At 69.4% G+C, this 42,698-nt stretch carries 69 protein-coding genes (1 of these 69 running past the window's edge); 55 read left to right on the top strand and 14 right to left on the bottom strand.

Translation table 11 applies throughout. The annotated features are described in order from the left end of the window. From QMK24_RS11990 to QMK24_RS12060, 15 genes are all read left to right on the top strand, one after another. Window positions 1–534: the 3' portion of a hypothetical protein gene (locus tag QMK24_RS11990; RefSeq protein ID WP_283465567.1), read on the top strand. The gene continues 102 nt to the left of window position 1, outside the view; 534 of the gene's 636 nt are visible here — the last part of the coding sequence; the start codon falls outside the window, past its left edge; its stop codon occupies window positions 532–534. 75 nt (window positions 535–609) lie between these two features. Next, window positions 610–927, top strand: a complete 318-nt coding sequence (locus QMK24_RS11995) for a WYL domain-containing protein (protein ID WP_283465569.1) — start codon at window positions 610–612, stop codon at window positions 925–927. A 48-nt stretch (window positions 928–975) separates the two neighbouring features. Further along, on the top strand, window positions 976–1,275 hold the full coding sequence (locus QMK24_RS12000) for a hypothetical protein (protein WP_283465570.1): 300 nt from the start codon (window positions 976–978) through the stop codon (window positions 1,273–1,275). 142 nt (window positions 1,276–1,417) lie between these two features. Further along, a complete protein-coding gene (locus QMK24_RS12005; RefSeq protein ID WP_283465572.1) occupies window positions 1,418–1,993 on the top strand; it encodes a DUF262 domain-containing protein in 576 nt (191 codons plus the stop codon). A gap of 59 nt (window positions 1,994–2,052) precedes the next feature. Further along, window positions 2,053–2,313 (top strand): hypothetical protein, encoded by a 261-nt coding sequence (locus QMK24_RS12010; protein ID WP_283465573.1) that lies wholly within the window; start codon window positions 2,053–2,055, stop codon window positions 2,311–2,313. Window positions 2,314–2,386: 73 nt separating this feature from the next. Then, window positions 2,387–2,791: a hypothetical protein gene (locus QMK24_RS12015; RefSeq protein WP_283465574.1), complete on the top strand. Its 405-nt coding sequence runs from the start codon at window positions 2,387–2,389 to the stop codon at window positions 2,789–2,791. A gap of 117 nt (window positions 2,792–2,908) precedes the next feature. Beyond that, entirely contained in the window at window positions 2,909–3,217 is a 309-nt protein-coding gene (locus QMK24_RS12020; protein ID WP_283465575.1) for a hypothetical protein, read from the top strand. 11 nt (window positions 3,218–3,228) lie between these two features. After that, window positions 3,229–3,663, top strand: coding sequence for a hypothetical protein (locus QMK24_RS12025; protein WP_283465576.1), 435 nt, complete (start codon window positions 3,229–3,231; stop codon window positions 3,661–3,663). Further along, window positions 3,660–3,896 (top strand): hypothetical protein, encoded by a 237-nt coding sequence (locus tag QMK24_RS12030; RefSeq protein ID WP_283465577.1) that lies wholly within the window; start codon window positions 3,660–3,662, stop codon window positions 3,894–3,896. The genes QMK24_RS12025 and QMK24_RS12030 overlap by 4 nt, the downstream gene beginning before the upstream one ends. 8 nt (window positions 3,897–3,904) lie before the next feature. Further along, window positions 3,905–4,147, top strand: coding sequence for a hypothetical protein (locus tag QMK24_RS12035; protein WP_283465579.1), 243 nt, complete (start codon window positions 3,905–3,907; stop codon window positions 4,145–4,147). Between the two features lie 172 nt (window positions 4,148–4,319). After that, window positions 4,320–4,703: a hypothetical protein gene (locus QMK24_RS12040; RefSeq protein WP_283465581.1), complete on the top strand. Its 384-nt coding sequence runs from the start codon at window positions 4,320–4,322 to the stop codon at window positions 4,701–4,703. A 68-nt stretch (window positions 4,704–4,771) separates the two neighbouring features. Beyond that, a complete protein-coding gene (locus QMK24_RS12045; RefSeq protein ID WP_283465582.1) occupies window positions 4,772–5,251 on the top strand; it encodes a hypothetical protein in 480 nt (159 codons plus the stop codon). Continuing rightward, window positions 5,244–5,675: a hypothetical protein gene (locus QMK24_RS12050; RefSeq protein ID WP_283465583.1), complete on the top strand. Its 432-nt coding sequence runs from the start codon at window positions 5,244–5,246 to the stop codon at window positions 5,673–5,675. Before QMK24_RS12045 ends, QMK24_RS12050 begins: the two co-directional genes overlap by 8 nt. Next, on the top strand, window positions 5,672–6,091 hold the full coding sequence (locus QMK24_RS12055) for a hypothetical protein (RefSeq protein ID WP_283465584.1): 420 nt from the start codon (window positions 5,672–5,674) through the stop codon (window positions 6,089–6,091). The genes QMK24_RS12050 and QMK24_RS12055 overlap by 4 nt, the downstream gene beginning before the upstream one ends. Beyond that, a complete protein-coding gene (locus tag QMK24_RS12060) occupies window positions 6,088–6,864 on the top strand; it encodes a tRNA(His) guanylyltransferase Thg1 family protein (protein WP_283465585.1) in 777 nt (258 codons plus the stop codon). The genes QMK24_RS12055 and QMK24_RS12060 overlap by 4 nt, the downstream gene beginning before the upstream one ends. Before the next feature lie 75 nt (window positions 6,865–6,939). On the opposite strand, the gene QMK24_RS12065 is transcribed toward QMK24_RS12060, so the two are convergent. The 11 genes from QMK24_RS12065 to QMK24_RS12115 form a co-directional block, all read right to left on the bottom strand. Then, window positions 6,940–7,296, bottom strand: a complete 357-nt coding sequence (locus QMK24_RS12065; RefSeq protein WP_283465586.1) for a hypothetical protein — start codon at window positions 7,294–7,296, stop codon at window positions 6,940–6,942. Window positions 7,297–7,549: 253 nt separating this feature from the next. Further along, on the bottom strand, window positions 7,550–8,323 hold the full coding sequence (locus QMK24_RS12070) for a phosphotransferase (protein ID WP_283465588.1): 774 nt from the start codon (window positions 8,321–8,323) through the stop codon (window positions 7,550–7,552). Window positions 8,324–8,384: 61 nt separating this feature from the next. Continuing rightward, the gene (locus tag QMK24_RS12075; protein ID WP_283465590.1) at window positions 8,385–8,525 is read right to left on the bottom strand and encodes a hypothetical protein; all 141 of its coding nucleotides are present in this window, start codon (window positions 8,523–8,525) and stop codon (window positions 8,385–8,387) included. A gap of 201 nt (window positions 8,526–8,726) precedes the next feature. Further along, window positions 8,727–9,140: a hypothetical protein gene (locus QMK24_RS12080; protein WP_283465592.1), complete on the bottom strand. Its 414-nt coding sequence runs from the start codon at window positions 9,138–9,140 to the stop codon at window positions 8,727–8,729. Then, on the bottom strand, window positions 9,137–9,547 hold the full coding sequence (locus QMK24_RS12085; protein ID WP_283465594.1) for a hypothetical protein: 411 nt from the start codon (window positions 9,545–9,547) through the stop codon (window positions 9,137–9,139). Before QMK24_RS12085 ends, QMK24_RS12080 begins: the two co-directional genes overlap by 4 nt. Next, window positions 9,544–9,843, bottom strand: coding sequence for a hypothetical protein (locus QMK24_RS12090; protein WP_283465595.1), 300 nt, complete (start codon window positions 9,841–9,843; stop codon window positions 9,544–9,546). Before QMK24_RS12090 ends, QMK24_RS12085 begins: the two co-directional genes overlap by 4 nt. Then, window positions 9,840–10,079: a hypothetical protein gene (locus tag QMK24_RS12095; RefSeq protein ID WP_283465596.1), complete on the bottom strand. Its 240-nt coding sequence runs from the start codon at window positions 10,077–10,079 to the stop codon at window positions 9,840–9,842. The genes QMK24_RS12090 and QMK24_RS12095 overlap by 4 nt, the downstream gene beginning before the upstream one ends. Before the next feature lie 178 nt (window positions 10,080–10,257). Further along, a complete protein-coding gene (locus QMK24_RS12100) occupies window positions 10,258–10,455 on the bottom strand; it encodes a hypothetical protein (protein WP_283465597.1) in 198 nt (65 codons plus the stop codon). Window positions 10,456–10,505: 50 nt separating this feature from the next. Beyond that, window positions 10,506–11,351: a hypothetical protein gene (locus QMK24_RS12105; protein WP_283465599.1), complete on the bottom strand. Its 846-nt coding sequence runs from the start codon at window positions 11,349–11,351 to the stop codon at window positions 10,506–10,508. Between the two features lie 169 nt (window positions 11,352–11,520). After that, complete coding sequence (locus tag QMK24_RS12110) at window positions 11,521–11,799, bottom strand: hypothetical protein (protein WP_283465600.1); 279 nt, start codon at window positions 11,797–11,799, stop codon at window positions 11,521–11,523. Next, entirely contained in the window at window positions 11,796–12,380 is a 585-nt protein-coding gene (locus QMK24_RS12115; RefSeq protein WP_283465601.1) for a helix-turn-helix transcriptional regulator, read from the bottom strand. Before QMK24_RS12115 ends, QMK24_RS12110 begins: the two co-directional genes overlap by 4 nt. A gap of 145 nt (window positions 12,381–12,525) precedes the next feature. On the opposite strand from QMK24_RS12115, the gene QMK24_RS12120 reads away from it, so the two are divergent. From QMK24_RS12120 to QMK24_RS12150, 7 genes are all read left to right on the top strand, one after another. Then, on the top strand, window positions 12,526–12,702 hold the full coding sequence (locus QMK24_RS12120) for a hypothetical protein (protein ID WP_283465603.1): 177 nt from the start codon (window positions 12,526–12,528) through the stop codon (window positions 12,700–12,702). Next, window positions 12,690–12,869 carry a hypothetical protein gene (locus QMK24_RS12125; protein WP_283465604.1) on the top strand — a complete coding sequence of 60 codons (180 nt, stop codon included), beginning with the start codon at window positions 12,690–12,692 and terminating at the stop codon, window positions 12,867–12,869. Before QMK24_RS12120 ends, QMK24_RS12125 begins: the two co-directional genes overlap by 13 nt. 216 nt (window positions 12,870–13,085) lie before the next feature. Next, window positions 13,086–13,307: a hypothetical protein gene (locus QMK24_RS12130; RefSeq protein WP_283465605.1), complete on the top strand. Its 222-nt coding sequence runs from the start codon at window positions 13,086–13,088 to the stop codon at window positions 13,305–13,307. Between the two features lie 29 nt (window positions 13,308–13,336). Continuing rightward, window positions 13,337–14,449, top strand: coding sequence for a DUF2637 domain-containing protein (locus QMK24_RS12135; protein WP_283465606.1), 1,113 nt, complete (start codon window positions 13,337–13,339; stop codon window positions 14,447–14,449). Window positions 14,450–15,142: 693 nt separating this feature from the next. Beyond that, window positions 15,143–16,069 carry a hypothetical protein gene (locus tag QMK24_RS12140; RefSeq protein WP_283465607.1) on the top strand — a complete coding sequence of 309 codons (927 nt, stop codon included), beginning with the start codon at window positions 15,143–15,145 and terminating at the stop codon, window positions 16,067–16,069. Window positions 16,070–16,095: 26 nt separating this feature from the next. Next, window positions 16,096–18,177 carry a hypothetical protein gene (locus QMK24_RS12145; protein ID WP_283465608.1) on the top strand — a complete coding sequence of 694 codons (2,082 nt, stop codon included), beginning with the start codon at window positions 16,096–16,098 and terminating at the stop codon, window positions 18,175–18,177. Between the two features lie 7 nt (window positions 18,178–18,184). Beyond that, the gene (locus QMK24_RS12150; RefSeq protein ID WP_283465610.1) at window positions 18,185–18,682 is read left to right on the top strand and encodes a hypothetical protein; all 498 of its coding nucleotides are present in this window, start codon (window positions 18,185–18,187) and stop codon (window positions 18,680–18,682) included. Between the two features lie 74 nt (window positions 18,683–18,756). On the opposite strand, the gene QMK24_RS12155 is transcribed toward QMK24_RS12150, so the two are convergent. Beyond that, window positions 18,757–19,413, bottom strand: a complete 657-nt coding sequence (locus QMK24_RS12155) for an RAD23 family protein (protein WP_283465611.1) — start codon at window positions 19,411–19,413, stop codon at window positions 18,757–18,759. 36 nt (window positions 19,414–19,449) lie between these two features. Beyond that, window positions 19,450–19,650: a hypothetical protein gene (locus tag QMK24_RS12160; protein ID WP_283465612.1), complete on the bottom strand. Its 201-nt coding sequence runs from the start codon at window positions 19,648–19,650 to the stop codon at window positions 19,450–19,452. 92 nt (window positions 19,651–19,742) lie between these two features. On the opposite strand from QMK24_RS12160, the gene QMK24_RS12165 reads away from it, so the two are divergent. The 33 genes from QMK24_RS12165 (at window position 19,743) to QMK24_RS12325 (ending at window position 41,934) form a co-directional block, all read left to right on the top strand. Continuing rightward, window positions 19,743–20,213: a hypothetical protein gene (locus QMK24_RS12165; protein ID WP_283465613.1), complete on the top strand. Its 471-nt coding sequence runs from the start codon at window positions 19,743–19,745 to the stop codon at window positions 20,211–20,213. Between the two features lie 109 nt (window positions 20,214–20,322). Next, the gene (locus QMK24_RS12170; protein ID WP_283465614.1) at window positions 20,323–20,718 is read left to right on the top strand and encodes a DUF6221 family protein; all 396 of its coding nucleotides are present in this window, start codon (window positions 20,323–20,325) and stop codon (window positions 20,716–20,718) included. Between the two features lie 157 nt (window positions 20,719–20,875). Beyond that, the gene (locus QMK24_RS12175; protein WP_283465615.1) at window positions 20,876–21,196 is read left to right on the top strand and encodes a hypothetical protein; all 321 of its coding nucleotides are present in this window, start codon (window positions 20,876–20,878) and stop codon (window positions 21,194–21,196) included. 92 nt (window positions 21,197–21,288) lie between these two features. Further along, on the top strand, window positions 21,289–21,978 hold the full coding sequence (locus tag QMK24_RS12180) for a hypothetical protein (RefSeq protein ID WP_283465617.1): 690 nt from the start codon (window positions 21,289–21,291) through the stop codon (window positions 21,976–21,978). 106 nt (window positions 21,979–22,084) lie between these two features. Next, window positions 22,085–22,315: a helix-turn-helix domain-containing protein gene (locus QMK24_RS12185; protein ID WP_502962446.1), complete on the top strand. Its 231-nt coding sequence runs from the start codon at window positions 22,085–22,087 to the stop codon at window positions 22,313–22,315. Between the two features lie 45 nt (window positions 22,316–22,360). Beyond that, complete coding sequence (locus QMK24_RS12190; RefSeq protein WP_283465619.1) at window positions 22,361–22,540, top strand: hypothetical protein; 180 nt, start codon at window positions 22,361–22,363, stop codon at window positions 22,538–22,540. 172 nt (window positions 22,541–22,712) lie between these two features. Beyond that, on the top strand, window positions 22,713–23,633 hold the full coding sequence (locus QMK24_RS12195) for a hypothetical protein (protein WP_283465620.1): 921 nt from the start codon (window positions 22,713–22,715) through the stop codon (window positions 23,631–23,633). Window positions 23,634–23,929: 296 nt separating this feature from the next. Continuing rightward, window positions 23,930–24,223, top strand: coding sequence for a hypothetical protein (locus QMK24_RS12200; RefSeq protein ID WP_283465621.1), 294 nt, complete (start codon window positions 23,930–23,932; stop codon window positions 24,221–24,223). After that, window positions 24,220–24,501, top strand: a complete 282-nt coding sequence (locus tag QMK24_RS12205; protein WP_283465622.1) for a hypothetical protein — start codon at window positions 24,220–24,222, stop codon at window positions 24,499–24,501. Before QMK24_RS12200 ends, QMK24_RS12205 begins: the two co-directional genes overlap by 4 nt. Further along, window positions 24,494–24,646, top strand: a complete 153-nt coding sequence (locus QMK24_RS12210) for a hypothetical protein (protein WP_283465623.1) — start codon at window positions 24,494–24,496, stop codon at window positions 24,644–24,646. The genes QMK24_RS12205 and QMK24_RS12210 overlap by 8 nt, the downstream gene beginning before the upstream one ends. A 20-nt stretch (window positions 24,647–24,666) precedes the next feature. Beyond that, complete coding sequence (locus tag QMK24_RS12215; protein WP_283465625.1) at window positions 24,667–24,975, top strand: hypothetical protein; 309 nt, start codon at window positions 24,667–24,669, stop codon at window positions 24,973–24,975. A 51-nt stretch (window positions 24,976–25,026) separates the two neighbouring features. Beyond that, a complete protein-coding gene (locus tag QMK24_RS12220) occupies window positions 25,027–26,751 on the top strand; it encodes a hypothetical protein (protein ID WP_283465626.1) in 1,725 nt (574 codons plus the stop codon). Continuing rightward, complete coding sequence (locus tag QMK24_RS12225) at window positions 26,741–27,148, top strand: hypothetical protein (protein ID WP_283465627.1); 408 nt, start codon at window positions 26,741–26,743, stop codon at window positions 27,146–27,148. Before QMK24_RS12220 ends, QMK24_RS12225 begins: the two co-directional genes overlap by 11 nt. Beyond that, window positions 27,148–27,597 (top strand): hypothetical protein, encoded by a 450-nt coding sequence (locus QMK24_RS12230; protein ID WP_283465628.1) that lies wholly within the window; start codon window positions 27,148–27,150, stop codon window positions 27,595–27,597. Before QMK24_RS12225 ends, QMK24_RS12230 begins: the two co-directional genes overlap by 1 nt. Beyond that, entirely contained in the window at window positions 27,536–29,095 is a 1,560-nt protein-coding gene (locus QMK24_RS12235) for a phage terminase large subunit (RefSeq protein WP_283465629.1), read from the top strand. The genes QMK24_RS12230 and QMK24_RS12235 overlap by 62 nt, the downstream gene beginning before the upstream one ends. Further along, on the top strand, window positions 29,086–30,633 hold the full coding sequence (locus tag QMK24_RS12240) for a phage portal protein (protein ID WP_283465630.1): 1,548 nt from the start codon (window positions 29,086–29,088) through the stop codon (window positions 30,631–30,633). The genes QMK24_RS12235 and QMK24_RS12240 overlap by 10 nt, the downstream gene beginning before the upstream one ends. Window positions 30,634–30,717: 84 nt before the next feature. Beyond that, window positions 30,718–30,903, top strand: a complete 186-nt coding sequence (locus QMK24_RS12245) for a hypothetical protein (RefSeq protein ID WP_283465631.1) — start codon at window positions 30,718–30,720, stop codon at window positions 30,901–30,903. A 107-nt stretch (window positions 30,904–31,010) separates the two neighbouring features. Then, on the top strand, window positions 31,011–32,156 hold the full coding sequence (locus QMK24_RS12250; RefSeq protein WP_283465632.1) for a 2'-5' RNA ligase family protein: 1,146 nt from the start codon (window positions 31,011–31,013) through the stop codon (window positions 32,154–32,156). A gap of 153 nt (window positions 32,157–32,309) precedes the next feature. Continuing rightward, the gene (locus tag QMK24_RS12255) at window positions 32,310–32,771 is read left to right on the top strand and encodes a protein kinase family protein (protein WP_283465633.1); all 462 of its coding nucleotides are present in this window, start codon (window positions 32,310–32,312) and stop codon (window positions 32,769–32,771) included. A 5-nt stretch (window positions 32,772–32,776) separates the two neighbouring features. After that, on the top strand, window positions 32,777–32,980 hold the full coding sequence (locus tag QMK24_RS12260) for a hypothetical protein (RefSeq protein WP_283465634.1): 204 nt from the start codon (window positions 32,777–32,779) through the stop codon (window positions 32,978–32,980). Continuing rightward, window positions 32,980–34,602 carry a hypothetical protein gene (locus tag QMK24_RS12265; RefSeq protein WP_283465635.1) on the top strand — a complete coding sequence of 541 codons (1,623 nt, stop codon included), beginning with the start codon at window positions 32,980–32,982 and terminating at the stop codon, window positions 34,600–34,602. The genes QMK24_RS12260 and QMK24_RS12265 overlap by 1 nt, the downstream gene beginning before the upstream one ends. Before the next feature lie 113 nt (window positions 34,603–34,715). Beyond that, window positions 34,716–36,077, top strand: coding sequence for an SU10 major capsid protein (locus QMK24_RS12270; RefSeq protein WP_283465636.1), 1,362 nt, complete (start codon window positions 34,716–34,718; stop codon window positions 36,075–36,077). 136 nt (window positions 36,078–36,213) lie between these two features. Then, the gene (locus tag QMK24_RS12275) at window positions 36,214–36,855 is read left to right on the top strand and encodes an HNH endonuclease (RefSeq protein ID WP_283465638.1); all 642 of its coding nucleotides are present in this window, start codon (window positions 36,214–36,216) and stop codon (window positions 36,853–36,855) included. Window positions 36,856–36,940: 85 nt separating this feature from the next. Beyond that, window positions 36,941–37,114, top strand: coding sequence for a hypothetical protein (locus QMK24_RS12280; protein ID WP_283465639.1), 174 nt, complete (start codon window positions 36,941–36,943; stop codon window positions 37,112–37,114). Between the two features lie 6 nt (window positions 37,115–37,120). Further along, window positions 37,121–37,408 carry a hypothetical protein gene (locus QMK24_RS12285; protein WP_283465640.1) on the top strand — a complete coding sequence of 96 codons (288 nt, stop codon included), beginning with the start codon at window positions 37,121–37,123 and terminating at the stop codon, window positions 37,406–37,408. Between the two features lie 147 nt (window positions 37,409–37,555). Beyond that, window positions 37,556–38,113: a hypothetical protein gene (locus QMK24_RS12290; protein ID WP_283465641.1), complete on the top strand. Its 558-nt coding sequence runs from the start codon at window positions 37,556–37,558 to the stop codon at window positions 38,111–38,113. A gap of 66 nt (window positions 38,114–38,179) precedes the next feature. Then, the gene (locus QMK24_RS12295) at window positions 38,180–38,740 is read left to right on the top strand and encodes a hypothetical protein (RefSeq protein WP_283465643.1); all 561 of its coding nucleotides are present in this window, start codon (window positions 38,180–38,182) and stop codon (window positions 38,738–38,740) included. 2 nt (window positions 38,741–38,742) lie between these two features. Further along, window positions 38,743–39,228, top strand: a complete 486-nt coding sequence (locus QMK24_RS12300) for a hypothetical protein (RefSeq protein ID WP_283465645.1) — start codon at window positions 38,743–38,745, stop codon at window positions 39,226–39,228. Between the two features lie 65 nt (window positions 39,229–39,293). Then, window positions 39,294–39,500, top strand: a complete 207-nt coding sequence (locus tag QMK24_RS12305) for a hypothetical protein (RefSeq protein ID WP_283465646.1) — start codon at window positions 39,294–39,296, stop codon at window positions 39,498–39,500. Further along, window positions 39,497–40,666 carry a phage tail tube protein gene (locus QMK24_RS12310; protein ID WP_283465647.1) on the top strand — a complete coding sequence of 390 codons (1,170 nt, stop codon included), beginning with the start codon at window positions 39,497–39,499 and terminating at the stop codon, window positions 40,664–40,666. Before QMK24_RS12305 ends, QMK24_RS12310 begins: the two co-directional genes overlap by 4 nt. An 87-nt stretch (window positions 40,667–40,753) precedes the next feature. Further along, entirely contained in the window at window positions 40,754–41,221 is a 468-nt protein-coding gene (locus QMK24_RS12315) for a hypothetical protein (RefSeq protein ID WP_283465648.1), read from the top strand. Window positions 41,222–41,247: 26 nt separating this feature from the next. Then, complete coding sequence (locus QMK24_RS12320; protein WP_283465649.1) at window positions 41,248–41,469, top strand: hypothetical protein; 222 nt, start codon at window positions 41,248–41,250, stop codon at window positions 41,467–41,469. 21 nt (window positions 41,470–41,490) lie between these two features. Then, window positions 41,491–41,934, top strand: coding sequence for a hypothetical protein (locus QMK24_RS12325; protein WP_283465650.1), 444 nt, complete (start codon window positions 41,491–41,493; stop codon window positions 41,932–41,934). 1 nt (window position 41,935) lies between these two features. Here QMK24_RS12325 and QMK24_RS12330 read toward each other — a convergent pair whose 3' ends face one another. Beyond that, the gene (locus QMK24_RS12330) at window positions 41,936–42,433 is read right to left on the bottom strand and encodes a hypothetical protein (protein WP_283465651.1); all 498 of its coding nucleotides are present in this window, start codon (window positions 42,431–42,433) and stop codon (window positions 41,936–41,938) included. Window positions 42,434–42,698: the final 265 nt, after the last annotated feature.

Below are 42,698 nucleotides of genomic sequence, written 5' to 3' on the forward strand. Positions count from 1 at the left end.
GAGACCCTGGCCGCCCTCCACCCCGCCTCCCGCGTCCAGTTCATGCGGTTCGACCACTACGCATCGGACTTCGCCACCACCGGCAAGAACTGGACCAGCGTTCCCACTGTCGTGGCAGACACCCACCCGGAACCCGCGCCGGAGCCGCAGAAGGAGAGCACGGCAATCGAGCTGCTCGACCCGAAGCGCCCCTGCCGCCGCTGCAAGGCAACCGGTACCTTCCACCTCCCGAACGGTCCCGTCCAGTGCCGCAACTGCACCGGCACGGGCAAGGTCCCCTCGGCTCGCGACCGGCGCCGTATCAAGGCCGCTGACCGCAACTACTACCGACTCATCAAGGTCATGTACGCGCGAGCCGAAGAGCGCGACGGCCGCCGTTGCGGCGACATCGACTTCACGGCCCACCAGGGCTTCAGCCTGCTGGAGCAAAACGAGCGGCACCGCCTTCCGGCCCTGTTCCGGTCGCTCGAAGCCGGACGCGTCGATGACGTGATCGACATGCTCATCGCCTACCGCAACGCGCACACCGCCTGACCCACCCCCGCCCGCCCCTCACCCGGGGCGGGCCCCGCACCCACCACCCGCACACCGCACCGCAGGGGGAACCAGATGCGCGCCTCGATCCGCTTCATCCGCCGCACAATCACCGCCGCCCGCCACATCACCCAGGCCCTGGTCTCCGCGATCCGTGGCCACCAGTTCCGGCTGATCGCCGACCTGTACCGGGCCATCGACAACGGTGCAGCGGTCGCCATCAGCTACACCCGGTCGGACGGCGAACAGTCCACCCGGACCATCGAGCCCCGCGCACTGACCCTCTCCGCCGCCGGACACGTCCTGCTCCGCGCCTACGACCGGCGTGACGCCGAGGACACCACGTTCCGGGTTGACCGGATCACTGGTGCCGACTTCGCGAGGTGCGCGTAGACCAACTCCACCGCCGCCCAACTCGCACTCGTCCAGCAAGGAGACGTCATGGACCGCATCGTCATCGACCAGGCGAGGATCCGCATCGACCCGTCGATCAAGGTCAAGCCGGGGTGGGAGTTTCCTCGCCCGTTGACGTGGTGGCAGCACATGATCCCGTGCTGGCTGGACGCTGCAGAAGACGCTACGGGGCACATCGTGCTCAGTGCGAGTGGGCGCAGCGCAGACGGGCGCGTGGAGGAGCTGTCGCTCGCGATGATCCGGCGCGACATGAGGCAGGCGCAGGTGTTCCTGGACAGTCGACGGTTCCTCGATTTCTCCGACGCCATCGTCGCGGAGGCCGCGTAGCCCAACTTCACCGCCGAGCGCACCACCACCGCACCCCCGCCGCTCCCGCCCTGGGAGGAGACGGCCGCAGAGGTCGCCGCCTGGGACCGGCAGTGGGGCGACCGCGACGACGACACCGACGACGAAGGCTGAGGAGCCGACCATGACCCGCCAGACGACCGAACCCCTGGACGTCCTCAGCCTTTCGACGGGCGACCGCCAGATTCACGAGCTGGCCCGGTCCTTCCGGGAGTCGTTCGGGATCGAGATGAACCCGCCCTACCAGCGCGGCCGGGTCTGGACGCTGGACCAGAGGATCGCCCTGGTCCGCTCGTGGCTCACCGGGACCCCGACGGGCGTGGTCATCCTCAACGACCGCAGCGCGAACCTGATGGCCAAGCGGGACGACAACGCCCCGATCTATGCGTGCATCGACGGGCAGCAGCGCCTGACCACCGCCTACGACTGGTTCGACGACCTGTTCGCCGTGCCCGCCTCCTGGTTCCCGGCGGAGGACGTGACCGCCACCGAGGCGACCGACGACGGAGCCTACGTCCGCTGGTCGGGCCTGAGCCTGGTCCGGCAGCGGCACTTCAAGAACCGGTCGCACCTCACGGTCGCCGTGGCCCACGTCGCCACCGTCCAGGAGGAAGCGGCCGTGTACCTCCTCGTCAACGGCGGCGGCACCCCGCAGACCGACGCGGACATGAGCAACGCCGCACGCATCGCCGACCGCTGAGCCCGGCCTCTACGACCGCGACGACGAACCCGCAGACGACGAGAACTGAGGAACCCACCGTGCAGGACTTGACCCCGGCCCCGGCACCCGCCGCCGAACTGACCGCAACGCTCCTCGTGGGCTCGTTGGCCTCCCGGTGCAGCAACTGCCGGATGGGCACCCTCATCAGCGGCGTCACCCACCACCGCGACGTGTCGGGATACAGCCCGCAGCCCGGAGCAGGCTGCGGGGCCCGGTTCACCGCCATCGCTGCTGAGGGGTGGGCCGCCACCGACGCCGAACTGCGGGCCCTGCGCCCCGACCTGCCCGTCCGCGCCTAACCCCCACCCCGCCTCCCTGCTGCCGGATGCCACCGGCCGGCAGCAGGGCACCCAACCCGAGGAGCCCCGCCCCGTGATCCGCGAGACCCGCTTCCTGATCTCCCACAAGTCCTTCGCCGTCGACCTGTCCACCTTGACCGGCGAGCAGCACGAGCGCGGCGACCGCATCGCCTACAGCGGCCACGTCAGCGCCGTCTGGTTCCGCCGGAAGGACGGCACCACCCGGGCGTGCCTCGGAACGCTGAAGCTGTGGAGCCACTACCTGCCGGCTCCCCTGGATCTCACCGATCCCCGCGCGGTGCTCGCCGCTGACATGGACGGCCGGTACGGCGGCGACTGCCACGGCCGCTGGGACGGTGAGCGGTACTGGGGTGCGCAGGAGCCGTTCACCATGGCGCTCCACCTGACCTTGCTTGAGCCGATGCTCGACAACTACCCGGCGATACCCGAGGACCACGACGGCTGGTGGCGGTTCTGACCATCCCCCCGTACCCCGCGCCGAGGTCCCCCCGCTGGCGCGGTGGCGTCCCCGATGGGCGCCAACCCCCGGCCGTCAACACGGCGGCCGGGGGACCCGAGACGAAGGAGCAGCACCATGCAGACCACCGCAGCAGCCGACGAAATCCGCGCCAAGATCCGGAAGTTGGTCCACCTCGCCCGAGGCGGCTGGACGTCGCCCGCAATGAAGGACGAGGAGGCGCAGCAGGTGTACGACGCCGTCCGAGCCGCCGCCCTGAACGAGGCCATCGAGGCGGCCCGCACCGAGTACCTGCACGACGACACCCGCACGTCGGAGGACCGCGCCTACAACCAGGGCGTGTCCGACGCCGTCGCCGCCATCGGGGCACTGCTGGAGACGGCGGCAGCCACCTCGGCCGATGCCAACCCGATCACCGAAAGCTGAGGAGCAGCACCGTGAGACTCCGCCAAGCCCAGGCGATGCTCGACATCGCCACCCACCTCGAAGCAGCCAGGCTGGGTTTCATGACCTGGCCGTTCGAGCCCGACGACCCGGACACTGCCGACCCGACCGGCGACGACTACCTGACCGGGTACGTAGAGATCAACGACCCCGACCTTCGGAACAGCGCCACCCGGACGTACAACCTCGACATCAAGGTCGGCCCGGGCCCGTTCCAGATCACCACGCGCCTCGTCTACGGATACCTGGGCGACCCGGACGCCGTGGTGCTCGTGCAGCGCACCGACTCTGTTCGCTCGGGCGACGACCACTTCAAGCCGGGCATCGGACAGGAGATCGCCGCACTGATGATCGCCAAGATCCGACAGAACGAGGCGCCCTACGGGGCCGCGTACCGAGCCCGCGCAGGCAAGGCGGCCACCTCATGAGCGGCATCGGCCAGGACCCGGAGGAGACCGCGGCGGAGCTCGACGAGCACGGCGAGCACGCTGGCGCCGACCTCATGCGGGAGATGGCGGCGGAGATCGAGCGGCTGGAAGCCCAGCGGTCAGCGCTGCTTCGGGAGGCCGCAAAGCCGCCGGAAGTCCTGCCCTGCGCCTGCTACCCGAACCCCGCCGCCCACGAGACCGCGTGCCCGCAGAGCACGCCGACCGAGGGCTGAGGACGACCATGCCCCGCTGTGACGTCACCGACCTCGACACCAGCATGTGCGCCCACTGTCTCGGCCACGCCGACCCCGAACAGCAGGCCAAACGCGTCCGTGCGCGCCTGCTGGCCTCCGGCCGCTGGTTCCCAGCCCTGTACCCCGGCACCTGCGAGCACTGCGGTGAGCGCTTCGAGCCTGGCGCCGCGATCCGCCTGGAGATCCCGCAGGGCTGGTGCGCCGAGTGCTGCGCCGAGTCCACCCCGTGACCTCCGCCCCCTACGGCACCGCCCCCTGCCCGGCCTGCGACCTCCCGCACCCGCTCACCAAGCGCCGCCGGATCAGCCGGCACCCGTGCGGGCTGCCCGTGACCGTGCAGGGGTGGGGGCAAAGGTGCAGGGGCGCGGGACGGGTGCCGATTACGAACGAAGGAGCAGCAGCATGAACCGTCAGATCTGGTTCAACAAGGCCGGCGAGCCCATCGACGCCGGAACCGCCAACGACCTGCTCGGTGACCGCGACTACGCCCGCGTCGCCCTCGCCCGCGTCACCAGCAGCAGCGACCCGGGCATCGACTACCGGATCTCCACCGTGTGGCTCGGCCTGAATCACAGCTTCCTCGGCGACGGGCCGCCCATCCTCTTCGAGACGATGGTGTTCGGCGGCGGCGAGGACCAGGACCAAACGTGCTGGCGCTGGACCACCGAAGCAGCAGCCGTGGCCGGGCACGCGGAAGTCGTGGCCACCATCGCCGCGACCGTGCCCGACGACCAGGTCCGCGCGCTGGACGGCTGGCCCGTCAACCTGACCAAGGAGCAGCAGTGACTGCCCTCCCTTGTGCCGACCACGAGACCGCGTGCCCGCAGAGGACGCCGGACGAGAGCTGAGGAACCATGAGCGACACCGATCTGGACATTGACCACCTGCTGCCCGGCCCCTGGCACGAGCTGACCGTCACGGCCGAGCAGGTCGATCTGGCGCACCCCGACGACTGCCCGCACCCCCGCTGCCAGATCGGCCGCAACCCGGACTTCTTCGCCGTCGGCCTGCCCGTGGGCGTGTACCGGGCCCGGGTGTCCGGCTTGGGCGCCGAGTATCAGCACGCTGACGGCAGCCCCGTGGACGGTCGCCCCGCCCGCCTCGACCCGATCCCGATGACCAAAGCCGCCGCCGAGCGGTATGCGGACCTCGCCGACGAGGCCCTCAACGCCTACTGGCACCAGGACCAGTGCAACTGCGACACCTGGCCGACGTCCTGCCACAGCGGCTACACGCCCGGCCAGTGGGACACCAGCGCCTGGTACGCCGCGCTGCCCGTGCTGATCGCAGCAGTGCGCGCCGACCTTCGAGCCGAGAGCAGGGACCATGCCTGACACCACCGATCCCGAGTTCGGCAGCCCCGACTGGGAACTGGCCACCTCCCTCCAGACGATCCGCGACACCAAAGATAGGACCCTCGGCTTCGAGGTGCGCGACGCCGTCGCCCGACGCTACGAGCGCCTTCACCGCCAGGCGTTCCACGGCTCCCGCTTCACCGCCACCCCCGCCGAGGTCGACGCGCACCTGCGCACGGTCCTCGCCGAGGACACGTACCTGCGCTACCAGCAGGCCATCGGGAACGCCGCGGTGACGGAAGCAGTCGCTGAGATCCGGGAGGAGACCGAGCGGCTCAAGGCGCACCAGGTGCTGGAGCCGGACAAGTTCCGGCCCTGCCGTGACGCGGCCGACCAGATCGACCCCGCCCAGGGCGGCGGCCCGTGGCCCGGGAAGATCGTGCAGATCGGGGAGCAGCGGTGAGCCCGGCGCCGTGCATCCACGAGCAGCCTGACGGCGGCCACCGGTTCGAGATCCAGCCGCAGCCGCAGACCTGGCTGCCCGGGAACCCCGTCATCCCCGGCGCGATCTGGTGCTGGAGTCACCGAGACTGGGAGACCGTCCCAGACCCCACCGCGGCGACGATCCACTACGCCGACGGCAACACGGTCCGCCTGTACGCCTGGGAGATCCAGGAGCAGCACGGCAACGTCGTGGTCCAGGGCCACGTCACCCCGGGCAGCCCGTGCCCTCGCGTCGGCCCCGCTGTGCCGGTCCGTCGGCTCGATCTGCCCGGCCGCGGTGCGCTCGCCGACCTCGTCGCCGCGGTCACCGTGTGGGACGAGGGCGACGCCGTTGTCCTCGGCATCCGCTTCCAGATGGAAGGACCTCGCACGTGAGCACGGACAGCACCGCCCTCGGCGACCGCATGAAGGCCTACGAGGCCGTGACCCGCGCCCTCCTCCCGCGCCGCACGCACACCCTGATCCGCGTCGACATACGCGCAGCTCACTCCTACCTTCGGGGTGCCCAGAAACCCTTCGACGAGGCGTTCATGGCGGACATGGACGCAGTCGCCGAAGCCCTCTGCGCGGAGATCTCCGGCGCAGCCTTCGCGTACACGCAGTCCGACGAGATCAGCATCCTGATCACCGACTTCGGCAGCCTGGGCACGGAGCCGTGGTTCGGCGGGGTCGTGGCGAAGCAGGTGTCGATCTCCGCGGCCCTGGCCACCGCCGTCCTCAACGAGCGCCGGTCCGGCCGCGCCCTGTTCGACTCCCGGGTGTTCACGATCGCCGACCCGGTTGAGGTCGCGAACTACTTCCTGTGGCGGCAGCGGGACGCCGTCCGCAACTCGATCAGCATGGCCGCCCAGGCCGTCTTCTCGCCGAAGCGCCTGCACGGGGTGAACTCCGGCGGCATGCAGGAACTCCTGTGGGCCGAGGCAGGCATCAACTGGAACGACTACTCCGACGGGTGCAAGCGCGGCCGGGTCACCGTCCGGCACACCGGAGAGCGGGCCGTCGAGTACGTCGACAAGCGCAGCGGCGAGACCGTGTCCACCACTGCGGTCCGATCCTGGTGGGAGACAGCCGGGGCGCAGCACTTCACCGCCGAGCCCGGCAGGTGGCTGGCTGGCGTCATCCCCGCAATGCCCGCGCTTGCTGCGTAGCCGCCCACCCCGCACGACGAAGCCCCCAGCCGGATCACACCGGCTGGGGGCTCACTGCTGTGTGCGGGCTGCCCGTCAGAGGTCGATGACGGCCCACCGGCGGCGGCCATCGGGTGCGGTGTCTGTGCCGCAGCTGGACGCGCCGAGTTCCGCGAGACGCGGCAGGACGGCCTCGTCGCCGACCGCGAGGTCGGGTTGGTGGCTGAGGACCAGGATGAGGGCCTGGCGGTTCTGGTCGGCGAGGTGGACGCTGACGCGGGTGCCGCCGTCCCCGACCGCGGCGTCGACGAGGAGTGCGGTGACGTCGCCCGCAGCGGCGTGGTTGGCGCCGTATCCCCAGTCGCGGAGTTGGGCAACGACGCGCCGGCGCGCCTTGAGGGCGGACCAGGGCTGCGCTTCAAGGGGCCAGTTGACGCCCTGCCGGTTGGTCATGGTCACGTCCCGTCGGCGCGTCCGGACGATGGTGCCGGCGGGAGGGATCGGCGGGCGCGGGGGCTGGACCGGCTTCTTGGGCGGTGGCGGCGTCTTCGGGGGGTAGTCCGGGATGTGATCGAGGGACGAGTGCACTACAGCCTCCCGAGGCCGGACTAGGGACGGCCCTGGCGAATCGGGACGTCGCACTTATGGGTCCACCATGGCACTACGGGCCGGGCGGCGCACTCGAACATGTGACGCGTCCGGTCGGTCAGCCGAGCAGCGCCTCGTACCGCCGGTTGCTAGGCCGGGCCCCATCGGCGCCGACGACGGCCTCCCACTGTCTGCACACGCCCGTCACGAGCGCGGCCACCGCGGCCGGGTCGGCGCCCTTCCACGCGGGGAACTGGTCGGCCCAGCCACGCGCGTACCCGGCGCTGCAGTCGGCTTCCATCAGCCGGACCGCTGTGAACGCGACATCCACCCACGCGGGCCCGGCGGCGGGCATCGCCCAGTCGATCAGGTGCGCGCGGGTGGGGGTGATCAGCAGGTTGTGCGGGTTGGTGTCCGTGTGCAGCAGCGCGTCGCCGTCGAGGAGGCGCAGCTGCTCGGGGGACACGTGGCCGGCGTACCGGTCCGCGAACCGTGGCACACCCGCGGGCGCCGCGATCCCTACGGCGGTCTGCAGCGCCTCGGCGACCAGCGGCAGATCCGGGGACCCGGCCGCCAGGTCAGCGTGCCGTCCGTCCACGTACTCGAAGCCCAGCAGGTCCCAGCCGGCGACGGTCACCTGCCACAGCAGCCGCGGGCCGACGGTGAGCACCGCGGCGTTGACGGCTGCCTCCATGCGCTGCCCCGCCCGCTCCTCGGACCGGTCGACGGGTACGCCCTTGACGAACGTGCGCCCGGCCGCCGAGGTGAGGACCATCGCGGTGTGGCAGGTCAGACCGTCCGCGACCGGGGCGAAGCCCGTCACGGTCCCGGTCTCCGCCGTCACGGCGGTACGTACAGCAGCGGGCAGGTCCAACCATCCGGTTCTGGTCACGCTCACCAGCGTCCCGGCCCGGCAGGGGCGCACGCAAGGCCCCCGCCGGACTGCTCGCGGACTACTGCGTGGCGCCGCACTTCCGGCAGCGGTTCGCGCCGCTCCACTGCACCCACTCGTGGTCGCAGTCGTCGCGGGCGATCCGGTCCTGGTCGATCTCGCCGATGGTGATCGTCGGGCGGTCCATCGTTGCGGTGCTCATGGCGCCTCCTTGGGTCGTACCGGCCCGGGGTCGGTCCCGGGGCCGTCGTGCGGCGGTGGCGGTCAGTCCGCGGCCGTCATGCGGCGGTCGTACTGGTCGCACTCGCAGTCGCAGTTGTGGGACCGAAAGCACGGGCAGTCATCGCAGCAGTAGTGACCGCCGCACTCGGTGCACCGCGAGCCGTTGCAGTCCTCACACGCGTCATCCATGGGTCTCCGCCTTAAGGATCTGCTGCGCGGCCTGAAAGGCGGCGATGGTCATTGGGTGGTGCATGACCCGCGTCTTCCCGTCCAGGTCCGGGTGCCGGTCGTTCTGCCGGTCGCACGCCTCCGCGTCATCGGCTGCCGCCCGCAGGACTGTGGCGAACGCCCGCCCCACGCCCGGGTGCATCCCAGCGATGTACAGGGCGGTATACGGCGGGATCTGCTGCCCGTCGAATGTGCGGGCGACGACGTAAGGGACGCCGATGTTGCTGATCGTTTGTGGGTAGGGCCGTGTCTCTTCGTTGTCGATGTACCAAGGCCCCCGGTTGTCACCGAGCGCCGCCACTCGATCGTCCAACACATCAGCAGCACGGCGCAGGAACGCGGCAGGGGACTCGGCGGGCGCGGTCACGATGCCGCCCCGGCCCCGTCGTCCTGCCCGAGAGCGGTGGTGCGCTCGAACGCCACCCCAACCCCCGCCCTGTAGCCGCTCTTCCAGGCGTCGCTCGCCTTCGGGTCCGGTTCGCCCATCAGCGCGGTCAGCAGGGACTGCCGCAGCCCGAGCAGTACCTCGGTGCGAGCGGCGGCGACCTGAGCGGCCAGCCGGTCGCGGTCGGCCTCCATCTCCTCGGCCTTCGCCTTCCACGTCTCCCGCCCCGCCTCCAGCTGCTCCACGTACCGGTCGCGGACAACCCCGACGTCCTTGGCGAGGGACTCGGCGATCAAGCGGCGCCGCTCCGGGTTGTCGATGACCATCTGGAGGGTGGCGTCCAGGATGTCCGCCCACCGGGTGTGCAGGATGTCGACGGGGGCGGTCATGACGCCTCCCCGCGCGGTGCCACGGTCCACCCGAAGGGCAGATCCTCCCCGTGGGGGCCGGGCGTGAACGCGGGCACGTACCGCAGCAGGTACCCCTCGCCGTCCTCACGCCGCCCGCCGCCGTGGATCACACCGCCGGTGTCCAGCGTGGCGACGGGCTTCGCGCCGAACTGATCGCACAGGGCGGTGATCGGGTTGAGCCCGTACTCCTCCAGCCGGTTCAGCGCATCGGCCACGTCCTGCCAGAGGGCGGACTCGATCGCGTCGTACATGCGGGTGTCGAGCTCGGTCTTCATGACGCCTCCCGCTGCATGGGCCAGCCGGGGGCCGCCCGCATGCGCTCCACGTCGATGTCGATGAAGCCCAGCTCCAGCAGGTGGAGCAGTACCTCGGTGACCTGCATGCGGGTGATGTTCGCGCCGGTCTGACCCGGGCTGCTGTACGGCCCGTCGTCACCGAACGTCCAGTCGTCGGCGGCGGGCAGGCCGACCCGAAGGAGCTGAGAGAACGGGCTGCCGTCGGAAGTGTCCACGGGGATGCGGGGGAATGGGTCAAGCGTGCGTGCGGGAAGCGGCGGCTTGTGAGTCACGGTTTCTCCCAGTTTGTGTACATCCAGTATCCCGCGAACTGGCCTTGATCGGAACCCTGTTGACGGGATCCGGGGTGGGGAACGTGCAGGTCGGAGCAGGTGTGATGGGGGTCACCGGGGGCTACGCGCGCCGGGTGTGCGCCAGGACGGTCACGCACCGCTTGACCTTGCCGACGCGGTAGTTCCAGCCCCGCACCGTCCCCGTACTGGTCCGCCAGAAACCCATGTGCGAACCCGGTGCATCGCCGTAGAAGGCGGCCACCCGGAACCACCGGCCGCGCACGGTCACACTGCGGTTGATCAACGTCCGCTGCTCCATGATCTCTCCCTCGTCGAATCGAACGGCGCCAGCAGTGAAGCCAGCGTGGGTCAGCCGACTGAGCGCAGCGGAAGGCGGATCAGCCACTGCGGCACGCCGGACTTGGTCAACGCGTAGTGCCGGACGGCGTACATCATCGACAGCTCATCAATGACCCGGGACGCCCCGACCTCGGCGATGCGCTCCGGATGCTGGCCTCGCTCCACCTGGCTGATGGCCGCGTTGCGGTACTTCCGGTAGACCGCCGGACGCTTCCGTTCGAACTTCAGCAGGCGATCACGGAGGTACGTCTGGTCTGTCTGGCGGACGCCTTCGTAGCGCACCTCCATCGCGGCCTCGAACTCGGCGGCGAGATCTTGCTTGCCCGCGTGCTGGCCCTCGCGAGCGGAGGCGAGCGAGGAGGAGTATTGCAAGCCGCCCTCTTCATCGGCCGTCTTGTCTTCAGTGTTTCCTTCCGTGTTGTACGTACTTAGCGACTGACTGGCCGAGTACGGGTCGACCGACGACTGGTTGCCCGAGTACCGGTCCACCGCGCGCGGCAAAGCCGTACTCGGTGCGTACCGGGCGATGGACTCGGGATTCGCGGACACGTAGGTCTTGGTCGACCAGCGACCGGACTCTTTGTCGTGGCTCTTGTCGTGCACGACGAAGCCCTCCCGTTCCAGCTCGCGCATCGCGGCCTGAAGGGACTCCCGGCCTTCCAGCGGGACGCCGGTCTCCCTGCGTGCCTTCGCGTTCCAGGCTGCGATCTTCGCGATCGTGATGTCGTTGGGCGACGGGTAGCTGAGGAGAAGCATCAACAGTCCGCGGGCCCGCACGGTCAGGCGCAGGGTGCGCAGGATGGCGTTGCTCGCCCCGGTCCAGCCGCCTTCCGGAAGCTCGTAGACGACTATCACCTTGCAGCCCCCGCGCACTGGCAGCGGCGGGAGTGGATCTGTACAGTCGACAATGCGACCTACCTTCGTGGTGGAGGTGTTGCAAGACCTGAGAATCCGAGGGCTGGAACCCTCTGATTCATCAACGGCCGGCGGGATCTCTACATCCCCCGGCCGTTCGCATGTCTTGTCACGATTGGGGTGCGATGTAGCCCTCGCGTTCCAGCTCCGCGAAGTAGCCCCGGATGACGTCGACATCTTCCGTGCCGCCCCGCTCCGCGAGCGATTCCGGGGTGACATCCCACTGCACGTCGCGTGTCAATGCCTCAGCGAGCAGGCCGCGCGCACCGAATGTCAGCCGGGTGTCCCGCGCCCACTCCGCCAACATGACCGGTTCGGGCTCGGAGCGGACGACCACGATCGGCGCGTCCCACGGGAAGTCATCGTCGTCGAGCGGTTCGGCGGTCACGACTGCTCGCCGAGCACGTTGCGCTTCGCCTCAGCGACCCTCTCCGCCCCGTCCTCCCAGCGTTCCGCAACGCCGTCGATGAACTGGCCCAGCGCGGCGTGCACGGCGATGGCCTGCTCCAGGGAGAGGTGCGGGCTGTTCCTGTCGGACACGGGGCTGTCGTCGATGAACAGCCAGACGTGCGGGCCCTCGGCGGCCGACGACTCCTGGACGCGCACCGTGTGCCCGTAGCTCGTCGGGATCGGCTGGCCGCCATAGATCAGGAAGCCTCGGTCGCTCACAGGGGCGGGGTCGGAGATCTTCGGGGCTTGCTCGGTAGTCACGGGCTCTCCTTCGGTGGCGGTCTCTCGGTCGGTGCGTGGACGCCGCCCGGGTCGCTTGGGGTTCGCGGCAACAAAGGCGTCCACCTCGTCCTCACGGAACCTCAGGCGCGTGCTGCCCCCTTGCTCTGGGGCGGGCTGCGGGAAGGTGCCGCGCTGGCGGTAGGCGTGGATTGTCTGGCGGCTGATCCCGTGCTTCTCGACGATCTCCGGGACGGTCAACAGCCGTGGGCTCCCCTCGCGCTTGGGGTTTTCGGACACGCCCACATCCTCTCCGATTGCTTGACAATTGTAAAGCAATCCATCAGTCTTGAACCTGCACAACGAAAGGCCCCGACCGGAGTTGCCACTCCATTTGGCCGGGGCCAGATCAGCCCGAAGCCGCTAAGCCCACCGGGAGATCCGAATGGACCGTACCGCGCACACCATCAAGCAGCCCAGTACCCGCGCAGCTCACCCCCGTACCGCCGTGCCCACCCCGGCGTGCATGCCCACCCGCCGCCGCCCCGTGGCGACCCTGACCCCGGAAGCCCGCGACGCCCTGCACCGGCTCGAGACGACGATCGCCGGGTGGGAACGGTGACCGCCCGCACCGCAGCCGACGAGGCCGCCCACACCGCCGCGTCGCACGTCCGCAGCCAAGCCGACGAGGCGCTGCACCGCGCCATCGCCCGGCCCGCAGACCGCGCGCAGCCACTCCCGACCGAGACCGCCGCCCGCCGCCGCGCCATGCAGCTCCGGAACCTGTGATGGCCGCCGAAGACCTCGCCGACTACGAGCGGGAACAACGCGGCGCACACCCCGCACCCGTTCGCGGCGGCGAGCACACCCCCTGACCGCCGGGCGTCGGCGACAACGGTTCCCCCCGGCCGGCGCCCGGCGCCCCGCCCCCCAGACCGCCGGCCTGCCAGACACCGGGATGCCCGGCAGGCCGGTGCGCCACCAGCCGATCCGAAGGAGCACCCGATGGGCCTGTTCAGCCCCAAGTACCCGCCCGGCGCCTCGCCCGAGGACGTGCGCAAAGCGGACGCCAACAGGGAGACCGAAGCGCAACACGCCGAGTACATGGCCAAGGTCCGGGCCGACGACAAGGCCCGCGCGGCGATAACGGCCGCCCGCGACGCCCGCATCCAAGCAGCACGGGACAGGTGCCGGTACCGCAACCACGGCACCTGCATCAGCCACTGACACACCCGCACCGACCCGAAAGGACTCCGATGTCCAGCCCCGATGACCGCCGCCGCGAACGCCTCCAGCGTGCCCTCGTCGGGATAGTCGCGGCCGGCGCGGTCACCATCGCCGGGATCGGATTCGCCGGGTCGTACTCCGCCGTCCGCGACCTGGCCTTCGCGAAGGGCTTCGGCTGGTTCGCGCAGGTGTTCCCGATCGGCGTGGACGCCGGGATCGTCGTGCTGTTGGCTTTGGATCTGCTGCTGACGTGGATGCGGATCCCGTTCCCGCTGCTGCGCCAGACCGCGTGGCTCCTCACCGCGGCCACCATCGCGTTCAACGCCGCGCTCGCCTGGCCCGACCCGATCGGGGTCGGCATGCACGGCATCATCCCCGTGCTGTTCGTCGTCTGCGTCGAAGCGGGCAGGCACGCTGTGGGCCGGATCGCGGACATCACCGCTGACAAGGCGATGGACGGCATCCGGATCAGCCGGTGGTTCCTCGCCCCTGTCCCCACGTTCCGGCTGTGGCGGCGTATGAAGCTGTGGGAGATCCGCTCCTACGACACCGTCGTCCGCATGGAGCAGGACCGCATCGTGTACGCCGCGGGACTGCGTGCCGAGTACGGGTGGCAGTGGCGGCGGAAGGCTCCGGTCGAGAAGCGGATGCCGCTCCGGTTGGCGCGGTACGGGATTCCGGTTGTCGACTGGACGGCGCCCGTCATGATCTCTCCCGTCGACCGGACGCTCCCCGTTCTGGGCGACGGCACATCGCCGGAACTGGATCTTCTCGCCGACCAGAAGCCCGTCGAAACCGTCGCCGTGTCCCTCGAAAAGCGGCGACCGGAAGGCGCCCCTTCGGTCGACGCTTCGGACGGCCAAGCGGACGACCAGAAGCCCCGCCGGCTGCCCGCCATCCGCCGACCGAAGGCATCCCGAAGGGGCGCCGGGAAGAAGGCGCCGCGGCGATCCCTCGACGAGTGGGTCGACCTCGCCGGGCCGATCTTTCACGCAGAGTTCGTCCGGCTCCGGCGCAACCCGACGGCCAACGAATTCGCCACCGCGATCAAGGCCGCGCGCCTCGGTGCCGTGTCCGATACCCGTGCCAAGTCCATCCGCGCGGAGATCCTCGACCGCCAAGCCCTCCCATCCCTCGACTGACCTCAACTCCCACCCCCACTGCAACCGCAACTCCAACTGCATTCCACCCTCACCCCCTTGATCGGCGCGTACCCACCCCCACCCCGGCCCGAATTGGAGTCGGAGTTGACCTTGAGGAGCCCTCCTGTGGCCCGCACGCAAGCCCCCGCACCGCCGGTGCCGGCCCCGGCCGTGCCGGCTTCTGCCACGCCCGTGATCATGTGGCCCCAACCCCCACCCACCGTGCCGGCGCCCGCTGCCCCGGTTGAGCCGCGGACCCGGATGGGTCGCACGGCGCAGCGCGGCATGCCCGTCGCACCCGTCCTGGCCGCCGCCGGGAACGCTTCCGCGCTCGCGGGCGCCACCGCGTTTCAGGCGGCTGGCCTGCCTGGTCTGGTCGCGACGGGAGTGGTGGCCGCCGGGTCGACCGTTGCGGCGGTCGCCCGGCGCCGTTCCGCGGTGAAGCGACGGAACGCGGCGGGTGCGATGCACCGTGCCGCGGCGGCTGCGGCATGGCGCTCTGGTGCGTCCGGTCTGTCGTCGTCCGGACGCGGTTCCGGGGCGTCTTCGGGCGGGTCGCGGAATCGTGGTGGCGGAGGTTCCGTTTCGCCGTCCGGGGGCGGTAAGCGTGGCGCCGGGTCGGGTCTGCTCGGGACGTCAGGAAGCGCCCGTGGTGGGGCCGGTTCGTCGAAGGGCGGGCTCCTCGGTGGCGGCTTGGGGTCGTCCGGTCGGCACGCTGCGGACAAGAAGGGCGGCACCAATAACCCGGGCGGCAAGTCATCGAAGGGCGGGGGCAAGAAGGCCGGGATCGCCGCGGCCATCGGTCGCGCCGCCCGCGCGGCGAAGGGTGCGGCCGAGCCCGGGTCCACCACCCGGAAGGGTCTGGCCGCCGTCGGCAAGGCGGGTCGCGGGGTGGCCCGTCACACCGTCGCTGCCGGATCGCGCCCACGGAAGGCGGCTGCTGCGGTCGGCCGGGCCGCGAAGCGCGGATGGGCTGCCACCGCAGACCGGCGCAGCACGGCCAAGGCGGTGACCGCCCGCAGTGCCCGCGCCCTGCACCGTGGAGCACGGGACAGCCTGCGGTCCGTCCTCGCCGGGGCCTGGGCCGGGATCAAGAAACGCGACCGGCACGCCGCCCTCGCCCGCCTGAAAGAAGTGTGGGCCAAGCGCCGCAAAGCCCGCACCGGCGAGACGGCCGCGACAGTCGCACCGCCGGCCGTCGGCTTCATCGCACGCCGCCCCACCCTCACCGCCACCATTCCGACGCTTTCAGGAGTAGCCAGCATGTCCGGACACCACTTCACCGCCTCAGCCATGGAGATGGCCCGCGCCGCCGCCAACTACCAGCCGACCGGGATGCTGCAGGTCGGCCAAGACTTCGCGGGCCTGCCCGACGCCCTGGATCTGGTCGCGGAATCCATGAAGATCACCGTGCAGAACGCGGACGCCAGGCAGCCCCTCGACCCGGCGATCATCGAGCTGATGGGGCAGATCTGGCAGCTCCAAACGAAAGCCGCGGATCTTTCCCGGGAGCTGCTCCCCGCGTTCCACAAGCTCCACCACGTCGACCTCGCCCGCCTCGAAGCGCCCCGCAAGGGAGCCGAAGGCGAACGCATGTGGGATGTCTCCGCCAACCTCTGACCGCCCCCGACCGGAAAGGACTGATCGTGAAGCTGGACTGGGATGCTGGGCACGGCCCCGTAACCGGACCCATCAACACCGCCTGCGGCGCCCTGGCCGTGGCATGGGCCGGACACGTCGCGCACATGCCCGCATCCTGGGCCGGCCTCGCAGCCGGGGCAGGATGGCTCGGCACGCACATCGCCGGGGTCCGCCGCGACCTGCCGCGCACCACGCTCGTCCTGCGCGCCGCCGGGTGGATCGCCGCCGGAAGCTGGTGCTCCCTGGCCATAGCCAACGGGCCCTGGACGCATTGGAGCCTCGGCGCCCTGGCTGCCGGTGCGCTGGGTCTCGGTGCGGCCATGGCCGGCGTCCACAACGCCGAGGAGCGGGCCGACGAGCGCAAGGCCGAAGAGGAGGTCGCGGCCCGGCGCGCATCCCTCGAAGGCAAGCGGCAGGAGATCGCCAGCGAGTGGGAGCAGCGCATCGCCCGCGTCTGCAACGGTGCCGCTGTCCAGATCGTCAACGTGGAGGACTGGGCCACCGGCGCCGGTATCACCCTCGACGGGGAGCTGCCCCAAGGCGGCACCACGTGGAAGACCATCGCTGCCATGTCCGACGCCCTCGCCGCCGACGCCAAGCTCGCGGAGGGCTGCGGCATCGAGGTCACGCCCGGTGCGAACCGCGGTGCGGTCCTCCTCAACGTGGCGACGAAGAACGCGCTGCTCGCCGACGCCGACTACCCCGCCGACTACTCGCCGCTGTCCCTCAACGACCCGTCCCCGCACGGCGTGTACCGCACCGGGGAAATCGCCGCACCCGTCATGCGGCAGCGCAGCTGCATCACCGCCGGGCGGCGCGGGTCCGGCAAGACGAACCTCATGAATGTGAAGATCGCCAACCAGTGCCGGATGGTCGACAACCTGATCTGGGTCATCGACCTCAACGGCGGCGGCCTCGCCCTGGCCTGGCTCCACGCCTGGCACCAAGCCGGCCGCCCGGGACGGCCCCCCATCGACTGGGTCGCCGACACCCCCGAGAAGGCCAACGCCATGGTCGACGCGATGCTGCGGATCGCGAAAGCACGCAAGCCCGGCTACAAGCACCTGGAGATCCAGGCCAACGACGACAAGCTGCCCATCAGCCCGCAGGTCCCGGGAATCACCCTGAACAACGATGAGATCGCCGAGTTGTTCAGCCCCCGCGCCCGCCGTGACCTGCTGCTCCGGGAGGTCGGCGACACCATCGTGCAGAACCTGGAGATCGCCCGCGCCGTCGCCCTGAACATTGAGAACGCAGCCCTGCGCGCCACCCAGGACGTCGTGTCCGAACCGCAGATCATCAAGCAGTCCGCGCTGAAGATCGCCCTCAAGAGCGACGAAGCAGAAATGGCGTACCTGTTCGGATGGGGCGACAAGGCCAGCCCCGAAGAGGCCCCGTACCCCGGCTGCGGCTTCATGAAGATCGACGACGAGCCCGCCCGCCCGTTCAAGGGCTTCCGGATCAAGCCCAACCAGATCGCGGACATCGTCATCGCCACCGCCGACCGGCGCCCCGAACTCGACGACCTGTCCCGCCGGGCAGCCGGAGAAGCCTACGAAAACCGGTGGGACGGAACCGACCACCTCTTCGGCACCGGCCCCGCACCCACGCCCACCCCAGTGAAGGAACGGCCGCCCGTGAACTCCGACCGCCCCGACCCCACCGCGAACTGGGGCAACGAACCCTCCGGCAAGGACGCCGCGCCCGCCCTCGACGAAGCCGACCGGGCCCGCGACCGCCTCCGCCAAGCCATGGGCGAAGCCGGAGACCGCGACCCCAACCTGGAGAAGCAGTTCCGCGACATCCTCGGCAACGGCTTCGACTGGATCAACCCCACCACCAGCGAACAGCCGCCCACCGAAGACCCGAACGACGGCCAGGACCCCCGCCGCAAGACGGTGTTCGCCATCGTCGAGAAGGCCGGCCCGAAAGGCATCGGCCCCACCGCAATCCAGAAGGCATTCGGGCAGGACTACCCCGAGCTCAAAGCCCCCCACGCCACGGTCATCGGGCGCTGGCTCGACGCCGACCCCCGCATCCACAAGACCGGTTACGGCCGGTACGCCGTCCGCCCCGACCAGAGCTGAGGACGTCATGCCCGCCATCGACCCCTACGCCACCCTCCGCGCACCCCTGACTGGCCAACCCCCGCTTGAGGCCGCAGCCTTTCCGTCCGGCCACCCCGATGCTCCGCCGCAGCGTGAGCCGGCCCCGCCCGGCATGGCCTGGACGCTCCTGCCCAACGGCGAGACGCGCCTCGGGTACCTGCCGCCCGGCTACGAGAAGGTCACCGACGAGCCGGTCACCGTCTCGGCCGGCCGGGACAAGTGGCCTGGCCGTCTCCTGTCCGGCGGTGCCTCGACCGCCCTGGTCCTCGGCGTCATCGGGCACTACGGGCCCGCCCTCAACCAGGCCGGGCACGGAGCCGAGATGGCAGGGATCGGTGTCGCCGCAACCGCAGCAGGCATCGGGCTCGTCGTCTCCCTCGTTAAGGGCGCCACAGGATCCGCCAGGCAGGGCCGGGTGGACGTCACCTTGAATCTGACCAACACCGTCACCTCGACGTCCAAGTCCCACCACCGGAGCCGATGATGGCCACCCCCACCCGCCGCAGCCGCAGCAACTGACCGCACCACCGGACCCCCGCACATCATGCGGGGGTTCTGTCAGCTCAGGCCGAGTTTCGCCAGGGCCGTGGACCAGTCCGTGACGATCGCGGACTGTGCCGCGGCGAGGGTGGCCTTGCCGGAGCAGACGGCGGACTTCAGTTTGGACTCGACGCCGTCCTTCGGATTGTTCGGCCCCGCACCCGGCTTGTGACCAGGGGACGGCTTCTGGACCCACAGGTTTCGCGGGTCGTTCGGGTCGCCGCCGAGCTCAAGACTGACGAGGTGGTCGTACTCGTAGTCCCGCAGGCTGCCGGTGTAACCGTAGGACTTGGCGTTCGCCGCCTTCTCCGGGCCGGTGATGCTGGCCGGTGGGCGGATCGTCGCCGTGTACCCGGATTTGCAGATCGTTGACTTCAGTGTCGCCTGCGTGACAGCCGGGTTCAGAGCCCCCGGCGTACACAACGGGTCCTCCAGTGGCTGCCCGTTGTCGCTGCCGTAGTGGCAGGACCCGGCGGGCGGCTGCGCTTGGACCGTGTACTTGTGCTGTGGTCCGGGGCCCATCGGGATTTTGCCGGTTGGCGCGGTCGAGCTTGGCCGGGCTGATGATCCTGCCGGCGGTGCCGGGTTGCCCTTCGGCGTCGATGTGGACGGCGAACAGCCAGCCAGCAGCAGGGCAACAGTCCCGGCGGCGGCAGCGGTATGACGGACGGCCATGATTCCCCCAGGTGGTGAGCGGACGGCGATACGAAGCTACCGCCCGCCGGACCCGGTGACACCGTCGGCGGCGGCATCCTCGGCGGTCAGGTACTCGTACTTCTGCCACCACTTGTGGCCGCCGGGCATGGGGCCACCGTGCCCGACGAGGGCAATGTCGGGGCGCCGCCGTAACTCGATGATCGCAGTGCGCAGGTCCGCTTCCGTGTCGCAGACCGCGAGGTAGGTCACCGCCATAGGGTTGAGTGTGACGCGTGCGACGTCCGGGCGGCAGGGGAACAGGCGAAACCGGCGCCCGGGTTGTCGCGGGCCGGGTGCACCATTGGGGCATGACGCGCATCGCCACTGAGCCAGACGGCCGTCCCCTCACGTCCTGCGACCCCGAACCGCCGCTGGGCACGATGGTGCTCTGCCTCGGCGCGCGGTGGATCAACCTGGGCGACGGCTGGGTGCAGGCCGACGGCGAGGGCGACCCCGAATCCTGGGCGAAGATCGCAGGGAACTACGGGCCCGTCACGGTTGTGACGCCCACACCGGAGCGGGTCTTCCTCCTTACCGAGTACCTGCACGAGGTCACACGCGGGCCGTTGGTGTTCGCCAGCCACGAGGCCGCCCGCAGGTGGGCAGCTGGGGAGTACAGCACGACGGAGCGGGGCTGGTGGAAATCGAATGAGAGCCGCTGGCAGAAGCGGATCAAGCGGCGCAAGCAGATCCCGCCCGGGTTCGCGCTGTACTTCACCGGGCGCGAGTACATGGAGGTTCGGTACCTGTCGATCACGGAGCACGAGGTGAGGAGATGATCGGCCCCATCCTGCTCACCCTGCTGCTCGCGGCCGGACAGCTCGACGCTGCCACCCAGGCGAAGCTCGCGGCGTTCGTGCCCGAGATCGCCCCATGGAGGACGGCCCCGTGACCGCCGCGATGCTGGCCTTCACCCACGCCGCCATGGACGCGGCGCAGCGGATTGCCGAAGCAGCGAGCGGCAACGAATGGCTGGTCGCCGCCGACAACGACGGATCCGGTAATGCATGGGTGATGAACGAGGACATGCACCTCCTCGAAACCGAGGAACCCACCGCCCGCCACATTGCACGCCACGACCCGGCCGCCGTCCTCCGCCGGATCGCCGCCGACCGGAGGCTGCTCGAACTGCACGCCGACGACTACGGGTTCTGCGCGGTGTGCGCGCGAGCAACCGAGGAGACCAACAGCCTCGGCCACGCGTTCCACGATTCGCTGCCGTACCCCTGCACCACCGCGCGCCTGATCGCCGAGGGCTACGGCTGGACCGAGGAGATGCCGTGATGGGCCCGACGCGCGACGAGCTCCGGTGGGCGGGGGCCGAGCTGCACGTCGCCCGGCTCCACGCCGAGCTCGAAGCGTCCCTGTCCACCACTCGGCGCGGGAGGATTGCCCTCCGGCTCTCTCGATGGCACGTTCGGATCAACCGATGGAGGCGGCGATGAGCGGCAACACCTGGACGTGTCCCAAGTCCGGCACCTACCAGTTCGGTCTTGGCGTCGATCCCGTGTTCCTCGGCGCCGGACCGCTGGTGTTCACCGCTGACCCGGCCAAGCTCTTCAAGTCGGCGGAGGAGTGGACTGTTTGGTGCCGTCGCGGCCTGGACCTGAGGGACCACTCCGAGCAACTCGCGCGGCAGCAGCGCAAGGCCGAGCAAGCCGCCGCCTACGCTGCCAAACAGGCCGCGCACCTCCAACGCCGGATCGACGCCCTCATCCGCGTCGTCCGGGCGCAGCACGCACGGCTCGTGCACGGCGTGTAGCGACCCCTCCGCAACCCGGTGACGAGCCCGGTGGTGTCAACAGCCGGGTGCCACACTTGGCCCAAGACCCCCTTGCGCCCCGGAGGCCCGCCATGCCGCCCGTTGTCGACGCCGATCAGCAGCCCGCCTTCCGTTGCACACACTGCCCCCGCCTCCTCCACGCCAACGAACTCCACCGGTACGCCTGCCGCATCTGCGAAGACCGGGCCACCGAGCACGTCCAGAAACTCCCCAACCTGTACACGCAGCTCGAAGCCGCCCTCACCCCCGGGCGCTCCGGCGGCAACATGGGCCGCGCCGTCACCGGCCGCGCCGCACCCCTTCCCGTCGCACTCCAGCCCCTCAACCTGCGCGGGCCCGGCGGGATCGTGTCGATGCTCCTCGGCATAGAGCAGCGATGGCGCATCCAACTCGACTGGGAACAGCTCCCGCAACGCGGCGGCTACGAGCCCAGCCTCGCCGGCACCGTCGTCGTCATCGCCGCGAACCTGTCGTGGGCGTGCGACAAGTACGAGGGCGTGGCCGACGACCTCAAGCTGATCGGCAGTCTGTTCGCGCAGGCCACGTCCGCCGTGACCGGCGAGCACGACGTGCGGGTGCCGATCGGCGCGTGCCCGACGAAGAACGAGGAGACCGGAGCGGTCTGCGGGGAACGCCTGAAGGTGTCGCCGTGGGCTCCGTTGATCCGATGCGGCGGCTGCGGTACCCAGTGGGCGCGCGACGAATGGTTGCGCCTCGGAGCGGCAATGCGCGGGCTGCCGATGCCCGCCGTCGCGGCCTGATCCATGCGATGGTTGATTTCCGGCCGTCGTGAGCGTACCTTCTGACCCACTGGATCTTTTGTCGCATGGGCCGCCCGCAGATGGGCGGCCCTTTCGCATGCCGGGGGTGACGATGCCCCCGTTCCTCGTCACCGAAGAACTCGCCGTCATCTGGACCGGCCGCCCCGCCTCCACCATCCGACGCTGGGCCTGCGAAGGACGCATCACCCGACACGGCCACGGGCGCGGCAACGTCCGCTACGACCTCGCCGAACTGCACGCGAAGACCGAGGACGACAACGGCAACGTCATCCCCGGAGCAGTCCCCGCGAAGCCCGTACAGGCCATCGCCGCATAGTCCGGCGGCCCAGCCACCACAGACCACCTTCCTGGGAGCACCCTCATGCCCTCCACCACCATCACCCGGCCCCGCTCGGTACGCCGGGCCGCCTCCCGCGTCGAGGCACGCAGGAACGCCGTCTACAACGGAACCGCGCCCCGCTACGAGCCGGCCCGTGACCTGTCCTGCCACCAGCACTACCGGCAGTTCCCGTGCAAGCGCTGCGCAGGTAACACCAAGTAGTCTTCCGCCGCCTGGCGATGGGGCAGGAGACGCCTCCCCGGGCTGAGACCCCGGTGCGCGCGCAGCGACCAGGCGGCGGGATCAAACACATTGACCACCTGCGGCTTGATCACCGTGGGTAGGAAGCCCCGACGTCCCAGGCGTCGGGGCTTCCGCATTCCTGGGAGCCCGAATGGACATCCGACCCGTTGACCTGCCCGAACTCCAAGCTGAAATGCTCAGCCATTACTCCCTCCCGACGACCCTCGAAGCCTGGCGAGTGATGGCTGACCGGCAGATGTTCACGCTGCCAGGCAAGGGCGAGACGTTCCTGGCCGAGGAGATGAGGCGCCTCCGACGCGAGAGCTACTGGGTGGCGCAGGAGATGGTCGCCCTGGCGTGTGCTGCCGCTCCGTCGATGCCGAGCTTCACGGTCAACGAGCCCGACTTGCCGAGCCTTTTCGGCTTCATGTACTTCGACGCTCCAATCGGAAGCGTCGACACCCCCATGTACGACGGCGGCACGATGCCTGTCCCGGTCGTCGCCTGCTCGTGGGGCCCCATCTCCGGCAGAGATGGCACCGCGGTGTGGCTCAGCATCTACACGGAGAATCGGACACCGGAGCAGATGTGCAGGGACTTTCCGGGAATGAATATGTCCGAGGCTGTCAGAGTTAGGGCGCAGATGCCCCGGCTTGGCTACGAGAATGAGACGCTCATTCCCTTCGGGCACGACTGGGCTTCCTTTGCGAGCAACAGCAGCTTCCTTAGCACCCTAGGGCGGACCATTCGCGCGGTCTGGTCGCTCATGCAACAGCCGCTCGCAACATGTTCTGAGGTCGACCTGGACCGCGCGGTGCGCAAGCGACTTCGCAGGTCGGGAACGGAGCCCGGACCCGTCCGCGTGGTGAAACTCCGGCGCCCCGCGCATTCCGCTTGTCATGGGGACGGCGATCGCGAGTACCACCATCAGTGGGTCGTGCGCGGGCACTGGCGTCAGCAGTGGTACCCGGCGCGGGAAGTCCACCGCCCGGTCTGGATCGCCCCCCACATCAAAGGCCCTGAAGGCGCACCGCTCATCGGCGGAGAGAAGGTCTACGCATGGAAGCGGTAGCCACCCCGGCGGAGTCCATCGACCGCCGCTGTACGGCAGCGCACGGCCCCGACCACCCGAGGATGCCCGACTGGCGCTGCGCGCGGTGGGCGCTCCCGGACAACGAGAAGTGCCTGAACCACGCGAGGTGGTGACCGTGCCCGTCACTGCCCGTCCCGCGTACTGCCTGTGCGATCACGCGGAGACCGACCACCGCGCCACCGGGGTGTGCCGTGGGCGCGACGAACAAGGCCAGCCCTGCGGGTGCCCGGAGTTCGAAGCAGACGAATGAACCACCACCACCACCTGGAGTTGCCATGAACAACATCCTCATCACCCGCACGTTCAAGGTCTGCATCGCCAACGGAGACGGGACGGTAGACCCCGCCAAGACCATCGAGGCTGCGTACTTCAAGGACGAGGGCCAGTTCACCGTCTTCAAGGACGTCGAGAACCAGGTCGTCTTCTCCGTCCAAAGCCACCACCTCGTCTCCGTCGAGCGGGTCGCCGAGAGCAAGGACGGTCAGACCGTTGAGGTGCACGTAGCGGGCAACGTGCTCACCGACAAGCAGCTGCGCGCAGCCGTCGAAGCAAACGGGCGCCGGCGGTGAGCGTCAAGCTCCACGTGAGCATCGAACTCCTCGACGATGTCGGCGCCGAACGCTTCGAGGGCTACCTCAGCATGTTCGGCGCCACGGTCATCGACCGTCGGCAAAGCGACCATCCGTTCCAGCAGATCTACGAACTGGACGTCCCCGGCGCCCCGCCCGGCGCGGTCACCATCGACCCCACCTTCTGCAGCCACAGAGACGGCACCGTCAGCGTCCAAAGCCTCGGCTGGCTCGACGTCCACGGCCGTTCCATCAAGGCGGAGGCATCCGATGCTTGAGCTCGTCTGTTATCTCCTAGCGATGGTCCTGCTGGGCCTGGCGGCGATCCTCCCGGACGGCATGCCGCACCGGGACCGCATCGCCTACGCCGGACTCTGCGCGTTCGTGATCCCCGCGTTCGTCCACGCCGTCCACGCCCACTGACCCTCACCCTGGAGTCCCGCATGTCCGCTCTCGCCGATCACCTGCACGCCCTGATCTCCCGCTTCACGTCCATCGGCCGGAAGGACGTCGAGGACATCGTCCAGGCCGTCGAGGGACACCTCGTGCCGCTCCTTGAGGTCGCCCGCACCCGCCTCGTCGCGGACGTGGAGGCGATCGTCGCCGAGGTCAAGGTCGACGAGCAGGCCCTCGCGAAGCTCGTTGCCACCGAGGTCGCCAAGCTCCTCAGCAACGCCCCTGCCGACCCCGCTCCGGTTCCCGTGCCGGAGCCCGTCCCCGTGCCCGCGCCGGTCGTGCCGCCCGCAGTCTGACCCAGCGCCTGACCCACCCCTCCCAACCACCACGTTAGGGAGGGCAACACCATGCCTTTCGGCGACCAGAACCCCGCCGTCATGAACCGCGAGAACGCCGGCACGTTCTTCGTCGACTCGCTCGTCGTCAACGGGACCGCCAACGTCGGCGGAGCCCTCGGCGTCGCAGGCGTGGGTGCGAATACCGGCCCGTGGATCTTCAACGCCTCGGCTTCGGCCTACGGTGCGGTCGGCGACGGCAAGGTAGCCACCGACGGGGCGATGACCTCCGGCAGCAACGTCCTGGCCTGCACCACGAGTCTGCCGTTCACCAAAGCCGACATCGGCAAAGTGGCCATGGTGAAGGGTGCCGGAGCGACCGCCCCGACGACCCTCGTCACCCCGATCACCGGGTTCATCGACCCCGGGCACGTCACCGTCGCAACGCCTGCCGCCACGACCATCAGCGGTGCGACCGTCCTCTGGGCCACCGACGACACCGCCCCGATTCAGGCGGCCATCAACGACGCCGTCGCCTGGGCGCAAGCCCACTCCGGCGCAGCGACGGTGTTCCTGCCTGCGGCCCCGGGACGGTTCTACGGCATCGCTGGCCCGCTCAAGACGACCGTCAGCGGCAACTCGCAGCTGACACTGCCCGTCGTCGCGACCACCGGCAACAAGGTGATCCTCACGATCACGGGCCCGTCCGATGCGTCCGGTGTTCAGCACTGGCAGCAACTCACCCCCCAGTTCTCCGGGGCGACGCTCGTCTCCTTCGGGGTGTTCACCAACCCCACGACGCAGGCCACCAGCATCAACACCAGCGGGAACCCGGCACTGATCGGCGGACCCTCCCAACCCGGCGGCTACGGCATCAGCCCCGGCGTCTTCACGAACCTGCACGTCGTCCTGGAGAACCTGGCGCTGCGCACCACCCACAGCGCCTGGGGCTGCGGGTACAGCGCAGCGGACCTGTCCGGGTGCGCCAACGCCACGATCTCCCGGCTCGCCTACGGCACGATCGGCACCGTCGGCGCCGCCGACTTCGGCAACCCGAGCCTGTTCGGCAACGGCGCGTCCATGGGCCTGCTCATGCCCGCCAGCGGCAACAACGACCTGTGCATCATCCGCGAGGTCACCTGCCACGGCGGCTACACCTACGCGCTGGCCGCCACCGAACACTCCGACCTGTACGGGGTACGGCTCCTGTACTGCTGGGCCGGACTGTGCTGCGTCGGCACCTACTTCGGGTCCGTCGGCGCCGTGCACGCCATCCGCGGATTCGTATCCATCGAGGCGTGCAAGAAGTTCCTGTACATCATCGGCCCCGGCAGCGGCGGCATCGGCCCGTTCCTGCACCTGCTCCTCGACATCGAGGGCACACCGACCATCGGCGACAGCACCAGCGGTACGTCCCTGGCCGCAGCGCGCGGCGAGGTCGTCCTCACCGGCCAGTTCACGGCCGGATCCCTGACGCTGGACGCCCCGATCGGCTTCAAACTCATCAACGACCAGGTGTCGTTCCCAGTCAACGCGGTCACCGCCAACTACGCGGTCACGACCCTCGACGAGGTGGTCCTGGTCGACGCGACCGGCGGCCCCGTCACCGTCACCCTCCCCACCGCAGTCGGCCGGGCAACACGCTGCACCGTCCAGAAAACCGACGCCAGCGCGAACGCCGTGACCGTCGCAACGACCGGCGGCCAGACCATCAAAGGCGCCTCCACCTTCCCTCTCGCAACGCGCTGGACCACTGTCACCGCCATCCCGTCCGGAGGGAACTGGTATGTCACCTAGCCCCATCGACATTGCGCCCGCCGCCCTGCTCGCCGGCCCGGGCTTCATCGCCTGCGCGCTGTGCGGTAGGCCGGCCGCGCGCCAGTGGCAGCGACGCCTCACCGACGCCGAGTTGGCCGACCATCAGGCCATCGAGCAGGGACAGCGTGACGAACACCTGCTGCTCGCCGACGCGCAGCAGCCGCCGCCTGCCTTCCCGCCGCTGCCCGCAGCCGACGACTGCCTGCGACCCGTCCACGCGTGCGCCGAACACACCATCGACGAGAGCGTCGCAGCCCAGGTCCACCAAGCCTCGTGTTCCGCGCCGCCCGCATGCGACTGCACCCCAGAACCCCTTCCCGCGCCCGAGCTCATCGAGATGCCCGCCGGATGGGCGGCTACCGGGGGAGGTGGCTGATGCGCAGGGGAAACCTCGCCCAGAGCGCCAAAACCGCCGAACGCCGCACCCAGGCGGTCAAGATGCGCACCGAAGGCCACACCTACACACAGATCGCCCAAGCCCTCGGCTACGCAGGGCGCAACGCCGCCCACATGGACATCAAGCGGGCCCTGGAAAAGCACGTCGTCGAGGAAGGCATCGCCCTCGAAGTATGGCGCGAACTGGAACTCGGCCGCCTGGACGCCATGCAGCTCGCGATCTGGCCCGAAGCAATGGCGGGCAACACCCGGGCCATCGAAACGTGCCTGAAGATCCTCGACCGCCGGGCGAAGTACCTCGGCCTCGACACCGCCATCAAGCTGGAGGTGCTGACGGTCGATGCCCTCGACGCCCAGATCGCCCGCCTTGAAGCTGAACTCGGTGCTGCCGGGCTCGCCCCTGGTCACAGCGAAAATAGCGAAGCTTAAGCACCTGCGGGGCCTGCAGACCGCATCGGACGCCTACCACGCCGAACGCCTCGCCAAGATCGACGTGTTCGCGGTCCTCGGGTACAAGCCCCACCCGCAGCAGGAGGCATTCCACGCCGCCACCGAGGACGACGTGCTGTACGGCGGAGCAGCCGGCGGGGGCAAGTCGGTTGCCATCGTCATGGAGGGTTTGCGGGCCTGCGCCCGCCACCCCGGCATGCGCGTCCTGCTGGTGCGCCGCACCTACGACGAACTCGCCGAATCGGTGTTCCCCGTCCTCGCCAAATTCGGCTACGGAGCATCGCTCGGCGCGCACTGGAACGGATCCGAGCGGGAGCTGCGGTTCCCGAACGGCTCACTGTTCCGGTTCCGGTACATGGAGAACCTCGTCGACGCGTCCCGCCGCCAGGGCGGCCAGTACCAGCTGCTCCTTGTCGACGAGGCGACCCTCATGCCCCCCGGCGTCGTCGACATCCTGAAGTTTGAGCGGCTGCGGTCCGACGGCACGGTGCCGGTCATCGGCACCCGATCCACCTGTAACCCGGGCGGTCCGTCACACGCCCAGGTCAAGGCCCGGTACATCGACGGGACCGCCCACGGGCAGCACACCGTCGCCGACGACCAGGGGCTCACGGTCCGCTTCGTGCAGGCCAAGGCTACGGACAACCCGCACCTGGATGCCGGGTACGCCAAGCGCCTCAACGCCATCCCGGACCCGCAGCGCCGCGCTGCAATGCGGGACGGAGACTGGGACCAGTTCGCCGGAATGATGTTCCCCGAATGGCGGCACGAGCGGCACACCCTCGAACCGATCGCGCTTCCCGCCACGTGGCGCCGGTACAACGGCATCGACTGGGGCTACACCGCGCCATGGTGCGTGCTGTGGGGTGCCATCGACGAAGACCGCCGCGTCTGGATCTACCGGGAGCTGTACAAGACACAGGTCGGCGAGTCCGAGCAGGCAAAGCAGATCCTCGCCGCCGAGAGCCCCGACGAGCATGTCGCCGCCCGGTACGCCGACGACGCCATGTGGGCGACCCGTGGCGAGGCGAAAGCCGTTGCCACCGTCTACGCCGAGAACGGTGTGCCGCTCACAGCAGCGGGCAAAGGCGGCAGGGTCTCGGGTTGGCAGCGCTTCCACTCCTACCTCGCGGATGGCCCCGCGTGCGCACATCACCGGGCCCTGGGCTGGGACGAGTGCCCGCGCCTCCACGTCTTCTCGACCTGCACCGAGCTGATCCGCACCCTGCCGGCGCTGCCGCACGCACCCTCGGGAGACCCCGAGGACGCGGACACGAAGGCTGAGGACCATGCACCCGATGCTGGACGCTACCTCTTGATCAACATGGGTAACGAGCCCCGGTTCCACTTCCCCACACCGGACCCCGAAGCCCCCGTCCTAGATCCCAGCGCGACGGGCCAGCACGACACCCAGCGCCTCCATGTACCGACTATCGGCGGATTCCCGCTGCTGACGGGAGGCGACCCGTGGGCGTAAGGAGCTGGCTCCGCGACACGTTCCGAACGGCGCCGGTCGCTGAGACGGTCACCGAGTCGCAGGAGGTACCGACCCCGGCTCAGGTCCGGCGCGTCGGCTACGAGTACGGCATCGCGCTCAACCCCTCCACGTCCTCACAGATATCGGCAACCTCCGAGCGGCAGCAGACTCTTTCCCAGCTCCACCAGGCATACATGGCCTGCAACTGGGTCTCCGCCTCCGTCGACTTGATCGCCCGCACGATCACCGCCGGCGGCATCCAAATCGTCGCGGAAGACGCCAACGGCGGCGACGGAGCACCCGCGGAGAGCCCGCAGGTCACCCGCCTGCGCCGACTCATGCGGTTCGTGAACCCGCGCGAGGACATGGTCCAGCTCCTCCGCAACGTCGCCACCGACCTCGGCCTCTTCGGCGACGCCTACCTCGAAGTCGTCAGCCTGCTGGGCGAGCCGGTCGCCCTGTACGGGCTGGACGCGACAACAATGACCGTCATCTCGGACCTGCACGGCGAAGTATCGGGCTACGTACAGAACGTCGACGGCGTGCGCCAGGCCCAATTCAAGCCGTCGCAGGTCATCCACATCTCCCTCGACGCGCCCCGCGGTGGCCTGTACGGGGTCAGCCCGGCGCAGAAGGCGCTACTGCCCGTCACCGCCTGGCTGTTCACCATGGCCACCCTCAAGGAGTGCTTCCGTCGCGGCGACCCGCCGCGCGTGCACGTGGACCTGCAGCACTTCCAGGACAGCGACGTCCAGCGGTGGCGCGAGCAATACCGCGTCAACAACCTGGGCCCCAAGGCCGTCGGCGAGCCGCTGCTCACCACGGGCGGCGCCGTCGTGCAGGTGCTGGACGCCCGGAAAGTCTCCGACTACCTGGACGCGGACCGGCAGCTCCGGGACCAGATCATCGCCTCGTTCGGGGTACCCCCCGCCAAACTCGGCATCATCGAGACCGGCAACCTGGGCTCCGGCTCGGGTGAAGCCCAGGACAAAACGTTCAGAGTGAACACCGTCATCCCCATCGCGAACCTGATCCTGGAGAAGCTGAATTTCCACCTCCTCCAGGAGGGCTTCGGGATCGACGACTGGCACCTGGAGTTCGCGGAGATCGACTACCGGGACTCCAAGGTCGTCGAGGAGATCCGCAAGATCCGCCTCGACTCCGGCGCCTACACCATCAACCGGTGGCGTGCGGAGATCGGCGAACCGCCCATCGACGGCGGCGACGACGCGATCATCATGGACCGGCAAGGCCCCGTGTTCTGGCGGGACGTCCCCGCCATGTCCAAGGCGACCATCGCATGGAGGGTGGCGCCGCTCACTGCGGCCGGCGTCAACGGCTACGTGCCCGGCGTCCCAGACAGCGACTTGGACCTGACACCCGACCCCACCGCCCCCGCAGGTGACAGCCCAGCCGTACCATCCGACCCCCAGGGCAAGCCGGGCCTGTCCAAGGATGCCGCGCAGGGCGACCCACCAGAGGAAATGTGGGATGACCTGTACCGGCGGTGCCTGGACGAAGCCCTTGCCCGCATCTGACCCGTGGCGCTGCCCTGGCTGCGGCCGGGACTGGCCGGTGCCATCCCTGGCCCGGGACTGCGAAAAACGCCACCTGGAGGAGAGTTGAGCGAACTTCGCGGCCACACCGCAGAACTGGACGCCGACACCCTCGGCAGCTTCCACGTCCGCTGGTACGGGCACAACAACAACCGCGCGATCGGGCCGTTCGCGTCCACGGACGAGGTCACCTCTTACATGACCCGCCACGGACTCCCGCGGCCCGACGAACTGCTGGCCCCCATCGAATAGAAGGGGGGTGATCGCGATGAACCCCGGACACCCCACCCGAGCACAGGACGTACTGCCTCTTATTGCCAAGCGGATCGGCTGAGGCGGCCAGCTTTCAGGGGGTGGCCGTGGCGAGCCCCGACTACTCCGACGGCTGCATGATCGCCCTCTACCCGCCCGCCGACCTCGCCGCCGACCTGGCGGTACCGGACGGTCTCGAGCCCGCCGACATGCACGTCACCGTCGCCTATTTGGGCAGCACCGCCGACGTGACCCGCGAGGCAGTCCTTGCCGCAGCCCAGGCCATCGCCGGACGCAAGCCCATCGAGGCCACGATCAGCGGGCACGCACGGTTCACCGGCGGCGAGCAGGACGTCATCGTCGCCCTTGTCGACTCGCCCGACCTGGAAGACCTCCGCCGCGACACCCTCGACCAGCTCGAGACGCAAGGCGTCAACGTCCACCGGGATCACGGATACACCCCGCACCTGTCGATCAACTACGTCGAGCCGGACGCCGCATCGCCCGTGGACCGGCTCCCGGCCCGGCCCGTCACCTTCGCTGCCGTGTCCGCGGTCTACGGCACGGAGCGCACCAACATCCCGTTCTTCACCACCGAGAACGCACCCGGTCGCGCGTTGTCCGAGACGGCGACGATCCAGCTCTCCGACCCCGCCGGGATCTGGCGGCCGATCTACGCCCGCCGCCTGGCCTTGCACGCCACCGCCGACCGCATCGTCCTGACAGCGTGGAAAGCCGACATCCAGGGCATCGACCTCGCCCCGACCCTCACCGCGTGGCGGCAGGCCATCGGCGAGGCCGCCGACCCAGCCCGCGACCACCGGCGGCAAGCGGCAGCCGCCGCCGTACTCGGCACCCTCGCCGCACGCCGCTGGGCCCGCACCCGCGCAGCCCTGGCCACGGCCGCGAAGCGCGCACACCGCGCCGGATGGAACGCCGCGCACCAGCTCGCCACCCGCGACCACGCCGACGACCAGCCCTACGACGACAACAGCGACAACCCGTACACCATCGGCTCCCCGGACATGACCGACGACGCCGCGGACGCCACCGCCACCGCGACACTCACCGCAGCCCTGTCCGCGACCGCACGCCGCGCCGGACGCGCCATGGCCGACGCCGCCGACGACCCCGAAGGCGACGCCGCAGACGCCATCGACAGCGGCGACGACCTGGACGCCTACACGGACGTTGCGATCTCCGCTGCCTACGGGGCCGGGATGCTCGCCGCCTACCTTGGCGCCGGCCTATAGGCCCTTCAGTGGATCACCGCCGGGGACGAACGGGTCTGTGACACCTGCCTCGCCAACGAAGCGTCCGGACCATACAGCCTGCTCGGTGCCCCGAGCTTGCCCGCGCACCCCCGCTGCCGCTGCTGCCTCGCCCCCGCCTGACCGGAGGAACCCATGCCTACCAACCCGGTATTCACCCCGGTCGACACCAACGGCCTGCCATTGAAGGCCACCAGCAACGGCGACGGCACATCGAGCCTGGTAGCGGGCAGCGCGGGGCCCGCAACGTTCCTGACATACCTTTCCGCAGCGCAGGCCGTCTCCAATACGGGGACGTCGTTCTCCACCACGGCGGTCGCCGGCCTGGCCGTGGATGTCACCCTCTCCTCGTTCACCGGCGGCGCGGCGCCCGCGGTGACGTTCTTCGTGGAACGCCTTGGCGCGGACGGCGTCTGGTACCGCATCTGGACGTCCGCGGCCCTCACCACGGCGGGTGCGACGAGCGTGCAGATCGGCCCGTTCCCTGCCGCCACCGGCATCGTCACCGCTGTCCTCACCGGTACGGCCCGCTTCGGCTGGTCGAGCACCGGCGCCCCGACCGCGATCACGTTCTCCGCGTCCGTGATCGGCAGGTGACCGCCGTGTACGAGAGCCCCGTCCTTCGCCGCATGCGGGCCGTCACGCAGGACGCCGTCGCCGAAGCCGAGTTCGTGGAGCAGCTGGTCGACGCCATCGAAAACGACTCCGACGTCCGCGAAGCGCTCCTCAAGCTCATCGCAGGAAACCGGCCCCGGCAGACACGGCCGACGACCACCACGCCCATCCGCAAAGGAGGGAGACGCTGATGGCCGCTATCGCCACGATCTCGGGAACGATGCTCGTCCCCGGCGTCAGCCGCAACAAGAGGCTGTACACCCGCGAGGTGATCGCCAAGGCCGCCGCGCGGATGCAGGAGCGCATCGCCGACCCCAACGGGCTCCCGATCGTCATGAGGACGCACCATGCGGCCGAGGACGACTCCGCTCGCATAATCGGTTCCCTCGCCCAGGTCAACATCGAGAGCGACGGCCGCGCCACGTACAAGGCCGACCTGTACGACACCGCAGCGGGCCGTGACATCGCCGCCCTCGTCACCGGCAAGCGGCCAGCCCTCAAGTCCGTGTCGATCCACGGCTACTGGCTTGGCCCGACGAGGACTGTCGAGTACGAGGGCGAGTCCGCCGTCACAGCCGGCGACCTCGAGGTCGATTTTGTGGACTTCACGGCTTCCCCCGGCGTCCTCGGTGCGACCGTCGACTCCGCGTCGCTGCTGGCCGCCGCGTCCAGCCCGCAGGAGTCCCTCAGCGGCCGGACCCCGATCAGCGAATCCATGGACGCGACCGTCCAGGCCGTCACCGAGGAGGCGCCCCGCCCGCTGATCCGCAGCAAGGGCGGCCTCCGGCGCGCCATCCGCGAGTCCGCCCACACCGCGGACCGCGTCCACATCCTCCAGCGCGCCAGGGCCCTCGGTCTGACCGCGCTCATCCCCGACGACTGGAACAAGGACGGCTCCATGAAAGAGACCACCACCCGGCTCGGGGAAATCCGCGAGTACTACCCGGACGGACCCGACGGCGCGGCCGGATTCTGTGTGGACGCCTACAACGGGCCCCTCAGCATCACCCTGCGCGCCTGCGGCATCGACCCCGGCGACCTGCGGGCCATTACCCAGGCCGCCATGACTGCCGCCTGCGACGCCCTGCAGGCGATGGACCCCGACATGGACGCCGACATCGACGTGGCAGGTGCGCCCAAGGCCGACGGCGACGGGGATGCGGGCAGCGGTGAGTCCGCGCCTGTCCAGGCAGGCGATGCGCTGACCGAAGCGCATGTCGATGCTCTGCGCCGCGCCGGGACTGTGCCGGGGACGATCGTCACCCCCCAGATCGTGAACGAAGCCATCGCCCTCAACCAGACCACCGCCCCGGACCCCGGAGCGGCCACCGCTACCCCCAAGGAGGCCGCCATGGGCGAGCCCACCGAGACCGCGGCCCCCACCCGGTCCCTCACCGACGCTGACCTCGCCGCACTCGGCGCGGTCTTCGCAGGAGCCCTGAAGGAAAACCTCGCCCCGGTCCTCGCGGCCGTCACCGAGACCGCCGCCCCTGCGGCAAAGACCGAGACCGCCGAGTCCGCGCCCGACGCAGAGAAGGCCGCCAAGGAGACGAAGAAGGCCCTCAAGGAGTCCCTCAAGGCCATGAAGGCCGAGATCGCCTCCGACGTCGCCGAACGCGCCGCCCTCGTCACCCGCGTCCGCGACGAACTCCGCGAGGAGCTCCTCAAGGAGTACGGGGTCCCGTCCCGCCAGGGCTACCGCGTCCACGAAAGCGACCGGGCGCCCGACACCGCCGAAGACCTCTACGCCGACCGGGCCAACCTCCTCCTCGGCAGCATCGGCATCCCGGCAGCCCCCCAGACCACCCAGTAGGCACACCGCACCTCCTCCAAGGCCCCATCCCGGGGCCTTTCGCATTTCCCCACCACCTGACGCCCCGCCCGGCCACGCCGCGTGGGGCTTTCGCATGAAATGGAGGCGCTTCCGTGCCCACTGAGCTCCAGGAAGCCATCACGACTGCTGGTGCAGTCAGTCCACTCATTCCGAAGAGTATCGACCCGCTGCTGCTGGAGTACCAGCGCCGGTACGCGCCGCTGCTGCTCGCGATCCCGACCCGCCAGTGGAACTCCACGCAGTACTTCTTCAACCGGCGCGTATCGCGGCCGGACTCCGGCGGTGTCGTTGACGGCGGCGGACGCCCGATCGGCAACAGCACCTACGAGCAGGCCCTGTTCAACATCCGGCTCTTCCAGGCCGTCGGAGCCGTCACCGGCTTCGCCCAGGCGGTCACCCGCGACGTCGTCGGAGACCTGCGTCAGATCGAACTCGACGGCACGGTCACGAGCATGATGTACACCCTGGAGAACGCGTTCATCTGGGGCAACGACGGCGCGACCGCCGCCGGCCAGTACCCGATCTGCTCCGGCCTGGACTACCTCGTGTCCAACTGGACCGCGGGCACCGGCTCGAGCAACTTCGTCAACGCCGTCGACATTAACGGCAACTTCTCGCTGCACTACCTCGACCAGCTCATCGACCTCGTGGAGACCAACGCGGCGATGCCGATCGGCTCCCAGTACATGCTGGTCATGTCGCCGCGCATGGCTTCGGCCGTGTCGCAGGCGTTCGTCGCGCAGCAGCGTTTCGCCGCACCGACCACCATGCTCGGCGGCGGCCTGAACGTCCCGACGTACCGCGACATCCCCATCGTCAAGAGCTCGTTCCTGTCACCCCGCACCAACGTCATGGGCACCGTCACCACTGCGACAGCCACCACACTGGGCACCCTGGCCGCCGCCACCTACTACTACCGCGTCAGCGCGGTCGTGGCCCGTTTCGGTGAGATCTCCGCGTCCACCGAGGTCTCGCAGGTCACCACCGGCGCCACCTCCACCGTCACCCTGTCGTTCTCCACCCCAGGCAGCCTCCCCGACGGCGCGACCCCGATCCTCTACAAGGTCTACCGGTCCACCGCGACCACCACCGAGACCCTGGTCGGCACCGTCGACGCCTTCGACACCACCGGCGTCGCTGTCACCAGCATCATCGACAACGGCACCAACCTCCTCACCAACTCCCTGGCCAACACGGGCCCGGTCGCCTACCAGGGCACCAACACCGGCGCCCTGCCCCGGAACGTGGCGAACGCGCAGGAGGACATCTACCTCGTGCCGCGCGACCCGAACTTCCTGGTCCGCCCGTATGTCCGCGACATGACGATCCTGCCCCTGGCGCCGACCGTCACGTCTCCGGATTCCCTCCCATTTGCCGTATTGACGGACTCGACCCTCGCAATTCGGGCGCCGAAATACGTGGGCAGGCTAAGCCGACTGACCGCTGCCCTCTAGTTTTTGCCTTCTTCGTAATAGCGATTTGGGCCAGAACCGGCGCGGTCGCTATTCCGGAGAAGGTAGAATTGAGGCAGAAAAGTCCCCGGCGAGTGCGCTAACACTCCCGGGGTGTGGCCGACTAGTTGGAGTCGACATGGACGAGCGTACCCTGAAGCGCTTCATGGCAATGGTTGAGGTTCGACCGAACGGATGTTGGTACTGGCTGGGCAAGCTGAACCGGCAGGGCTACGGCTACTTCTGGTTCGAGGGCAAGAGTCGCCTCGCACACCGGTTCTCGTTCCAGCAGTTCGTCGGTCCGATCCCAGAGGGATACGAGATCGACCACCTCTGCCACACGCGTGACAAGAATTGCCCTGGCGGGGTCTGTGATCATCGCGCCTGCGTTTTCCCGCATGACCTTGAAGCCGTCACCGAGCTTGAAAATGTTATGCGCAGTCGAGGGCTCGCCTCTGCGAATGCCGCCAAAACATTCTGCGTGAACGGCCATGCACTTACGGACGCGAACACGTACCTATACCCGGGAGGTCGCGAGCGTGGCTGCCGAACGTGTCGGACGGAGGGATGGCGGCGGCACCGCGACTCGCGTCGTGACCACGTTGCCGTGCCGATGGCCGAGCGAACCGAATGTCCGGCGGGCCATCCCTACGACGAGGCGAACACCTATGTCGCGCCGAAGACTGGGGCGCGCGGCTGCAAGACCTGTCGCCGGATCGCTGACCGCGAGGCGAAGCGGGCAATGCGTGAGCGCAAGAAGGCGGCCGAGTCGGCTTCCTGACCACTGATCGACCGAAGGGCCTGAGCGGACGCCCAGGCCCTTCGTCACGCCCGGGTCTTCCCGTTCCCTGCCGAGGAGGTGCCGCGTGGCGGCGAAGTACTGCTGCGTGTGCCTGTTCAAGGACGGCACCGAGGTCACGGGCAAGACCATGGTGAAGGGCTACCTGGTGTGCACAAAGCACCTGTCCTACCAGGAGGACTTCTTCCGGGACTGGGAATCGGTGCAGGACCCGAAGAATCAGCCGAAGACGAAGAAGTGAGGACGCATGTGGCTTCGTAAGACAACTGCCCCCGGAGCTGCACCGGGTGGCCTGGTGTGGACCACGCCCGATGATGTGGTCGAGGTCGACGACGGCCTGGGTGTGGAGCTGCTGAGTATCCCGGGCGCCGGGTTCTCCGAGGCGCCCGCACCCGCCGCCGAGCCTGAGGCGGGCCCGTCTATCGGCTCCGAGGACTCGCCCACCGACCCGGCCGCCGAGGTCGTCGAGGCGCCCACCGCGCCGCCGAAGAAGCGCGCCACCCGCAAGCCAGCGGCGACCGAGATCGCCGAGTAGCTGTTCCTCCCACCCCTGCGAGACTGAGAGGGGTGGACGGCCATGCCCGTCGACAGTCCAACACCACTGGCCTCAGTGGCGTCTTTCACCGAGGGCCCGTTCGCGAACTTGGTCAGCGGTTTCAGTGCCCCGGCGCAAAACAACCTGATGTTGCAGGCCACCCGGGCGTGCGAGTCGGCCTGTGACCGGCGCCTGGCCGTGTTCACGTCGATCGTGGAGACGCAGCGGGCGAACGCCATGGATGTCGAGGACGCCATGGACGCCTACGTGCCGCTGGATCCCACGTCGCAGCTCGGCTTCTCCCGTGCGCAGTCCCTGGGTAGCACGCTCCTGACCCGGCACTTTTGGGTACGGGAACACCCGGCCCGCTACCCGGAGTTGTGGACCGGCTCCATCGGTGCGATCACCCTGTACCGCTCCTACTCCGGGGCGCAGACGGTGACGATCACCAACATTCAGTACGAGCCCGACACCGGGCACGTCAGGTTCGCCCTGGGAACGTTCGTGCCGCCGGGCACCACGATCCAGTGCACGTACTCGGGCGGCTACAGCACGGTCCCGGCGGACCTGGTGCAGGCGTGCCAGTACATGGCCGCATCCATGGCCGTGAAACAGCTCGACCCGGTCGACGGCAGGTCGGGGCATGACCCGGACGCAATGCGTGCGGATGCGCTGGAGATGCTCGCCCCGTATACGAGGCGCTGACCCGTGGCGGCGCACCGCCGTGGGCATCGTGTGTCGGAGGCGACGCGGGCCAGGTTGTCGGCGCGGATGCGCGGGCATCATCACGCGCACCGTGGGCACCGGCTCAGCAAGACGACCCGGGCGAAGATCGCGGCACGGCTCAAGGGCCGCCACCACCGGCACAGCGCGCACCGCCGCCATGGCGTTCACCACCGGCACGGCCTCCACCGCCGCCACTTGCTGCACCGGCGCAGGCACTTTCACCTCAAGCACAAGCGCCATGCCCGGCACAAGATTCACCGCCGTCACTACCACCTGCGGCATCGCCGGCATTCCTCGCACGTCATGCACCGGCGGCATTACAAGGGCCGTCGCCACTTCAAGCATCGCCGCGGCTACCACCTGAAGCACAAGCGGCATGCCGCTCTGGTTCATCACCGGCATGGAACGCATCACCGGCACGCCACCAGGCACCACAAGGGCGCCGGGCAGCGGCGTCATGGTCGCGGTGGCACGTTCTACGGGCTGCATCATCACCAGCGCAAGTCCCGTTTCGGGATCCGCCATAAGCGCGCGTCCACCCACTTCCACCGCCGTCTGCGCCGCACCAAGCGGATGCGCACCACCCGCCGTAGGCGAAGGAGGTAGCCGTGACAACTGCCGATGCCGTCGACCGTGAGGTTGCGTGGCTCAACGCCAGCGGCGACGGGCTGCCCGCCCTGAACACCTCGGCCGGTGGCCCGTTCGGCAACATTCAGGGGTACTGGCCCCGCACGCCGGGCCGCCGTGGCACGAACCTGTTCGTGATGCGGCGCGCCATCACCGAGCACCGCTTCGCGAACATCCGCCGCATGGCCACCTACCAGTTCGAGCTGAAGCTCGTGTGGCCGCTGTCCAGCGGGCAGGGCCGGGCCGAGGACGACCAAAGGGCTTTTGACCTGGCGGTCGACAAGGTCCTGCTGCGCATCGGCGGCTATCCCGGCGACAAGAGTCACGGGGGCCGGTTCCGGTCGGTGGCCGAGGATCCCGCGCAGGTCACGGTTCGCTTCCACGACCCCGCCCAGTCGGTGCCCCCCGAGGCCGAGTTCTGGGCGGAGATCACCTATCACGCCGACGACATCGAGTTCACCGGCTGACCACCTGTCCGTCCCCGGCCTCCCGCGCATGGCGCTGGGGGCCTTCCGTATGCCCGGAGGCCCCCGTGCCGCTGCAGCGCAGCACTCATGAATCGCCGGTGGACGTGCCGGACATCCCGGCGACCGTCCAGCCCGGCGAGGTCGTCGACTGGCCGCACCCGATCGCCGGGTTCGAGGTCGTCGATCCGCCCGAACCGGCCGCGCCCGAACCGGCCGCGCAGACCAAGAGCAGCCCGAAGAAGCGCGCGACAGGTGAGGAGACCTCGTCATGACCCAGATCTCCCGCCTTGCCGCTATCGGCCTCGCCAAGGAGTCGGTTGCCGGCACCTGGCTGGCGCCGACGGTTGGTATCCCGTTCCTCAAGGGCGACTACGAGGACATGATCGGCGAGATCAAGGACGAGTCGGTCCGCGGCAACGACACCGTCTTGCAGGGCATGTACGCAGGCCCGATCCACGCGGAGTGGCAGCTCGACGTGCTGGCTTATCCGGACCTCGCCGGGCACTTCCTGGCTGGGATGATCGGCCCGGATACGGTGACGGCCGCGACGGCGACGACTCTGTCGGCGTTGACGATCGTCGGCGCCACGTCGATCTCCACCGCCGTGGCACTGCCGGCCGGTTCCGTCATCCGTATCGACACGGCCGGGCTGGTGGAGTACGCGTGGACGGACGGCGTCGCCACGGGTGCGGGCCCGTATGTCAGTAACGTCACGACGGTGCTCGGCAAGATTGGCGCGAGCCGGGTGGGCCTGACACTGGGGCACGCTTCGGGCGTGGCCGTGACGACCACGACGACCCACACCTTCAAGCAGTCCACCACCGCGCTACCGACGTACAGCCTGACCCTGTTCGACACCACACAGACGGTGAGCTGCAGTTACTGCCGCCTGTCGGACCTCCAGCTGAAGATCGACCCGAAGGGCGCGGTCAGCCTCGCCGTCAAGTACGTCAGTTTCCCGTCCGTCGTGCAGTCGCTGCAGACCCAGACGTTCTCCACCTTCGACCCGGTCCTGGGCTGGTCGTGGAACATGACCAACGGGGGCGCCGCCTCGACGCGCGGGCTGTCCTACGACGCGACCATCAAGCGCGCCACCGAGGCCATCAACTCCTCGGACGGCACGCAGGCGCCGCGCGAGGTCTTCGCAGGGCCCATCGAGGTCGACGGCACGTACAAGGCCATCTTCGAGAACCAGCTCGACATGAACCTGTACCTCAACTACACGCAGACCGCAGCGACCGCGACCCTGCAGCAGCCCGTCGCCCGCGGCGGCCAGTCCCTGTCGCTGACCATGTCCAAGTCCGGCTGGTTCAAGGGCAAGCGCGACCTGTCCTCGGCCTACGTCCAGGGTGATTTCTCCCTGAGCGGCATCTACAACACCACGGACGGTGGAGCAGTGCAGGCCGTGCTCCAGAACTTCCAGACGGCCGCGTACTGATCAACTCCCTGGCTGTGCCGGCGCGTGAGGGCGTCGCGGCACGGCCAGGGTCTACGCCCTCAACGCCCTCACCCCGAAGGACACGACATGACCACACCCACCAGCACTGAACCGCAGGCCGCGATCGAACCGCCGCCCCCGCCGACAGAGGCGCCCCCGGCGAATCCCCTACCGGAGGGCGTCACCTACGGCACCCTGTTCCCGCGCATGGAGTTCCCCGAGCTGACCCCGCCCGGCTGCGACATGGTCTGGGTGGAGATCCGCAACCCGGGCATGATGCCGCCGGTCGCCCTCGAAGAGGCCCGCGCGGGCATGAAGGACATCGAGACCAACGAGGACGGCAGCCCCGTCGATGAGCAGGCAGCCGCCCCCGCGGTGTACATGATGCTGTCGAAGATGATCCGCAAGTGGCACGTGTACGACGTGATGGCCGACGACGACCCGCTGCCGCTGCTGGCGTCCCCGCCCCGCACCGCTGAGGTCATCAAGCAGGCGCCGAGCGCGATCCTCAACCGGATCATGGAAGTGGTGCAGGCGCTTCAGGTCCCTCGCTAGAGCTCGACTCGCCGTACCTCAACGACGTGCTCTGGGCCGCCGAGTCCATCTACGAGGGCACCTGGGCATCGGGACCCGCCCCGATCGAGGTGCAGTGGGTTGAGCTGATGCGCGAATACGGCTGGTCCTGGCAGGAATACGCGGAAACTCCCGAGTACCCGAAACGGGTGGCATGGGACCTGATGGTGGCCCGCCGTGACGCGGAGAACAGCCGGAACCAACAGCAAAACCAGCCGCAGGGGAGATGACGCATGGAGCTCCGACCTGGCGTGTTCACGGCCGGTTTCGCGAAGCTGACCGCGGAGGGCGAGATCCGGGGCCGGCTGGGACTGGAGGAGCTGGCGCGCGCCGTGGAAAAGCAGGCGAAGATCAACGCGTCCAACGGCCGGCACGCTTACGGGACACGGACCACGGCACGCCCCGGGGAGGGCCCGGCGGTGATCTCGGGCAATCTGAAACGTTCCGTCGGTCATTCGCCGATCATGAAGGATGCGGGCGGCTGGAAGACCAAGGTCGGCCCGCGCGTGGGCTTCACCCCGCCTTACGGGAGGCGCCCGACCGAGGCGCACCGGTACGGCTACGCCCTGGAAACCGGGCTCCGCAACGGGGCGAAGTACCCGTGGCTGAAGCCTGCGGCACAGTTCGCCACGAAATTCGCCGCGACGGTGATCTTCAACAAGGCGTATGGGACGCGATGGAAGCGGGTCTTTTGACCTACTGGGATTCGCGCAGCACCGCGTAGGCGGCAGCCACCGACGTGCAGTCCATCGTCCCGCCTCCGGGCGCGGAGGCGTTCAGGTGCTGGAGGACACTCAGCTCCGTTTCGTCGTCCACCCCGTTCTTGCGCAGGTCACCCAGTGTTGCGTGGGCGATGGCGGCGATATGCGGCTTGTCCTGGGTGCACTTGGGCGCCAGCGAGTCCAGTGCGCGCTGGTAGTCGGCGACGGGGTGCGTGTCGCCGTCGAGGTCGGCGAGCATCTGCGCGGGACCGGGCGTCGAGGGCGCGGGAGATGCAGTGCTTGGCAGCGGTGTCACCGCCTTGGTCGTCTCGGGGGCACTGCTGACGGTCGCGGTCGGGCTGGCGGCGGAGTGGTGGGCGAGGTTGTCCTTCGCCCCGGAGATGGCGCCGGCAATGACGAACGGTGCTCCGGCGAGCACCGCCGCGCCAATGGCGAGTTTCTTGCCCGTGCTCAGCGACGTGAACTGATTCACCGATTCTCCTTTGCCTCTGCGCCCCCGGGCGAGGCACGCACGGACCGTACACCGCAGCCCTGCAGCTCGTGACCTGTTGCCCTCGATCCATTCGGAAGGGCGGCGGCCATGTCCGACATCGGCGAACTCTTCGTGGTGCTCCGTGCGGTCACCGAACCGTTCAAGCGGGGTCTCAAGGAGGCCGCCGCCGAGGGTGAGGCGTCCTCGTCGCGTATCGGCGGGGCGTTCAAGAAGCTCGCCGGGATCGGCATGGTCGCCGGCGGGG

Origin of the sequence: Streptomyces sp. PH10-H1, assembly GCF_030063355.1 — a bacterium.
In the GTDB taxonomy this organism is placed as follows: Bacteria; Actinomycetota; Actinomycetes; order Streptomycetales; family Streptomycetaceae; genus Actinacidiphila.

Bases quoted from the DNA above. Each gene is read 5' to 3' on its own strand.
- QMK24_RS12155 (WP_283465611.1), bottom strand. From the start codon at position 19,413: ATGGCCGTCCGTCATACCGCTGCCGCCGCCGGGACTGTTGCCCTGCTG.
- QMK24_RS12120 (WP_283465603.1), top strand. From the start codon at position 12,526: ATGGACCGTACCGCGCACACCATCAAGCAGCCCAGTACCCGCGCAGCT.
- QMK24_RS12265 (WP_283465635.1), top strand. From the start codon at position 32,980: ATGGCCGCTATCGCCACGATCTCGGGAACGATGCTCGTCCCCGGCGTC.
- QMK24_RS12040 (WP_283465581.1), top strand. From the start codon at position 4,320: ATGAACCGTCAGATCTGGTTCAACAAGGCCGGCGAGCCCATCGACGCC.
- QMK24_RS12315 (WP_283465648.1), top strand. From the start codon at position 40,754: ATGACCACACCCACCAGCACTGAACCGCAGGCCGCGATCGAACCGCCG.
- QMK24_RS12160 (WP_283465612.1), bottom strand. From the start codon at position 19,650: ATGGCGGTGACCTACCTCGCGGTCTGCGACACGGAAGCGGACCTGCGC.
- QMK24_RS12210 (WP_283465623.1), top strand. From the start codon at position 24,494: ATGCTTGAGCTCGTCTGTTATCTCCTAGCGATGGTCCTGCTGGGCCTG.
- QMK24_RS12035 (WP_283465579.1), top strand. From the start codon at position 3,905: ATGCCCCGCTGTGACGTCACCGACCTCGACACCAGCATGTGCGCCCAC.
- QMK24_RS12050 (WP_283465583.1), top strand. From the start codon at position 5,244: ATGCCTGACACCACCGATCCCGAGTTCGGCAGCCCCGACTGGGAACTG.
- QMK24_RS12065 (WP_283465586.1), bottom strand. From the start codon at position 7,296: ATGACCAACCGGCAGGGCGTCAACTGGCCCCTTGAAGCGCAGCCCTGG.
- QMK24_RS12225 (WP_283465627.1), top strand. From the start codon at position 26,741: ATGTCACCTAGCCCCATCGACATTGCGCCCGCCGCCCTGCTCGCCGGC.
- QMK24_RS12230 (WP_283465628.1), top strand. From the start codon at position 27,148: ATGCGCAGGGGAAACCTCGCCCAGAGCGCCAAAACCGCCGAACGCCGC.
- QMK24_RS12000 (WP_283465570.1), top strand. From the start codon at position 976: ATGGACCGCATCGTCATCGACCAGGCGAGGATCCGCATCGACCCGTCG.
- QMK24_RS12220 (WP_283465626.1), top strand. From the start codon at position 25,027: ATGCCTTTCGGCGACCAGAACCCCGCCGTCATGAACCGCGAGAACGCC.
- QMK24_RS12085 (WP_283465594.1), bottom strand. From the start codon at position 9,547: ATGACCGCCCCCGTCGACATCCTGCACACCCGGTGGGCGGACATCCTG.
- QMK24_RS12200 (WP_283465621.1), top strand. From the start codon at position 23,930: ATGAACAACATCCTCATCACCCGCACGTTCAAGGTCTGCATCGCCAAC.
- QMK24_RS12005 (WP_283465572.1), top strand. From the start codon at position 1,418: ATGACCCGCCAGACGACCGAACCCCTGGACGTCCTCAGCCTTTCGACG.
- QMK24_RS12195 (WP_283465620.1), top strand. From the start codon at position 22,713: ATGGACATCCGACCCGTTGACCTGCCCGAACTCCAAGCTGAAATGCTC.
- QMK24_RS12215 (WP_283465625.1), top strand. From the start codon at position 24,667: ATGTCCGCTCTCGCCGATCACCTGCACGCCCTGATCTCCCGCTTCACG.
- QMK24_RS12030 (WP_283465577.1), top strand. From the start codon at position 3,660: ATGAGCGGCATCGGCCAGGACCCGGAGGAGACCGCGGCGGAGCTCGAC.
- QMK24_RS12100 (WP_283465597.1), bottom strand. From the start codon at position 10,455: ATGGAGCAGCGGACGTTGATCAACCGCAGTGTGACCGTGCGCGGCCGG.
- QMK24_RS12175 (WP_283465615.1), top strand. From the start codon at position 20,876: ATGAGCGGCAACACCTGGACGTGTCCCAAGTCCGGCACCTACCAGTTC.
- QMK24_RS12135 (WP_283465606.1), top strand. From the start codon at position 13,337: ATGTCCAGCCCCGATGACCGCCGCCGCGAACGCCTCCAGCGTGCCCTC.
- QMK24_RS12150 (WP_283465610.1), top strand. From the start codon at position 18,185: ATGCCCGCCATCGACCCCTACGCCACCCTCCGCGCACCCCTGACTGGC.
- QMK24_RS12020 (WP_283465575.1), top strand. From the start codon at position 2,909: ATGCAGACCACCGCAGCAGCCGACGAAATCCGCGCCAAGATCCGGAAG.
- QMK24_RS12165 (WP_283465613.1), top strand. From the start codon at position 19,743: ATGACGCGCATCGCCACTGAGCCAGACGGCCGTCCCCTCACGTCCTGC.
- QMK24_RS12275 (WP_283465638.1), top strand. From the start codon at position 36,214: ATGGACGAGCGTACCCTGAAGCGCTTCATGGCAATGGTTGAGGTTCGA.
- QMK24_RS12130 (WP_283465605.1), top strand. From the start codon at position 13,086: ATGGGCCTGTTCAGCCCCAAGTACCCGCCCGGCGCCTCGCCCGAGGAC.
- QMK24_RS12310 (WP_283465647.1), top strand. From the start codon at position 39,497: ATGACCCAGATCTCCCGCCTTGCCGCTATCGGCCTCGCCAAGGAGTCG.
- QMK24_RS12295 (WP_283465643.1), top strand. From the start codon at position 38,180: ATGCGCGGGCATCATCACGCGCACCGTGGGCACCGGCTCAGCAAGACG.
- QMK24_RS12045 (WP_283465582.1), top strand. From the start codon at position 4,772: ATGAGCGACACCGATCTGGACATTGACCACCTGCTGCCCGGCCCCTGG.
- QMK24_RS12255 (WP_283465633.1), top strand. From the start codon at position 32,310: ATGCCTACCAACCCGGTATTCACCCCGGTCGACACCAACGGCCTGCCA.
- QMK24_RS12190 (WP_283465619.1), top strand. From the start codon at position 22,361: ATGCCCTCCACCACCATCACCCGGCCCCGCTCGGTACGCCGGGCCGCC.
- QMK24_RS12075 (WP_283465590.1), bottom strand. From the start codon at position 8,525: ATGAGCACCGCAACGATGGACCGCCCGACGATCACCATCGGCGAGATC.
- QMK24_RS11995 (WP_283465569.1), top strand. From the start codon at position 610: ATGCGCGCCTCGATCCGCTTCATCCGCCGCACAATCACCGCCGCCCGC.
- QMK24_RS12285 (WP_283465640.1), top strand. From the start codon at position 37,121: ATGTGGCTTCGTAAGACAACTGCCCCCGGAGCTGCACCGGGTGGCCTG.
- QMK24_RS12090 (WP_283465595.1), bottom strand. From the start codon at position 9,843: ATGAAGACCGAGCTCGACACCCGCATGTACGACGCGATCGAGTCCGCC.
- QMK24_RS12180 (WP_283465617.1), top strand. From the start codon at position 21,289: ATGCCGCCCGTTGTCGACGCCGATCAGCAGCCCGCCTTCCGTTGCACA.
- QMK24_RS12290 (WP_283465641.1), top strand. From the start codon at position 37,556: ATGTTGCAGGCCACCCGGGCGTGCGAGTCGGCCTGTGACCGGCGCCTG.